This is a genomic window from Streptomyces sp. RG80 (genome assembly GCF_040446465.1).
Classification (GTDB): Bacteria; Actinomycetota; Actinomycetes; order Streptomycetales; family Streptomycetaceae; genus Streptomyces.
The window spans coordinates 1-55,944 of the sequence record NZ_JBEAAJ010000014.1 but is presented as its reverse complement, the minus strand read 5'-3'; the positions used below and the strand labels follow the sequence as shown (position 1 = coordinate 55,944).

Here is a 55,944-nt window from a genome sequence, read left to right as displayed (position 1 = left end):
CGTCCTGACGCTGCCGAAGGTGACGTACGCCGAGCAGGTCACCGCCATGGTGCGGTTGCTGGAGGAGTTCGAGAAGGCGCGCGGCCTGGAGCCCGGCCGGATCGGCTTCGAGATCCAGATCGAGACCAGCCAGTCCATCCTCGCCACCGACGGCACCGCCACCGTCGCCCGGATGATCCAGGCCGCCGAGGGCCGCGCCACCGGCCTGCACTACGGCACCTTCGACTACAGCGCCTGTCTCGGCGTCTCCGCCGCCTACCAGGCCAGCGACCACCCGGCCGCCGACCACGCCAAGGCGATCATGCAGGTCGCGGCGGCCGGCACCGGGGTACGCGTCTCCGACGGCTCCACCAACGTCCTGCCGGTCGGTCCGACGGCGAAGGTCCACGACGCCTGGCGGCTGCACTACGGCCTCACCCGCCGCGCCCTGGCCCGCGCCTACTACCAGGGCTGGGACATGCACCCCGGCCACATCCCGACCCGGTACGCCGCCGTCTTCGCCTTCTACCGCGAGGGCTTCGAGCAAGCCGCCGGCCGCCTCGCCCGCTACGCCAACCACGCCGGCGGCGACGTCATGGACGAGCCCGCCACCGCCAAGGCCCTCAGCGGCTACCTGCTGCGCGGCCTGGACTGCGGCGCCCTCGACATCGCCGAGGTCGCCCGCCTCACCGGCCTGACCAGGACGGACCTGGAGGGCTTCGCGACACCGAGGCGCGGTGACCTGACGATCTCCGGCAAGTAGGGGCTCGATACATTGCGGCCATGACTCTGGGATCCGACGACGAGATACGCACCCGCGAGGAACTGGCCGCGTTCGTCCGCGCGCTGCACGAGGAGTGCCTCCAGCGGGGCGACGAGTGGGAGAACCGCACCCTCGACACCTTCCTGGAGGCCCTCTCGGCGTGGATCGACGACGCGGGGGGCTGGTACCGCAACTTCGACAAGAACCTCCCCACCGGGGGCGACTGGACCTTCCTGGCCCGGGCACTGCGTGCCGCGACCGACTACGAGTGACGGGTGGCGCCCGAGGGGCCGTCCGTGACGGATTAGTCTGGGCGCCACGCATGGATGGGCCACAGGAACGGGGCGACGGTGTCATCGGGGGAGAACGGGCGGATGGACGAGGCCGGGCGGCTGCTGGCCGGGCGTTATCGCGTGGTGGCGCAGCTCGGTCGGGGCGGTATGGGTGTCGTCTGGCGGGCCGTCGACGAGGTCCTCGGCCGTGAGGTCGCGGTCAAGGAACTGCGCACCTACAACGACGCCGACGGCCCCGAACTCGCCGGCCTGCGACTGCGTATGCAGCGCGAGGCCCGCGCGGCGGCCCGGGTCCGCCACCCCGGCGTCGTGGCCGTGCACGACGTCACCGAGGTCGACGGGCGCCCGCTGATCGTCATGGAGCTGGTGGACGGGCCGTCCCTGGACGACGTCCTGCGCGAGCGCACCCTCGACCCGCGCGAGGCGGCCGGGATCGGCGCCAAGGTCATGGAGGCGCTCGCCGCCGCCCACCGTGCCGGCGTTCTGCACCGGGACGTGAAGCCCGGCAACATCCTGCTCGACCGCTCGGGCCGCGTCGTCCTCACCGACTTCGGCATAGCGACGATGGAGGACCCGGGCGACGGCTCGGCCACCCACCTCACCCGCAGCGGCGAACTGGTCGGCTCCCTCGACTACCTGGCCCCCGAGCGAGCCCAGGGCGCCGACCCGGGTCCGGCCTCCGACGTCTGGGCCCTGGGCGCCACGCTGTACGCCGCGGTGGAGGGCTCCTCGCCCTTCCGCCGCACGTCGACCTTCTCCACCCTCACCGCGATCGTCTCCGAACCCCTTCCGGACCCCGTGCGGGCCGGAGTCCTCGGCCCCGTCCTCCAGATGCTGCTGGACAAGCGGCCCGAAGGGCGCCCGGAGGCGGAGGAGGCCGGGCAACTGCTCCAGATGGTCGCGGAATCGGGCGGCGAGGACGCGGCGACGACGACACTGCGAGGCGCGCCGGCTACGACGGGCCCGGCGCCTGTGGAGACGGAGCGCGCCGTGCCGTCGGTGCCGCCGGGGTTCGGGCCGGTGGAGCCCACGGGACAGGGCTCGCCCGGGTTCGGCGGGCCGGGTCACCCGGCTCCCGCCCCGCAGGATCCGGCCGTCACCGGTCCCATGGACACCACCCGCCCCGCCCGCGGCAGGAAGCGGGTTCTCCTCGCCGCCGTGGCCGTCACCGTCGTCCTCGCGTCGGCCGGTGCCACGGTCGCCCTCCTCAACGACAAGGGCGACAGCAGGACGAACGCGCGCTCCTCGGCGAACGCCACCGGCATCGAGGCCACCTCCTCCGCGAGCGGCCGCGGGGGCGCCGTGCGCACGGACGAGCCCGAGCCGACCGAACAGGGCGACGAGAAGCCCCCGACCACGACCGCCTCGCCGGACCGCACGGCCGGTGCCACCCCCTCCGGACGGGCCACCACGTCCTCCCCGACCAGGTCCTCGGGCAGCGGCAACGAGGGCACGGCTAGCGGCGGTTCGGGCGACGGCGGCGCCACCGGCGGTGGCGCGACGACCCCCGCGCCTTCCTGCACCTCCAGAGGCGACGGCAAGTACGACTGCGTGGTCTGGAAGACCGCCGCCTCCTACACCGCCTCCGGCACCCAGGTCGGCACCCTGAACGCGGGCACCAACTACTTCTACTGCCAGCAGAACCTGGGCCGTCGCGAGACGGACGGGGAGTGGACCAACGTCTGGTGGGCCAAGACCGACGACGACAGCGGCAACACCGGCGTCTTCGTCAGCGACGTCTACATCAAGGGCGGCGACAACGACGAGCCGGTGCCCGGACTGCCGGTCTGCTGAGCCCGCACATGGTGCTCCAGACCGGAGGCAGTCACCAGCTTCTCCTCCTTGAAGAGCCGGGTGCCCCGCCGGCACAGTTCCCGGTCGGCGCGCGCCCGCGCGCAGAACTCCTCCGGCGTGACCCCGAACAGCTCCCTCAACCGGGCTGATCCGACGAGGAGTTCGGTGATGAGCGCCCGCTGACCCGGATGGGTGCGCGGGGCGCCGGTGCCGTCGTGGAGGACGCCGTGGCGGTTGACGTACACATAGGCGCCCGGGAGCCGGGTGCCGTCCGCCAGCTCGATCCGCACCTCGGGTGAAGGCAGCCAGGCGCGCCGGTAGTTGCCGGTCGGCAGCGGCACCCCCTCGCTCGCGTCGATCACGGCCAGCTGCTCGGCGTCGAGCCAGGTGACGAACAACTCCGCCACGGTGGCGGGCGCTTCGACCGGCGAGGCCGACACGTATCCCAGCAGGCTCACATGTGCCGAGACACCGACGCCGATGCCGGTGACGCGGGCCCGCACCATCGGGATGGGCGAGCTGATCCCGAACTCGGCCATCTTGTGCCGCAGTTGGGCCGGGCTGGCATTGGAGCCGACCGCGAGGACGGGGACCCGGTCCTCGTACAGCAGCCGGTCGAGCGGCAGCAGCAGGTCACCGTCCAGGAGCCCGGAGTCGGACGGCCATCCGCCCGGGTACAGCAACGGATGATCGCGCGGCGCCTCGGCCAGCCCCAGGGCCTCCAGGCTGCGAGGGTCAGGGTCGGGCCCGGGCGGCCGCACCCCGCTCGGCGAGTCCCGAACGGGCTGCCGTGGACCCCCTGTCACGGCCTCGAGGGCCGCACTCGCCTGCGCTGTAGCGACCGCCGAAGCCGTACCCGGTTCCAGCGGTCCGTCCGCCGATGCGCTCCCCGGCCCAAGCGGTCCGTCCGTCGAAGCCGTGCCCGGCTCCAGCGACCCGTCCGCGTGTCCATCAGGCACCCGCACCGGCTCAGGCCGGCGCCACGCCTCGCGTGCGCGTTCCATCACGGGCCGCTCAGTCCGCCGGCGGCAGTTCGCCCGAGCCGCGGGTGATCAGCCGGGTCGGCAGCTCGATGCGTTCCGGGGTGATCAGGGTGCCGTCGAGCTGGCGGAAGAGGCGTTCCGCGGCGGTGCGGCCGAGGGCCGCCGCGTCCTGGGCGACGACGGTGACGCCCGGCTGGAGCAGGTCGGCGAGTTCGATGTCGTCGAAGCCGACGAGCGCGACCCGGCGGGTCTGTTCGGCGAGGACGCGGACCACGGTGACCGTCACCCGGTTGTTGCCCGCGAAGACCGCGGTGACCGGCGTCGGACCGGAGAGCATCTCCTCGGCCGCCCGGCGCACCCGTACCGGGTCGGTGACGCCGAGGGACATCCAGGAGTCCTCGACCGGTATGCCGGCGTCCTCCATGGCGGCCCGATACCCGCGCAGCCGCTCGGCGGCGGTGTGGATGCGGGGCATGTCGCCGATGAAGCCGATCCGGCGGTGCCCGTGCGCGATGAGGTGGGCGACACCGTCCCGGGCGCCGCCGTAGTTGTCCGAGAGGACCACGTCGGCGTCGATCTGCCCGGCCGGACGGTCCACGAACACCGTGGCGACCCCCGCCTTCAGCTCGGGCTCCAGATACCGGTGGTCGTCACCGGCCGGGATGACCACGAGCCCGTCCACCCGCCGGGCGCACAGCGCGAGGACCAGCTCCTGCTCACGCTCCGGGTCCTCCGCGCTGGAGCCGTTGATCAGCAGCGTGCCGTGCAGACGGGCCACTTCCTCGACCGCCCGGCTGAGCGGGCCGTAGAACGGGTCCGCGAGGTCCTCCAGGACCAGCCCGATACTGGCCGTGCTGCCCTTGCGCAGCACCCGCGCGCTGTCGTTGCGGCGGAAGCCGAGCGCGTCGATGGCCTCCTGGACCCGGCGCTCGGTCTCCGGCGTGACGCCCGGCTCGCCGTTGACCACGCGGGAGACCGTTTTGAGGCCGACCCCGGCGCGCGCGGCCACGTCCTTCATCGTCGGACGGTTGCCGTAACGCGTGGCGGTGAGGCGGTCTGCGCGGCGGGTGGAGTCGGGCACGATGCGGCGTCCTGTTCCTGTCGTCCGAGAAAGGTGCGGCGGCCATGATTTTGTATGAGGATGTGGCGTCGAGCATAGGGCCTGGACAACGTTGTCAGATGCGGGGGACACTGTCCACCGCAATCACACCGGTTCCGTGCCCCCACCCCGGGACCGGCCCGCCCTTTCTCACGGTTGACGGGGAGATCTGACACTGATGCACACCGACCTAGTGGCCGCGCTCGACATCGGCGGCACCAAGATCGCCGGAGCCCTGGTCGACGACCGGGGCCGGATCCTGGTGCGGGCCCAGCGCGCCACGCCCGCCAAGGAGGACGGCGAGACCGTGATGGGGGCCGTCGAGGGGGTGCTCGGCGAGCTCACCGCCTCGCCGTTGTGGGGACGCGCCTTGGCCCTCGGTATCGGCAGCGCGGGCCCGGTGGACGCCTCCGCGGGCACCGTGAGCCCGGTCAACGTGCCGGGCTGGCGCGACTATCCGCTGGTCCGTCGGGTTCGGGAGGCTACGGGCGGGCTGCCCGTGCAGCTGATCGGCGACGGTGTGGCGATCACCGCCGCCGAGCACTGGCAGGGCGCGGCCCGCGGCCACGACAACGCGCTGTGCATGGTGGTCTCCACGGGCGTCGGCGGCGGGCTGGTCCTCAACGGCCGTCTGCACCCGGGTCCGACCGGCAACGCCGGTCACATCGGCCACATCAGCGTGGACATCGACGGCGACCCGTGCGCGTGCGGCTCGCGCGGCTGTGTGGAGCGCATCGCGAGCGGCCCCAACATCGCGCGCCGGGCCCTGGAGAACGGCTGGCGGCCCGGCCCGGACGGCGACACCTCCGCCGCCGCGGTGGCCGAGGCGGCCCGGGCGGGCGACCCCGTAGCCGTGGCCTCCTTCGAGCGCGCCGCCCAGGCCCTGGCCGCCGGCATCGCGGCCACCGCGACGCTCGTGGAGATCGACATCGCCGTGATCGGCGGTGGTGTGGGCAAGGCGGGCGAGGTCCTCTTCGCGCCACTGCGCAAGGCGTTGACCGACTACGCCACGCTCTCCTTCGTGCAACGCCTGGCGGTCACGCCGGCCCAGATGGGCACCGACGCGGGTCTCGTGGGCGCGGCCGCCGCGGCCCTCGCCAAGCGCCCGGACGCGGCGACGGTCTGACGACTTCTCGGCAGGAACGTTCACTCGGTGGCCGGACCGACGGGCACCCGTCGCTCCGGCCACCGAGTCACGTCGCCATGGCCCAACAGCCCGGCGCGTGCCGGGTATCGGCCAACATCCAGTGCTGTCCGGACGCCGTATGCCCGAGGCAAGAGACAGACGGCACGTCCCATCCCCTCACTGTGGGTGTCTCTGACACATCCCGTTTTCCCACAGAACATGGCTGATCGTCAGGTTTATGGCCCGATTTCATGCTTAGCCGCCCCAAGCCGGACGAGTAGCGTCATGGGCCTTCCGCGAAGCGTTCGGCGGGCGAAGGGGGAATGCCATGACGTGGCTGGGCTGGGAGAGTCTCGGAGGCACGCTCACGAGCGGCCCCGGTGTGTCGTCCTGGACCTCGGGGCGGCTGGACACGTTCGTGCGCGGTACGGACTCCGCGCTGTGGCACAAGTGGTATCAGAACGGCTGGTCGAACTGGGAGAGCCTCGGAGGCGTCCTCACCTCGGAACCCGCGGCGGTCTCCTGGGGCAACGGCCGGATCGACGTCTTCGTGCGCGGCACGGACTCCGCGCTGTGGCACAAGTGGTTCCAGAACGGCTGGTCGGGCTGGGAGAGTCTCGGCGGTGTCCTCACCTCCGGTCCAGCGGTGGCCAGTTGGGCGTCCGGTCGGCTGGACGTCTTCGTGCGCGGTACGGATTCCGCGCTGTGGCACAAGTGGTTCCAGAACGGCTGGTCCGGCTGGGAGAGCCTGGGAGGTGTCCTCACCAGCGCGCCCGCGGCGGTCTCGTGGAGCAACGGCCGTATCGATGTCTTCGGCGCCGGTACCAACGCGGCCCTGTGGCACAAGTGGTTCCAGAACGGCTGGTCCAACTGGGAGAGCCTCGGGGGTGTCCTCACCTCGGCGCCTGCGGTGTCCAGTTGGGCGCCCGGACGGCTCGACGTCTTCGTCGCGGGGACCGACTCGGCGATGTGGCACAAGTGGTTCCAGAACGGCTGGTCGGGCTGGGAGAGCCTCGGCGGTGTCCTCACCAGCGCGCCCGCGGCCGTCTCGTGGGGGCCGAACCGGATCGACACCTTCGTCGCCGGGACCAACAGCGCGATGTGGCACAAGTGGTGGACGCAGGTCCCGACCGTACGACTGCACGCCAAGATCCTCACCGCGCCGAACGTGTCCGTCACCGACGCCGTCGCACGGATGCGGGAGGTGTACGCGACCGCGGGCATCGCCGTGGAGCTGGCGTCGACCGAGAACCTGAACCTGCCGGCGCTCAACGACATCGACGTCGGGCAGTGTGTGAGCGGACAGACCACGGCCGAGCAGAACGAACTCTTCGCGCACCGCAACAACGCGGGTCCCAACGACGTCGTCGCCTATTTCGTACGGTCGACGGTTCCGCCCTTCAACGGCTGTGCGGCCCATCCCGCCGACCGTCCGGGTGCCGTCGTGGCGCAGGGTGCGACACAGTGGACACTGGGCCATGAGATCGGACATGTCCTGGGCCTGCGGCACGTGAACGACAACGACCGCCTGATGACGGGCAACGGGACGGCCAACATCACCCACCCGCCGCCCGACCTGGTCTCGGACGAGGTCAAGACCATGCTCGACAGTCCCCGGACCCAGGACATCTAGGAGGCTTCGGTGAGCGTATCGATGCGTGATGTGCGCAAAGTCCTCGATCCCGAGGAGCCGGACTACTCGGCCGCGGCCCGTCTGGGCACCGCCAGTCTCCCGCATCTGCGGACCCTGGTCGCCGGCGACGACCCGCTGCTCGCGGCCAAGGCTGCCTACGCGGCCGGACAGCTGGAGGGCGACACCGGGCAGGACGTCGTGACCACGGCCGCCCAGAGCGACGATCCGTCGCTGCGGGTCGCGGCGGCCAGTGCCGCGGCGAGTCTGCCCCCGGCCTCCGCCGCCGCGGTCCTCACGGACCTGGTCGCGGACGACGATCCCGGGGTGCGCAAGGTGGCCCTGGCCGCGGTGCCCGAGAACCCGCCGACGGAGCTGGCCGACCGCGTCCAGCAGGCCGCTCTCGCCCCGCCCGCGATGCCGGCCGAACCGGTGCCGAACGGTGAGCAGCCGCTGGGCGCGATGCCCGGGGAACGGGCCGACAGCGGGCTGATGCCGGGTGAGGGCCCCACGGCCGGTCTGATGCCCGGCGAGGAACCGGGGACCGAGCGCGGCATGGGGGACTCCGGCGGTGGGCCGAAGCCGGGGAAGATGCCCGGCGAGGAGTGAGTTCCGGCGGGTGAGGGTGCCCGGGCCGAGGCGCCGATCGAGCGCCGGGCCCGGGCACCGTCGTACGCCCGCGGACCGCTCCGGTGACGCGGGCCGGCTCCTTTCGCCGGCCTTCCCGTGACTCTCGGCGGGCGGCGCCGTTGATCAGGGCATGAAGAAGCGCACCATGCTCGCCATCGCCTCCATGGCCACGGGTTTCGTCGTCGCCGCGGTCACCCCGTCGCACGCCGTCGGGGGTGACCTGCCCGACCTCGACGTCGACAAGACCGTCAGCACCCTCGGCGACACCATCGCCGACGACAGCCTCGCCGTCGACGACACCGCCCTCGGACAGAACGGCTGACGACCACCGGACACGGCGCCGGTGCCCCTCGCGTCAGGGGGCACCGGCGCCGTCGTGTGTACCCCCTCAGCTGGAGCTGGTTTCCGTGGCAGGGTGAAGCGGGCAAGCCTCAGGGGGCCAACAGAAGAGGGGGAACCGTGATCGTCTGGATCAACGGTGCGTTCGGTGCGGGGAAGACCACCACCGCACGAGAACTGATCGAACTGATCCCGAACAGCACACTCTTCGACCCCGAGGTGATCGGCGGAGGGCTGACGCACCTGCTCCCGCCCAAGCGCCTCGCCGAGGTCGGCGACTTCCAGGACCTGCCGATCTGGCGGCGTCTGGTGATCGACACGGCGGCCGCGTTGCTGGCCGAGCTCGGCGGGACCCTCGTGGTCCCCATGACCCTGCTGCGCCAGGAGTACCGCGACGAGATCTTCGGCGGCCTCGCCGCCCGCCGGATCACGGTCCGGCACATCCTCCTCGCTCCGGCCGAAACGATCCTGCGCGAGCGAATAGCCGGGCGGGACATCCCGCCTGACCTCCCCGACGGCGAGATACGGGTACGGCAGTGGTCGTACGACCACATCGAGCCGTACCGTGCCGCCCTCGCCAACTGGCTGACCGCCGACGCCCACCCCGTCGACACCGGCGCCCTCACCCCGTACGAGACGGCCGTCCGGATCGCCGAGGCCGTCAGCTCCGGATCCGCGCCCGTCAGCGACATCGTGCAGACGCCCGAACCGACCGCGGAGACCGTCGCCGCCGGCGTCCTCCTCTTCGACGAGCAGGACCGGGTGCTGCTCGTCGACCCCACCTACAAGGCCGGCTGGGAGTTCCCCGGCGGTGTCGTCGAGCCCGGGGAGGCACCCGCGCGGGCCGGGATGCGCGAGGTCGCCGAGGAGACCGGGATACGGCTGGCCGACGTACCGCGGCTCCTCGTCGTCGACTGGGAGCGGCCCCGGCCGCCCGGCTACGGCGGTCTGCGGCTCCTCTTCGACGGCGGCCGTCTCGACTCCGCCGAGGCGGGCCGGGTACTGCTGCCCGGACCCGAACTGCGCGCCTGGCGCTTCGTCACCGAGCAGGAGGCCGCCGACCTGCTGCCGCCGGTGCGCTACGAGCGCCTCCGGTGGGCGCTGCGGGCGCGGGAGCGAGGGGCGGCGCTCTATCTGGAGGCGGGAGTTCCGGCGCCCTGAGCGGCGGATCGCAACGCCTTGTCGGGGTACGGGGTCAGCCTGCTCTCCTCGTGCAGCCGACGGACGAACTCGTCCATGACGGCCGTCGGGCGGGCGTACCGGCTGATGATGTCGGCGGCGACCCGAGGAATCCCGCCCTGGGGCTGCGTGCCGTCCGCGCAACGGCGCACGAAGGCGTCCCGCTCCGGCCCGCGGAGGTCGTGGAGGGCGGTGACGAGCCAGATCACCAGGTGTCTGGTGGTGTAGTCGCGGTCGTAGCGCCGGTGCCGGTCGAAGAAGACGCGTTCCTGCGGGGTGAGGCGGAAGCGGCTGGAGAGGGAGAGGCCGTAGTCGGCGAGGTAGAGCTGCCGGCCGTCGGTGAGGATGTTCTGGAAGTGGGCGTCGAAGTGCAGGAGTTCGCTGCCGCCGAGGAAGCCGGTGAGCTCGGCGAGTCGCCGTTCGACCAGGGCGCACGCGGTGTCGGCTTCGGCCGTGCGCAGCCGGTCGTCGAACCAGTCGTGGAGGGTCTGGGGGATGTACTCGAGGAACAGCGCCAGGCTCGCGCTCGCGGTGCGCAGCCCCTCCAGGCGCTCGCGCACCGCCGGGCTGCCGCCCCAGTAGGCGACGGACCGTTCCACGTCCGCGAGTTGGGCGGGCAGGGGCTGGGGGGTGTCGGGCAGGACCCGCCAGTGGTGCATCAGCGGGAAGCCCGCGAACCGGTCGGCCAGTACCCAGTTCGTCGTCATCGCGTGCACGGCGAGCTCCCGCCACGCGCTCAGGCCCGGGCTGCCGATGCCGTAGTGGAAGTACGGCGGCAGGTCGAAGAGGTTCGCCGTCGACCGGACGTTCTCCGGCCGTCGTTCGAGGTCGGTGAGCGGAACCCGCTTCACGAAGACCCGTCTGCCGTCCACCTCGACCAGGGCCGACCGTCCGCCGATTCCGGTGCCGAGCGGTGTCGCCGAGGCGACCAGTTCCGCCAGTTCGTGGTCGCTCAGGAGGGAGAGGGACGTGGTGAGTTCGGCGTGGGCGGTGATGCGGGTGGAGGTGGACATGGCCCCATGATCAGGGTCGTGCCCTGCTCGTGGGGCCATGTCCACCGATCGTCCCGGTCGCTCAGCTCACGGCGTAGTTCCGCAGGAACAGCGCCTCCGTGACCGACAGCCGCTCCAGTTCCTCCGGGGAGACGCTCTCGTCGACCGCGTGGATCTGGGCCTCCGGCTCGCTCAGGCCGATGAGGAGGATCTCCGCGTGCGGGTAGAGCGCGGCGAGGGTGTTGCACAGGGGGATGGAACCGCCCTGACCCGCGTACTGCATCTCCTGGCCCGGGTAGGCGACCGCCATGGCCTCGGCCATCGCCGCGTACGCCGGGCTGGTGGTGTCGGCGCTGAACGCCTGGCCCTGGCCGATCTGCTCGGTGCGCACCCGGGCGCCCCACGGGGTGTGCGCCTCCAGGTGGGCCTGGAGCAGCTTGGTCGCCTCGGCGGCGTCGATGCCCGGCGGCACCCGCAGGCTGACCAGGGCCCGGGCGCTCGCCTGCACGGACGGGGTGGCGCCGACGACCGGCGGGCAGTCGATGCCGAGGACCGTGACGGCGGGGCGCGCCCAGATACGGTCGGCGACCGTGCCGGAGCCGATCAGCTCGACCCCGTCCAGGACCTTGGCGTCCGTGCGGAACTGCTCCTCGTCGTACTCCAGGCCCTCCCAACGGCTCTCGGGCGCCAGGCCGTCGACCGTCGTGGAGCCGTCCTGCGCGCGCAGCGAGTCCAGTACGCGGATGAGCGCGGCCAGCGCGTCGGGCGCCGCGCCGCCGAACTGGCCGGAGTGCAGGTTGCCCTGGAGCGTGTCGACCTGGACGCGGAGCATCGTCATCCCGCGCAGGGTCGTGGTGACCGTCGGCAGCCCGACCCGGAAGTTGCCCGCGTCGCCGATGACGATGGTGTCGGCCTCCAGGAGGGCCGGGTGCTCCTCGGCGTACCGCTCGAGGCCGCCCGTGCCCATCTCCTCGGAGCCCTCGGCGATCACCTTGACGTGCACCGGCACGCCGCCGTTCGCCTTCAGGGCCCGCAGCGCGAGCAGATGCATGATCAGGCCGCCCTTGCAGTCGGCGGCACCGCGTCCGTACCAGCGGCCGTCGCGCTCGGTCAGCTCGAACGGCGGAGTCGTCCAGGCGGCCTCGTCCAGCGGCGGCTGCACGTCGTAGTGCGCGTAGAGCAGGACCGTCTTCGCGCCCGCCGGGCCGGGCAGGTAGCCGTACACCGACTGGGTGCCGTCCGGGGTGTCGAGCAGGGCCACGTCCTCGAAGCCCTCGGCGGTGAGCGCGTCGGCGACCCAGCGGGCGGCGCCCTCGCTCTCGCTCCTGGGGAACTGGTCGAAGTCCGCCACCGACCTGAACGCCACCAGTTCGGTGAGCTCCGCCCGCGCCCTGGGCATCAGCGAGGCGACGGTCTCGGCGACCGGATTCGACGACATGGGCACGCTCCTTGTGGGTGCGACGTTGTACATGTGGGTACGGAGATCCTCCCACAGCGGCCCGGGGCCGATGGCCTGCGACGATGGCGGTCGTAGGATGCGGTAGGCAGGATCGGCAAGCGGCTTGATCGGAGCAGTAGACCATCGTGACCAGCGAGAACTCTTCGGCGGACGACGCCCGGCAGGTGTGGGACGTCGTCGTGGTGGGTGCGGGGCCCGCGGGTGCCTCGGCCGCGTACGCGGCGGCGGTGGCCGGCCGGCGTGTGCTGTTGCTGGAGAAGGCCGAGCTGCCGCGCTACAAGACGTGCGGCGGCGGCATCATCGGCCCCTCCCGGGACGCCCTGCCGCCCGGCTTCGAACTGCCGCTGCGGGACCGGGTGCACGCCGTGACGTTCTCGCACAACGGCCGCTTCACCCGCACCCGTCGCTCCAAGCAGATGCTGTTCGGGCTGATCAACCGGCCCGAGTTCGACCAGCAACTGGTCGAGCACGCCCAGAAGGCGGGCGCCGAGCTGCGTACGGGCGTCACCGTGCAGCGGGTGGAGCAGCACGGCTCGGCGGTGCCGGACAGGCGCACCGTCGCCGTGGTCCTCCAGGGCGGTGAGACGGTGCTCGCGCGGTCCGTCGTCGGCGCGGACGGCAGTGCCAGCCGTATAGGAGCGCATGTCGGGGTGAAGCTCGACCAGGTGGACCTGGGGCTGGAGGCGGAGATCCCGGTGCCGGAGACCGTCGCCGAGGACTGGCGGGGGCGGGTGCTCATCGACTGGGGCCCGATGCCCGGCAGTTACGGCTGGGTCTTCCCCAAGGGGGACACGCTCACGGTCGGGGTGATCTCGGCTCGCGGTGAAGGCGCCGCCACCAAGCGGTACTTGGAGGACTTCGTCGCCCGGCTCGGCCTCGCCGGCTTCGAACCGAGCGTGTCCTCAGGTCACTTGACGCGTTGCCGGGCCGACGACTCGCCGCTGTCCCGTGGCCGGGTGCTGGTGTGCGGGGACGCGGCCGGGCTGCTGGAGCCCTGGACGCGCGAGGGCATCTCGTTCGCGCTGCGCTCGGGCCGGCTGGCGGGGGAGTGGGCGGTGCGGATCGCCGAGGCGCACGACGCCGTGGACGCCCGCCGCCAGGCCCTGAACTACGCGTTCGCCATCAAGGCGGGGCTGGGCGTGGAGATGAGCGTCGGCAAGAAGCTGCTGATGGCGTTCGAGCGCCGGCCGGGCCTCTTCCACGCGGCGCTGACCGGATTCAGGCCGGCCTGGCGGGCGTTCATGGAGATCACCCGCGGGTCCACGTCGCTGGGTGAGCTCGTGCGTCACCGTCCCCTGGCCCAGCGGGTGCTGACCGGGCTGGACCGGCGGCCGGAGCCGGGCGCCGACGAGGTCACTTCCTGACGGTGATCCGGAAGACGGGGTGGTCCGGGGCCGCCGCGAGGATCTCCTCGTCGGAGGACTTCGCGGTGACCCCCTGGAAGTACTGGTTGACCTCCCAGCCCCACTTCTCCAGGTAGGTCCGCAGGATCGCGAGCTTCTCCTCGTCGGGAAGCTCCACCGCGGTGAACTCCCGGACCTTGCGGCCGACCCGCAGCTCCCCGCCGCCGGCCACCCGCATGTTGCGCACCCACTGGGAGTGGCCGCGGGCCGAGACGAGGTACTGCGTGCCGTCGTACGTGTGCGGGTTGACCGGGATCCGCTGCATCTTGCCGCTCTTGCGGCCGCGCACCGACATCTCCGCCATGCCCGCGAGGCTGAGGCCGTGCCGGGCCAGCCAGCCCATGAGGCTGTTGAAGCGGACGTTGAGCGGGCTGCCCTTGAGGTAGTACGGCGACGACGACATGGTGACCCCTGTGAGTTCGAGAGAGCAGTGCTCTCGCTTTCGGTGGGACCAGTCTGCACGGAGCGGCGCTCCAAATCAAGAGCAGTGCTCTCGATTGTGTGCACTGCTCTGCTTCTGTGGGAGACTGAGGCGCATGAGCACCGCACAGGGAGCCCGGGCCCGCGCCCGGATCGAGGTCACCGCCGCCATCAAGGACGAGGCACGCCGGCAGCTCGCCGCGGAAGGCGCCGCCAAGCTCTCGCTGCGGGCCGTCGCGCGTGAGATGGGGATGGTCTCCTCCGCGCTGTACCGGTACTTCCCCAGCCGCGACGACCTGCTCACCGAGCTCATCATCGACTCCTACAACTCCCTGGGGGCGGACGCCGAGGCGGCGCGCGACCAGGCCGCGGCCGCCGGGCCCGCCGAGCGCTGGACCGCGGTGTGCGAGGCGGTACGGGGCTGGGGGCTGCGGCATCCCCACGAGTACGCGCTGATCTACGGCTCCCCGGTCCCCGGCTACACCGCCCCCGACACCACCGTCCCGGCCGCCGCCCGCGTGGGCCTGGTCCTCATCGGCATCGTCCGCGACGCCCACCAGGAGGGCACTCTGACCGAGCCTCCGCTGGCCGCGGAGCTGCGCCCCGAAGCCGAACGGATGGCCGCCGACCTGGCCCCCGACCTGCCGCCGGAGTCGGCGGCGGCGCTCGTCGCGGCCTGGGCCCAGCTCTTCGGGCTGGTGGGCTTCGAGCTGTTCGGCCAGTTCCACCGCGTCGTCGAGGACCGCGACACCTTCTTCCGGCACGCCGCGACCCGGCTCGGCCACGGGGTGGGACTGGTGCCCCGGCGGACCGGCGCCGCCGCCGGATCCTGACGGGGTCCCCGCGCCGTACTTCGCGGGGAGTACGTGTGGTCACCACGCTCGGCTGACGTCCCGGGCGGTCGGTGGCGTCTAGCGTGGCGGGCATGGACGAGCAGCGCGGGTCCGGGGGCGGTCCGCCCCTGTGGTGGTGGCACGGGCCGACGTGGTGGAACCGTTGGGGCCAGGCGGACAGGGCGTCCCGGTGGCCCTGGCGGTCCACCGTGCTGGTCACGGTCTTCGTGCTGGCCGGGTCGAACTTCGCGGCCCGCCAGCAGGCGGACGAGCGAGCCCACCTCGACGTCTTCGCGCGCGTGCTGCTCTTCGTGGCGGCCGCGCTGCTGCTGTGGCGGCTGCGGCACCCGGTGGTCGTGGTGTTCGGCACGGCGGCCGCCACGATGCTCTACCTCGGCGCCGGATACCCCTACGGACCGGTCTTCGTGACCTTCGCCCTGGGCTGCTTCAGCGCCATCGTCGCGGGAGACCGCAGGGCCGCCTGGACGGCACTGGGGCTGCTCTGGGCCGGGCATGTGCTGGTGGCCCACTGGCTCTACCAGTGGCTGCCGCCGTCCGGGGACGCCGCCGCCTCCTGGGGGTCGGAGGGCGTGGTCGCGGCCTGGGGGATCGCGATCGTGGCCCTGGCGGAGCTGGCCAGGACCCGCCGTGAGCAGTGGGCCAAGGAGCGGGCCGAACAGGCACAGGCGGCACGGCGGCGGGCCGACGAGGAGCGGCTGCGGATCGCCCGCGAGCTGCACGACGTCCTCGCGCACAGCATCTCCGTGATCAACGTGCAGGCCGGCGTCGGCCTCGCGCTCCTCGACAGCGACCCCGAACAGGCGCGCACGGCGCTCACCACCATCAAGGCCGCCAGCAAGGAGGCGCTCGGCGAGGTCCGCCAGGTCCTCGACACACTGCGCACACCCGGAGACGCGCCGCGCGCCCCGGCACCCGGGCTCGACCGGCTGCCGGAACTGGTGGAGCAGGCGGCGAGCGCGGGCCTGACCGTCGAGGTCGAGGGAGAGCTCCCGAAGCTCGCGCCCGGCACGGATCTCGCCGCGTTCCGTATCGTCCAGGAGGCCCTCACCAATGTCGTACGGCATTCGGGATCGCGGCACGCGCGCGTGTGCGTCGAGCACGGTGACGGGACGACGCTACGGCTGCGTATCGACGACGACGGACCCGCGACCGGCGGCGACGCGGGTGGCAGTGGCAACGGCCTTGCCGGAATGCGGGAGCGGGCCGCGGCGCTGGGTGGCACGATCGAGGCCGGGCCGCGTCCCGACGGAGGTTTCCGGGTGCTCGCCGTGCTGCCGCTCACAGTGAAGGAGATCCGGTGATCCGCGTACTGCTCGCCGACGACCAGTCACTTGTCCGGGCCGGGTTCCGGGCGCTGCTCGACGCGCAGCCCGACATCGAGGTGGCCGGCGAGGCCTCCGACGGTGAGGAGGCAGTGCGCCGGGTGCGTGAACTGCGCCCGGACGTCGTCCTGATGGACATCAGGATGCCCGGCCTCGACGGGCTCGCCGCGACCCGCAGGATCAGCGACGACGCGGGGCTGGCGGGCGTCAAGGTGGTCATGCTCACCACCTTCGAGCTCGACGAGTACGTCTTCGAGGCACTCCGCTCGGGCGCCTCCGGCTTCCTGGTCAAGGACACCGAGCCGGAGGAGCTGTTGCGTGCCGTGCGGGCGGTGGTCGAGGGGGACGCGCTGCTCTCGCCGGGTGTGACGCGGCGGCTGATCGCCGAGTTCGCGGCCCGTTCCAAGGAGCCCGCGGCGGGCGACGCGCTCGGCCAACTCACCGAGCGGGAGCGGGAGGTGATGGCCCTGGTCGGCATCGGCCTGTCCAACGAGGAGATCGCCCGGCGCCTGGTGGTCAGCCCGCTCACCGCGAAGACCCACGTCAGCCGCACGATGGTGAAGCTGGGGGCCCGTGACCGGGCCCAACTCGTCGTGCTGGCCTATGAGTCGGGGTTGGTGCGGCCGGGGTGGCTGGGCTGAGCGGTGGTGTCCCCCTGCCGGAAACGGATCAGTACGCTGACGGTCCGGGCCACGAACAGCACCGGCGCGAGCACCGTGCCCGCGCGGATCGACAGCATCTCCAGCGTGTCCGGCAGCTCGAAGAGCAGCGCCGGGCCCGCGAGCGCCCCGAACAGGACCGCCGCCGCGAACGCGGCGCTGACCAGTGCGTATCCGATCTCGACGGTGATCGCGTCCCGCTCGGCCTTGTTCCGTCGTCCCCCGTGCTCAGTCATACGACAAGTGTCACAGGCGCGCGGTGGGGGAGGCGCCCCCTTCTCAGTCGCGTACGGGTACGCGCTCCGCCTCCTCCTGGGATGTGGACCCGGCGACCACGACCGACTTGCGGCGCGGCCGGACGCGCAGTCCGGTCAGCGAGATCAGCAGGCCCGCGACCGCGATGCCGGTGACCACCGTCAGACCGGGGAGGTAGCTGTCGAGGATCGCCTCCCGGGAGGCGCCCTCCGCGGGGGCGTTCGCCGTCAGCACCGCCGTGACCACGGCCAGGAAGAGCGCGCCGCCCACCTGGACCGAGGTGTTGAGCAGCCCCGAGACCATGCCCTGCTCGTGTTCGTCGACGCCGTTGGTGGCCTGGACGTTGAGCGAGGGGAAGGTCAGGGCGAAGGCGGCGCCGACCAGCAGCATGGTCGGCAGGATCACCGAGGCGTAGACCGGGTCGAGGTCGATGCGCAGGAACAGCAGATAGCCGACGACCATCAGCGCGAAGCCGACCACGATGAGCCGCGGGGTGCCGAACCGGTCGATGACCGCGCCCACCTTGGTCGCGGAGAGCGCGACCAGCGCACCCGCCGGCAGGAAGGCCAGTGCGGTGTGCAGAGCCGACCAGCCGAGCAGTTGCTGCATGTAGAGGGTGACCAGGAACTGGAAGCCGATGTAGCTGCCGAGGAACGTCAACGCTCCCAGCTGGGCCCGGACTTGAGGGCCGGAGCGCAGGACGCCGAGCCGGATCAGCGGGCTGGGGCTGCGTCGTTCGACGGCCACGAAGGCGGCCAGCAGGACGATGACGGCGAGGAAGGACAGGAGCGTGCGCGCCGAGCCCCAGCCGGCTTCCGGTGCCTGGACGACGGTGAAGACCAGCAACAGCATCGAGGTCGTACCGAGGACGGCGCCGGGGATGTCGTAGCCGCCGGTGTTCTGTTCGCGTTCGCTGCGCGGCAGCAGCTTCAGGCCGGCGATCAGGGCGATGAGCGCGACGGGGGCGGGCAGCAGCATGGTGTACCGCCAACTGGCTTCGGTGAGCAGGCCGGAGAAGACCAGGCCCATCGAGTAGCCGGTGGCGCCGCAGGTGGTGTAGATGGCCAACGCCCGGTTGCGCAGCGGGCCTTCGGCGAAGGTCGTGGTGATGATGGACAGGCCGGCGGGTGCGGTGAACGCGGCGCTGAGGCCCTTGATGAAGCGGCTGGCGATCAGCAGCGGCCCGGAGTCGACGAGCCCGCCGAGCAGGGAGGCGACCGCGAAGACGCCGAGGGCGACCAGGAACACCTGGCGCCGGCCCAGCAGGTCGGCGGCGCGACCGCCGAGCAGCAGCAGACCGCCGTACCCGAGGATGTAGCCGCTGACGATCCATTGCAGGGTCGAGGTCGACAGGCCGAGGTCGGCACCGATGGAGGGCAGTGCCACGCCGACCATCGACACGTCGAGCGCGTCCAGGAACATCGCGGCGCAGAGCACCAGCAGGGTGCCCCACAGTCGGGGAGTCCAGCGCCCGTCGGGCACTGAGGTGGTGAGCGGAGAGGTCATGTCCCAAGACACTACATGCGCATGCATTGAATGCAAGGGCATTTAATTACGGTGCAATAATTTCCGCTCTCTGCTACGGTGCCCCGCATGGCGGCCAAGAAGGCGGAGCAGGCGCTCGTGGAGCAGTGGCGGGACATGTTGGCCCTGCATGCCCGAACACAGTGCGAGCTCGACCGCGCACTGCATCAACACGGCGTGTGCGCCAGCGACTTCGAGGTGCTCGACGTGCTCGCCGACGGGCGGCGCGCGACCGGTGGCGGCTGTTCCTACCGGGTGCAGGAGATCGCCGAGCGGGTCCATCTGAGCCAGAGCGCGCTGTCGCGGCTGATCGCCCGGCTGGAGAAGGACGGACTCGTCGAGCGCGCGCTGTGCCCGGAGGACCGGCGGGGCGTCCGGGTGGCGCTGACGGCGAAGGGGCGCACGCTGCACGGCGAGGCGCTGCCCGTACAGCGTGCGGTACTGACGAGGATGCTGACCGCGGACTGACCGGCCCCGGTACTCAGATCCCGGACTTCTCGCGCCACAGCTCCGCGAGCGAACCGTCGCCGGTGACACCCGGGAACGGCACACGGTTCCACAGCGACAGGTACAACTGCCCTGCGGGCCCCGCGATTTCACACTCCGCGTCTCCCAGCGCGTTCCGCTCGGTCGCGGGCGGTTCCTCGGTCAGTCGTACGGTCCACACCGCGCCCTCGGTGTCCGTGGCCCGCACCCGCAAGACCCGGGGCGTCTCGCTGCGCACCCGGCTCCTGGAGCGGGCGTGGAAGCCGGTCAGCAGCTCGTCGATGCCGTCGGCGGCGAACTCCGGCGCGATGTCGCTCGGTGTACCGCCCCGCGCCGCCTCCGCGTCGAAGCGGTGCACCGTGGTCTCGTGCGCCTGCCTGCGCGCCCAGAACGCGAGCGGGGACGGCGCGGGCAGGAACTGGAAGCACTCCACGTCGGGTGCGGCCGAGGCGAGGGTGTCGACGAGGCTCTGGTACGACTGCCGGTACCACGCCAGGAGTTCGCCGTCGTCGAGGTCGGGGGCCTTTTCGAAGGGCCGGGGCGTGGTGTGCCCCTCGGCGACGAACCCCGCCGCCCAGCGATGCACGGCTCCCGTGTGCCGTAGCAGGTCCCGCACCTGCCACTCCGGACAGGTCGGCACCTTGGCACCGGTCCCGGCCTGCTCGGCGGCCGCGGTCAGCAACCGGCCTTCCTGGTCGAGGATTCGGATGAACTCGGCAGTCTCCATGGAAGTGAGTCTGCCGCATGGCGCGGGGCCCAGGAGGTGGTGTTTTTTGTGGCTCCGTCGCTCGGCACGTACGGGAGCCGGGCGCGGGCCTGGCGGCGGAGGGGGCGCGGCGGCGGTGACTCAGGCGCTGCCGTGCTGAGGGGTGGCGTCCGCCTCGGCCCGGCGGGTGCCGAAGCCGATCGCCGCGGCCACCGCCGCGAGGACCGCCACGCTGGTGAGCGCTGCGGGCAGCGAGAACCAGTCGGCCATGAAGCCGATGGCGGGCGGCCCGAGGAGCATGCCGCCGTAGCCGAGCGTGGAGGCGATGGCGACGCCGGTGGGGCCGGCGAGGGTGCCCGCGCGTTCGACGGCCACCGGGAAGAGGTTGGCGAGACCGAGCCCCGCGACCCCGAAGCCCAGGAGCGCCGCCCACAACGCGGGGGCCAGCGAGCCGAGCAGCATCCCGGCCGCCGCGGTACTGCCTCCCACGATCACCGTGCGGGTACGGCCCAGCCGCTCGAGCAGCGTCGTCCCGGTCAGCCGGCCGATGGTCATCGTGAGCGCGAAGCAGGAGTAGCCGGCGGCGGCGACCCCGGCCGAGGCGTCGAGGTCCTCCTTGAGGTGCAGCGCGCCCCAGTCGGCCATGGCGCCCTCGCCGTACGCCGTGCACAGGGCGATCAGGCCGAAGACGATCACCAGTCCACGGGTCCGGCCGTCCAGCCGGCGCCGGGGACCCTTCCGCGGTTCGGTGCGCTCGCGCGGGACGGGCGGTTCGATGCGCAGCAGCTGCCGTCCCGCGACGGCTGTCACGGCCAGTCCGATGACGGTGATGCCGAGCAGGTGCCGGGTGGGCGACAGGTGCGCGGCGACGATGCCGCCGAGCCCGGCGCCGACCATGCCGCCGAGGCTGAAGGCGGCGTGGAAGCTGGGCATGATCGGACGCCTGAGGGTGGTGACCAGGTCCACGGCGGCGCTGTTGAAGGCGACGTTGATCCCGCCGTACGCCGCGCCGAAGAGCAGCAGCACGATGCCGAGGGTCAGGGGCGAGTGGGTCAGTGGCGGCAGGGCCACGCTGAGGGAGAGGAGCGCAGCGCAGACGACGGTGACCTGGTGGTTGCCGTAGCGGCGGCAGAGGCGGCCGGTGAGCATCATCGTGATCACGGCACCGGCGGAGACGCCGAGCAGGGCGAGGCCGAGGGTGCCGGCGGTGGCGTCGGTCTGTTCCTTGATGTCGGGAATACGGACGACCCAGCCGGCGAAGACGAAGCCGTCGAGGGCGAAGAAGACGGTGAGGACCACGCGGAGTCGGGTGAGCGGGTTGCCCGGCACGACGTTGTGCGTTCGGGTTTTGTTTATTTGCGGCACAAAGTCAGGCTAGGTGGGCCGGCGTGTTGGGGCAAGGGCGTTCTCGCCGTGGGCGCCGGCCGCCGTCAGGGGCGCCCTCGGGGCCTGCTGCGGTATCCGTGCGTGCGCGCACCGGGGCCGGGGTACTCCCCGCCCGTCCGACGGGGCACGGGGTGCACCTGTGCCGGAAGGTTGTCATGGTGGTGCCATGTGCTGGAGTGCGACGGCCGATCTCGTTGCCGGTGCCGGGATCGCCGGTGTGGGGGTGGCCTGTGTGGCGCGGGTGCGCAGGGTCGGCGATCTCCCGATGGCCGCGGTGCCGTTGCTGCTCGGTGCGCATCAGCTGGTCGAGGCCCTCGTCTGGGAGAACGGGGGCGGGACCGGGCCCGCCACGGTCGTCTGGGCGGTGATCGCCCTTCCGCTGCTGGCGGTGTGGGTACCGGTCGCCGTCCTGTGCGCGGCGCCGCGGTCGGCGCGCGCCCGGCCGGCGGTGCCCCTGGTGTGCGGCGTCGTGACCGCCGCCGTGATGGCGTACGCCATCGCCGACCGCCCGGTGCGCGCCGAGATCCGCGGTCATACGGTCGGCTACGTCCTCGGTCTCTCGCACACGGAAGTCCTCGTCGCGGGCTACCTCGTCGCCACGATCGGCTCTCTGCTGCTCTCCGGTGACCGTTGGCTGTTCGGGTTCGGGCTGCTGGCCGCGGTGGGCGCGCTGGTGTGCTGGGCGCTGTGGCGGCTGGAGTTCGTGTCGACCTGGTGCGCGTTCGCGGCGGTGTGCTCGGTGGTGGTGTTCGGGTGGGCTCGCCGGAGGCCCGCGTATTCCCGCTGACCGTGGTGGTGTTGCTACCGGGATCCCCGGTCCTCCCAGCAGGAGAGGCCTGGTTGGGGCGGCCACCCTGGGCGCAGGGTGGGGGCCATGAACACTGGTGAGCCGTCACGGATCCGCAGCCGTGTGACACCGCTGCGCCGACTCAGGGGAGACCTGTACATACCGCGCGGGAGCACCCCGTACGGTCCTCGTCGACAGAGCAGCGACGAGGCGACCGCGCGGGGTGGACCCGAACGTCGATCTGGGGTTCCGGCGGGAGCGAGGGGGCTCCGCGAGAGAGAGCTCACGTGCGGCGGTCGGTGAAGGGGCCGCCGGTCGCCTCGCGGACCCGCCCGAGGTACGGGCTCGGGTCCCCGAAGGAGAACGTCACCGCTGTGGGGCTACGGCTCCTCGACACCGTCCAGGGGCGGCAGCTCGCGTGCCAGGAGCTCCGGGTCCCCGCCGCCCGCAGTCAGGAGGCGAGCTCCTTGGTGATGCGGTCGAGCATGAACGCCGAGGACTCGTGGGCCCGTTCCTCCCACGCGAACACACAGGCGGTGGCGACGCCGTCGAAGTCGAGGTCGCGCAGGGTGCCGAAGAAGGCGTCCCAGTCGACCTCGCCCTGACCGATGTCGAGGTGCTGGTGGATGCGGGCGGTGGTGCCGGGCGGGTTGAGGATGTACCGCAGGCCCGAGGAGCCCTTGTGGTTGAAGGAGTCGGCGATGTGCACATGCCGGAGCTTGTCGCCGGCGTAGCGCATCATCGCCGCGATGTCGGCGCCCGGATCGGCCCCGGACAGGTGGAAGGAGTGCGGCGCGCAGTAGAGGTAGTTCACCCACGGCTTGTTGATCGCGCGGACCAGGTCGACCGCGGGGGTGTTCTCCTCGCAGAAGTCGTCCGGGTGGGCCTCCAGGTTCAGAGCGATGCCTTCCCGCTCGAACACCGGCAGCAGTTCCTCCAGCGAGCGCCAGAACGCCGCCTCGCTCTGCGCCGCGCGCTCGGGCCGGCCGTTGAACTCCGAGTTCATCAGGGGGCATTCGAGGTCCGCGGTGATCTCGATCATCCGCCGCCAGTAGCGGACGGCCGCCTGCCGCTCGGTCTCGTCCGGGGACGACCACTTGTAGAGCGGCAGCACCGACGACAGCTGAACGCCGTGCCTGCGCAGGGAGTTCTTGAGCTCGGCGATCCGCTCGTCGTCCGCCCGCGGGTGCAGGAAGAACGGCATGAAGTCGTCGCGGGGCGACAACTCGATGTACTCGTAGCCGAGTTCGGCGACCGTGCGCACCATGTCGTCGATCGGCAGGGCGCGGAACATGTACGGATCGAGGGCGATCTTCACGCGGCACCTCCGTAGAAGGCGGGACGGGGCTTGAGGTCGGTGGCGACGACACGGCCCGACTCCAGGGCCTCGACCGTCGCGCTGGTGATGACGGTGGCCGCGTAACCGTCCCAGGCCGAGGGGCTGGTGGGTTCGGCGCCGGCGGCGACGGTCGCGACCCACTCACGGAACTCGGTGTCGAAGGCGTCCGCGAACCGGCCCACCCAGTCGGTGAGCACCTCGGTGCTGTGCCGCCCCGCGCTGCGCAGGCCGACCGCGGCCGGGTCGGGCAGCCGGACCAGCCCCTCCTCGCCGACCGCCTCGCACTGGATGTCGTAGCCGTACTGGCAGTTGACGAAGACCTCCAGATCGATCCGGACGCCCTTGGCGGTCTCGAAGAGCATGATCTGCGGGTCCCTGAGGTGCGCGAACCGCTTGCTCGTGGCGCGCGGGGTGAGCACCTGGGTAGAGACGATCTCGTCGTCGAGCAGCCAGCGCAGTACGTCCACCTCGTGCACCGCCGTGTCCAGGGCGGCCATGGCGGAGGTGTACGACTTCGGGACGCTCGGGTTGCGATGCGCGCAGTGCACGATCAGCGGCTCCCCGATGCGACCGGAGTCGATGACCTCCTTCATCCGCCGGTAGCCGACGTCGTAGCGGCGCATGAAGCCGACCTGGACCAGGCGCCGGCCGAGGGCCGCCTCGGCCTCGACGATCCTCAGACAGTCCTCGGCGGTCGTCGCCAGCGGCTTCTCGCAGAACACCGGCTTCCCGGCGGCTATCGCGTTCAGGACGTGCTCGGCGTGCGTGGGGCCCCACGAGGTCACGAGAACCGCGTCCACCTCGTCGGACGCGATCACGGCCGCGCCGTCCGCCAGCACCCGGGCCCCGACCGGCGCCGCCGCCTCCTCGGCGCGGGCGGCGTCGAGGTCGGTGACCGCGGTGACGCGGGCACCCGTGACGGTCTCGGTGAGCCGCCGGATGTGTTCCTTGCCGATCCAGCCGGCGCCGATGACACCTACTCGTACGGTCATAGTCGTTTCCTTGCATTCCTTTGAGGAGGAGGGGAGTTCAGGAGAAGCGCGCCCGGAGTTCGGCTTCGAGGGTTTCGAGGGTGCGGCCCTTGGTCTCGGGGACGTAGAGCTTCACGAAGGCGAGCGAGAAGAAGCCCGCCACCACGAAGAGGAAGAAGGTGTTGGAGACCCCGATCGCGTCGACCAGGGACGGGAAGACCAGCCCGATCAGGAAGTTGGTCAGCCACAGCACCACGGCCGCGACCCCCATCCCGAAGCCGCGCATCCGCATCGGGAAGATCTCCGACAGCATCAGCCAGGTCACCGGTGAGATCGCCCCCTGCTGAAAGGCGAGGAAGGTGACGGTCATCGCCAGCACGGCGTACGCCCGTCCGTCACCCGCGGGCAGCGTCAGGGAGAACACGCCGATCAGCAACAAGGCCGCCGTCGTACCGATCTGACCGGTCATCAGCATCGGGCGCCGACTGACCCGACCCAGCAGCCAGATGCCGACGAACGTGGCCAGCACCGAGATGACACCGTTGGCGATGTTCGCGGTCAGCGCGCTGTCGGAGGTGAAGCCGGCGTCGGTGAGGATCTCCGTGCCGTAGTACATGATCGTGTTGACGCCGGTGATCTGCTGCACGATCGCGATGCCGAAGCCGACGAACATCAGCTTGCGCACCCACGGCGTGGCCCTCATGTCACGCCAGCCGCCGAGCTTCTCCTGCTCCTCCTTGACGGCGAGCGCGGACACCTCGCTCAGCTCGGCCTCGGCCCGCTGCCGCGAGCGCACCTGCTTGAGCACCTCCAGCGCCTCACCGAAGCGGGCCCTGGAGGCCAGCCAGCGCGGGCTCTCGGGCATCACCAGCATGCCGAACCACAGCACCACGGCCGGCACGGTGGCGAGTACGAGCATCCACCGCCAGACACCACCGGACTCCCCGCCCACCCGGGCGATGACCGCGTTGGAGGTGAAGGCCAGCAACTGCCCGCTGACGATCATGAGTTCGTTACGGGTGACCAGCGCGCCCCGCCGCTCGGCGGGCGAGATCTCCGCGAGGTAGACGGGCACCGTCACCGACGCGCCACCGACCGCGAGCCCCAGCACGAACCGCGCCACGACCATCACCGCCGTGTTCGGCGCGAGGGTGCACCCCAGCGCGCCGACGAAGAACACCACGGCGAGGACGAGGATCGTACGACGCCGTCCGCGCGCGTCCGACAGCCGGCCGCCGGTGATCGCGCCCAGGGCCGCGCCCAGCAGCAGCGAACTGGTGACCATGCCCTCGGTGAACGGGGTCAGACCGAGGTCGTCGGTCATATAGGGCAGGGCGCCGTTGATGACGCCGGTGTCATAGCCGAAGAGGAGTCCGCCGAACGTGGCGATGACGGTGATGAGCCGCAGCCGCCGGGAGACGGCGGGCGGGGGTGCCTCCGTGACCGTGGGGGCCTGGGTCGTGTCGTCCCTGACGTCCATGGCCACCTCCTAGCGGTCGTCGTTCGGGCGTCGGGTCCCCGACAGGCCGCAACCGGCGAGGTGTTCGCGCGTGCTCACCGCGATGGGCAGCGGCACCTCGGGGGCGCACGGGTACAGGTCCTGCTCGACGATCACGAACAACTCGGCGTCCAGCCGGGCGAGTTCGGCCACCACGTCGGCGGGCTTCGGCACCCCGGCGGGCGGCGACACGCACACCCCGCGCTTGACGGCCTCGCCGAACGACAGGTCCTCGGCGGCGACTTGGGCGAGGATCTCCGGGTCCATCTGCTTGATGTGGACGTACCCGACCCGCTCGCCGAACCGGCGGATCAGGTTCAGGTTGTCCCCGCCGCCGTAGGCCACGTGCCCGGTGTCCAGACACAGGTTGGTGTAGCGGGAGTCGGACTCGTTCAGCAGCCGCTCGATCTCCGGCTGGGTCTGGATGTGGCTGTCGGCGTGCGGGTGGATGACGAGCCGCACGTCGTACTCGTCGAGCAGCAGCTTCCCGAGCCGGTCGGCGGCCCGTCCGAAGCCCGCCCACTGCTCGGCGGTCAGCTCCGGCGACTCGGTGAACGCGCCGGTCTTCTCGTCCCGGTACATCGGCGGGATGAACACCAGGTGGTGGGCGCCCGCGGCGGCGGTCAGCGCGGCGACCTGCCGGACATGGGCGAGCATCTCGTCCCAGGCCTCGGGGCGGTGCAGCGCACCGAAGGCGGTGCCACCGGAGACCTTCAGTCCGCGCAGGTCCAGCTCCTCCTTCAGCCGCCGCGGCTCGGTGGGGAGATAGCCGTAGGGACCGAGTTCGAGCCACTCGTACCCGGCCGCCGCCAGCTCGTCGAGGAAGCGGGTGTACGACACCTGGTGCTCGTCCTCGGGGAACCAGACGCCCCAGGAGTCGGGGGCGGAGCCCAGGCAGAGGTTGCCCGCGACGGTGCGGAGCGGGGATGGCGCCGTTGCCATTGGTCTGTCCTTAAGGGGGAGAGGTCAGCTGGAGGTGGGGAAGTCGAAGCCCGCGGCGACCTGCCGTTCCTGCTGGGGCCAGCGGGTGGTGACGACCTTGGGGCGGGTGTAGAAGCGGATGCCCTCGGGGCCGTGGACGGGGTTGTCGCCGATGAGGGAGTCCTTCCAGCCGCCGAAGGAGTAGTACGACATCGGCACGGGCACGGGGACGTTGACGCCGATCATGCCGACCTTGACCTTGCGCTGGAAGCGGCGGGCGGCCTCACCGGAGGCGGTGAACAGGGCGGTGCCGTTGCCGTAGGGGTTGGCGTTGATGAGGTCGATGGCCTGGTCGAGGGTGTCCGTGCGGACGACGGCGAGGACCGGGCCGAAGAGCTCTTCCTGGTACGCCTCCATCTCGGTGGTGACGTGGTCCAGGAGGGAGGGGCCCGTGAAGAAGCCGTTCTCGTGGCCGTCGACCTTCAGCCCACGCCCGTCGACGACGACCGTGGCGCCCTGGGCGGCCGCGGTCCCGACCGCGTTCTCGACGCGCTCCTGCGCGGCCTTGGTGACCAGCGGCCCCATCTCCACGCCCGACTGGTCCCCGGGACCGACCTTCACCTCGCGGGCCTTGCGCTCCAGGACCTCGACGAGACGGTCGGCCGCGTCGCCGACCGCTACGGCGACGGAGACGGCCATGCAGCGTTCACCGGCGGAGCCGTAGGCGCCGGCGGTGATGTGGTTGGCGGCGAACTCGAGGTCGGCGTCGGGCAGGACGACGGCGTGGTTCTTGGCGCCGCCGAGGGCCTGGACGCGCTTGCCGTGTGAAGTGGCCTGCTCGTGGACGTACTTGGCGATCGGAGTCGACCCGACGAACGACACCGCCTCGATCCCGGGGTGGGTGAGGATCGCGTCGACGGCGTCCTTGCCGCCGTGGACGACGTTGAACACGCCGTCCGGCAGGCCCGCCCTCTGGTAGAGGTCGGCGACGAAGTTGGCGGCGGAGGGGTCGCGCTCGGAGGGCTTGAGGATGAAGGTGTTGCCGGTGGCGATGGCGATGGGGTGCATCCAAAGGGGCACCATCGCCGGGAAGTTGAACGGGGTGATGCCCGCGACCACGCCGAGCGGCTGGCGGAAGTCGTGGACGTCCACGCCGCGCGAGACCTGGTCGGAGAAGGAGCCCTTGAGGACGTCGCCGAGGCCGCAGGCGTACTCCACGACCTCCCGGCCTCGGGTGATCTCGCCGCGGGCGTCGTCGACGGTCTTGCCGTGCTCGGCGGAGATGATCCGGCCGAGCTCCTTCTCGTGTTCCACAAGGAGCTGGCGGAAGGCGAACATCACCTGGGTGCGCTGGGAGAGGGAGGACTCCGACCAGGTCTCGAAGGCCTGCGCGGCGGCGGTGACGGCGGCGTCCACCTCGGCGGCGCCACCGAGGGCGACTCGGGCCTGCTCGGCGCCGGTGGCCGGGTTGAAGACGGCAGCGGTCTCCTGGCCGGTGACCGGGCCGCCGTTGATCCAGTGGGGGATGGTGCTCACGGTGAGGGTTCCTTACAGGTAGTGGCGCTGGGACTGCTTGTGGGAGGCGTAGGTGTCGTAGGCGGCACGGGTGCTCTCCAGGGCGGAGACCTGGCTGACCGGGACGTCCCACCAGCCGTGGCCGGGCGGGTTGGGGCCGTACAGGTCGGTCTCGACGTGGACCACGGTCGTCCGGGTTGCCGCCCGGGCCTTTTCCATGGCGCTGCGGAACTCCTCGACGGAGGCGGCGTGCAGGACGTCCGCGCCGAGCGAGGCCGCGTTGGCGGCGAGGTCGACGGGCAGGATGCCGCCGTCCAAGTGGCCCGAATCGCCGTTCCGGAAGCGGTACTTGGTTCCGAAGCGTTGTGAGCCGAGGGACTCCGACAGGGCGCCGATGGAGGCGAACCCGTGGTTCTGGACGAGGACGATGATGACCTTCAGGCCTTCGGAGACCATGGTGACGATCTCCTGAGCCATCATCAGATATGAGCCGTCGCCGACGAGTACGACGACCTCGCGGGAGGGGTCGGCCATCTTGGCGCCGACACCGGCGGCGACCTCGTAGCCCATGCAGGAGTAGGCGTACTCGACGTGGTAGGCCTTCGGATCGCGGGCCCGCCAGAGTTGTTGGAGGTCGCCGGGCATGGAGCCGGCCGCGTTGATGACCACGGCACGGTCGTCGAGCACGTCGTTGAGGGCGCCGAGGATCTCGGTCTGGGCGGGGAGCGGGCCGTGGCCGACGCTGAAGCACCGGTTCTCGATCTCCCTGGAGCGGGCGATGAGTTCACGGGTCTGCGTGCGATGGCCGTCCGGTACCTCCCAGCCGGTCAGGGCCGCGGCGAGGGCCTGGATGCCCAGTCGGGCATCCGCGACCAGTGGTTCCGCCGAGTGCTTGACGGCGTCGAGGCGGGCGACGTTGAGGTTGACGAAGGTGACGTCCGGGTGGCCGAAGACGGTGCGGCTCGCGGTGGTGAAGTCGGAGTAGCGGGTGCCGATACCGAGCACCACATCCGCGTCGCGCGCCAGTTCGTTCGCCGCACAGGCGCCGGTCGAGCCGATGCCGCCGACCGCGCAGGGGTGGTCCCAGGGCACCGCGCCCTTGCCGGCGTGGGTGTCGGCGACGGGGATACCGGTGGCTTCGGCGAAGGCCCGCAGGGCGGTCTCGGCGCCGGAGTACACCGCGCCTCCGCCGACGACGATCAGCGGCTTCTCGGCGTTGCGCAGGAGCCGCGCGGCCCGTTCGACGGCGGCGGGCTCGGGCACGGGCCGGCCGACGTGCCACACCCGCCGCCGGAAGAAGTCCACCGGCCAGTCGTAGGCCTCGGCCTGTACGTCCTGCGGGAGAGCGAGGGTGACGGCGCCGGTCTCGACCGGGTCGGTCAGTACCCGCATCGCTGCGAGCGCGGCCGGGATGAGCTGTTCGGGTCGCTGGACGCGGTCGAAGTACTTGGACACGGCGCGGAAGGCGTCGTTGACGGTGACATCCCCGGCCCGGGTGTCCTCCAGCTGCTGGAGGACGGGGTCGGCGGCGCGGGTGGCGAACATGTCGGAGGGCAGGAGCAGGACCGGCAGCCGGTTGGTGGTGGCGAGAGCCGCGCCGGTGATCATGTTCGTCGAGCCGGGACCGGTGGAGGCCGTGCAGGCGAACGTGGCCAGCCGGTCGCGCATCTTGGCGTAGGCGACCGAGGCATGGACCATGCCCTGTTCGTTGCGGGCCAGGTAGTAGGGGAGGTCGGCCTCTTCGGTGACCGCGGCCTGGAGGAGCGCCTGGCCGATGCCGGCGACGTTGCCGTGCCCGAAGATGCCCCACACCCCGGGGACGAGGCGCTGCTCCTGGCCGTCGCGCTCGCTGTACTGGTTGGCCAGGAACCGCACCAGGGCCTGCGCGGTGGTGAGTCGGACGGTGTTCATCGGTTCGCTCCGAAAGGCAGGCGGTCGTCGACGTCCTGGGACCGCCAGGTGGCCCGCACCCAGCCATGGGCGGGGTCGTCGCAGATCAGCCAGGCGCGGTCCTGGCCGGGACCGGCCATGACGTTGAGGTAGTAGAGGTCGTAGCCGGGCGCCGCGATCGACGGCCCGTGCCAGCCGTGCGGGATGAGGACGGTGTCGCCGGAGCGGACCTCGGCGAGTACGTCGATGGGCCGCTCGGGGGTGCCGTACACCCGCTGGTAGCCGAAGCCGCTCCCGTCGCCGGAGACCTCGAAGTAGTAGATCTCCTCCAGCTCCGACTCCACGCCCGGCCGGGCCTCGTCGTGCTTGTGCGGCGGGTACGAGGACCAGTTGCCGCCGGGCGTGAGCACCTCGCACACCAGGAGCTGCTCGGCGTCGAACGTCCCCGGCAGGCAGTAGTTGTTGACCTGCCGGGAACACGCGCCTGCCCCCCTCAGCTCGATGGGCACGCCTTCCTTGGGCCCGTACCGGGCGGAGAGTGAGCTCCGCCCGGTACGGGCTGTGGGCAGCGCGAACCGGCCGCCGGCCGCGCTGCTGATCAGGGCCTCCGACTCGCGGGGGAGGTACGCGAAGTCGGTGACGGAGCCGAACACGTCGGAACGGCCCCGGAGTTCGAAGGTCTCCCCGCCGGTCGTGACCGTGCAGCCACCGTTCAACGGAAGGACCAGGAACTCGCAGTCCCCGGTGGACAGGGCGTGCGCCTCGCCCGGGCCCAGGGGCAGGATCCTGAGCCCGGAGTGTCCCCAGCCCGCCGACCCGGGCGTGACCGACACGTCATAGGGGCCGTCGGCCGAAGTCCCCTTCGGCAGGTGGTACTTGCTCGCGTCGCTCACAGCAGGCTCACCGCCTTGTCCACCGCGCCCGCCACATCGCCGCCCGCCGGGTAGAGCAGCGACCGCCCGACGACCAGGCCCTGCGCGGTGGGCTGCCTCAGCGCCCTGCCCCAGGACGCGAAGGCGGCCTCCGCGTCGGTCACTTCACCGCCCAGGAGCAGCGCCGGGAGTGTGGAGGCGGCCAGCACGCGCTCCATGCCCTCCACGACCGGCAGCTTCAGCCAGGTGTAGGCGCTGCGGCGGCCCAGCCCCGAGGCGATGGTGACCGACTTGACGACGGCGTCGGTCGACAGGTCGTTACGGATCCCGCCGTCCTGCCACACCGAGACGAACGGCTCGACCATCGCGATGAGACGACGGTCGTTGAGCTCGTTGACGGCCCGTGCCGTGTTCTCCAGGACGGACGGCGTCGAAGGGTCACCCAGGGCGATACGGGTGAGCATCTTGCCGCCGTCGAAGCCCATCGCGGCGATCGTCTCGGCGTCGTACCCGGTGAACCGGTCGTCGATCTCGAACACCGAACCCGCGAGGCCCGCACGGTTCATGGACCCGAAGACGCTCTTGCCGTCGAGCACGCCGAGCAGGAGCAGATCCTCGAGGATGTCGGCGGTCGCCAGCACCCCTGTCACACCGGGCCGTTCCAGCGCCACGCACAGCCGGTCCAGCAACTCGAAGCGATCCGCCATGGCGGTCGGATCGGACCCCACGCCGTTGGCGCCGCGTGCCGGATGGTCGGCCGCGATGATCATCGTCTTGCCGTGCTCGCCGAACGGGGAGGTGGCCCTCACCCGGCGCGCGGCGGCCGCAGCGACGGCACCGGGGTCATTGACCCGGGCCGCCACGATCCGGCTCACGTTCTCGGACAGCACGGCGTCACACCTCTCGCTGGGCATGGGTGTTCCGGAGCTTCGCGGTCACTTCGGCCTCGGTCGGCATCGCGTCGGAGCACGACAGCCGGCCCGCGACGATGGCGCCGGCGGCATTGGCGAAGGCGACCGTGCGGTGGGTGTCCCAGCCGGACAGCAGCCCGTGGCACAGCGCCCCGCCGAAGGCGTCACCGGCGCCGAGGCCGTTGACGACGTCCACCGGGACCGGCGGGATCTCGACGGCCGTACCGTCCTGGTCCATGGCCAGCACACCCTTGGGGCCCTGCTTCACCACCGCCAGCTCCACTCCGGCGGCCAGCAGCGCCTTCGCGGCGGCGTACGGCTCGCGCTCACCGGTGGCCACCTCGCACTCGTCGAGGTTGCCGACCGCGATCGTGGTGTGCCGAAGAGCCTCGGCGTAGTACGTGCGGGCCTCGGCCGGATCAGCCCAGGTTGTGTCCTTCCAGAACGCCGGTCGCCAGTCCAGGTCGAACACCGTCGTCCCGGCCTTCGCCCGATGCGCCAGCGCCGCCAACGTCGCCGACCGGCTCGGCTCCTCGCTCAGCCCGGTCCCGGTCATCCAGAAGACCCGTGCCTCCCGCACCGCGTCCAGATCCAGCTCACCCGGTTCGATGTCCAGGTCGGGGGCCTTCGGCAGCCGGTAGAAGTACAGCGGGAAGTCGTCCGGCGGGAAGATCTCGCAGAACGTCACCGGTGTCGGCGCGATGTCCGAGGTGCCGACGTACCGGCCGTCCACGCCGTACCCGTCCAGGGCCGTCCGGACGAAGTCGCCGAACGGGTCCCGGCCGGTCTTCGTGATCACGGCCGCCGAGCGGCCGTACCGGGCGGCGGCCACGGCCACGTTCGTCGGGCTGCCTCCCAGGTACTTGCCGAACGACGTGACCTCGGCCAGCCCCACCCCTGTCTGAAGCGGATACACATCCACTCCCACCCGGCCCATGGTCAGCACTTCGAACGGCATCGCTGGATCTTCCCTTCCTGTCGCGCTCTACTAGCGCGCTCTAGTGCGAGTACGATGACCCCTGTCCAAATGTCATGTCAATAGCTTGTCGCCGAGGGATTTCTCGGGAGCCCGTTAAGGTGGGCGCCGTCGGAGGGTGGGTTCACAGGTGGATGCATCGGGCAAGCAGCGGCCCACGATGGCGGACGTCGCCGAGAAGGCGGGCGTCTCCCGGGCGCTTGTCTCGATCGTGTTCCGGAACCAGCCGGGGGCGAGCGACGAGACCCGGCGGCGGGTGCTGAAGGTCGCCGACGAGATCGGCTACCGGCCCGACAGCGCGGCCCGGCTGCTGGCGAGGGGCCGCAGCCGCACGATCGGCGTGATGTTCACCGTGCACCAGACCTTCCAGACGGATCTCATCGAGGGGATCTATCCGGAGGCGGAACGGCTCGGCTACGACGTCCTGCTCTCCGCCACCGCGCTGGGCCGCAGCGAGGAGAAGGCGTGTGAGGCGCTGCTCGGCCACCGCTGCGAGGCGCTGATCCTGCTGGGTCCCGACGCCGAGCCCGCCTATCTCGACGAGCTCGGCCAGCGGGTGGCCACCGTCTCGGTGAGCCGTCGGGTGCCGCGTGCCCGGGTGGACTTCGTGCACAGCGCCGAGGGCAAGGGCGTCCGGCAGGCCATGGACCACCTGGTGGAACAGGGCCACCGGCGGATCGTGCACATCGACGGCGGGCGGGGCCCCGGTTCCGCCGACCGGCGCCGGTCCTATCGGGCGGCGATGCGCCGGCACGGGCTGGAGGCGGAGGCGCGGGTCGTGCCCGGCGAGCACACCGAGCAGGCCGGCATCGAGGCCGGCCGGTTGCTGCTGGCGGAGCGTGACCAGGGCATGCCCTTGCCGACGGCGGTCCTCGCGGGCAACGACCGGTGCGCCATGGGCCTGTTGATGGCGCTGACCCGGGGCGGCGTGGAGGTGCCGCGGGACATGTCCGTCGTCGGCTACGACGACAGCCACCTCTCGCATCTGATGCCGATCGGGCTGACGACCGTACGTCAGGACGCGGTGCTGATGGCCGAGCACGCGGTGCGGTTCGCCGTGGAGCGGCTGGAGAACCCGGAGCTGGAGCCGCGCGAGGCGGTGCTGGATCCCAAGCTGGTGGTCAGGGGGACCAGCGGGCCCGCGCCCCAGGCGTAGGACCGCCGATCACCGGGGCGCCGGCCGTAGGACCGCCGGTCACCCGGGTATCGGCCGTGGGGCCCCGGGTCATCGGGTACCGGCCGCGCTCAGCCCTGTGACGCGGTGATGTTGACCATCCACGGGATGCCGAAGCGGTCCGTGCACATGCCGAAGACATCGCCCCACATCTGCTTCTCCAGCGGCACGGACACCGTCCCGTCGGCCGAGAGTCTCTCCCAGTAGCCGCGCAGTTCGGCGTCGTCGTCACCGCTGAGGCTCACGGAGAAGTTGGTGCCGGGGGTGTGCTCCATGCCGGGCGGGGTGTCGGCGCCCATCAGGGTGAAGCCGCTCGGGGTCTCCAGCATGCCGTGCATGATCTTGTCGGCCTCGGGGGCGTCCGGCTGCCCGAAGGCACCGAACGTGTTGAGCGTGAGCGTGCCGCCGAAGACCTCCTCGTAGAACTCCATCGCCTGGCGGGCGTCGCCGTCGAAGCTGAGGTACGGATTGAGTCGCGAGCCCATGAAACCCTCCCGGAACGGGGTGAAGAGCCAATAGTCGGGAGGCTAGCGCGGGGCACTGACAACGGCACTCCGAGCCGTCCCGTTCGCGCCGCTCACCCCGCTCCCTCGCTCCTTGACTGTCCCGGGCGCGCTCGAAGTGCGACGCTGGGACGAGAGACATCCGCCGAGGGGACTCGGAGGGCACGATGGGACGTGACGTGCCGGCCCTGGTGTTCACGCGGGAGGACCGCCGCAGGTACCGGGACAAGATGCACACCTGCCTGGACGTGCTCGCGCAGATGCTGCGCGAGTCGGGCTTCGAGAGCGAGCGTCCGCAGGTCGGGCTGGAGATCGAGCTCAACCTGGTGGACGACGACGGGCTGCCGGCGATGCGGAACACCGAGGTGCTCCAGGCCATCGCCGACCCCGCCTGGTCGACCGAGCTGGGGCGCTTCAACCTGGAGATCAACATCCCGCCCCGCGAGCTGACGGCCGGCGGGCCCGGCGCCTGGGAACAGGCGATCCGTGACGCGCTCAATCACGCCGAGGAACGCGCCTCGGCCGTGGGCGCGCATCTGATCATGATCGGCATCCTGCCCACGCTGGGGGAGGGCGACGTCGGTGAGCACGCCCTGTCCGGTGATCCGCGCTACCGGCTGCTCAACGAGCAGATCTTCGCGGCGCGGGGCGAGGACCTGCGGATCCGGGTGGACGGCGTGGAGCGCCTGGCGATGTACGCCGACGCCATCACCCCGGAGGCCGCCTGCACCAGCACCCAGTTCCATCTCCAGGTCGCCCCCAGGGAGTTCGCGGACTACTGGAACGCGGCGCAGGCCGTCGCGGGCGTGCAGATCGCGCTCGCGGCCAACTCGCCCTACCTCTTCGGCCGGGAGCTGTGGCGCGAGACCCGTATCCCCCTGTTCGAGCAGGCCACCGACACCCGCCCGCAGGAGATCAAGGCCCAGGGAGTACGGCCCCGGGTGTGGTTCGGTGAGCGGTGGATCACCAGCGTCTTCGACCTGTTCGAGGAGAACGTGCGCTACTTCCCCGCGCTGCTGCCGGTGTGCGACGAGGAGAGCCCCCAGGAGGTGCTGGACGGCGGCGGCGTCCCGGAGCTGGGCGAACTGACCCTCCACAACGGCACGATCTACCGCTGGAACCGCCCCATCTACGCCGTCACCGACAGCGGACCGCATCTGCGCATCGAGAACCGGGTCCTGCCCGCCGGACCCACGGTGGCCGACATCATCGCCAACGGCGCCTTCTACTACGGGCTGACCCGCGCCCTGGTCGACGAGGACCGGCCGGTGTGGACGCGGATGTCCTTCGCGGTCGCCGAGGAGAACCTCCACGCGGCGGCCCGCGACGGCATCGACGCCCGGCTGTACTGGCCGGGCGTCGGTGAAGTCCCGGTCACGGAACTGGTGTTGCGGCGGCTGCTGCCGCTGGCCCACCGCGGCCTGGAGCTGGCCGGCATGGACACGGAGTGGCGCGAACCCCTGCTGGGCATCGTCGAACAGCGCTGTGTCACGGCTCGCAACGGCGCCGTGTGGCAGACGGAGACGGTGCACCACATGGAGAAGGAGGGCGTCTTCGACCGCCAGGAGGCGCTGCGCCGGATGACCTCGTCCTACATGGACTTCATGCATCTCAACGCGGCCGCGCACACCTGGCCCGTGGACTGAGGCCGGTCAGCTCCGCCATTCCCCGGCAGGCGTCAGCGGAACGGGGGCGGGCGGCCGCGCCGAGGTCGTGAGCTCGATGCGGCGACCCTCGGCCGAGGAACGCAGGAGTGCGGTCATCGTCTCCAGTACGTGCAGGGCGAGTTCGCCGCCGGCGCGTGGTGCCCGCCCTGCGTCGGCGGTGACGAAGTCGAGCAGGCCGATGCCGCGCGAGCCGTCGACGTAGCCCGCCGACGGGGGCAGCGTGCGCCATTGGGCGGCGCCGAGTTCGAAGAGGCGCACCTCGCCGTCGAAGTGGTTCGGATCGGGCAACGCGAGGGTGCCCGTCTCGCCGTGGACCTCGATCGGCGCGGCGGTCGTGGTCACGCCGTCGAAGCTGGTCGTGATCGTCGTCAGGGCCCCGTTCGCGTGCTCCAGCACACCGGAGACATGGCTGTCGACCTCGACGGGGATCCGCTCGCCCGTGCGCGGCCCTGATCCGATGACCCGCTCGGTGCGCAGCCTGCTCGAGGCGCCGGTCACCGCCCGTACCGGGCCCAGGAGATGGACCAGGGAGGCGAGGTAGTACGGCCCCATGTCCAGCAGGGGTCCGCCGCCTACGGTGTAGTAGAAGTCGGGGTGGGGATGCCAGCGTTCGTGCCCCGGGGTGACCATCACGGCCGAGGCGGACAGAGGGCGCCCGATGCTGCCCGACTCCACGGCCGCCCGAGCGGTCTGGACGCCGGTGCCGAGGACGGTGTCCGGCGCGCATCCCACGCCGACGCCCGCCTTAGCGGCCGCCTCCAGCACGGCGTGGGCGTCGGGGAGTTCGGCGGTCAGTGGCTTCTCCCCGTAGACGTGCTTGCCGTGCCGGATCGCGCCGAGGGCGATCTCGGCGTGCGCCGCGGGGACGGTCAGGTTCAGGACCGTGTCCACCTCCGGGCTGCTCAGCAACTCCTCGACGGTCAGCGCCCGGACGCCGGGGAACTCGGCGGCGACCGCGGCCGACCTGGCGGCGTCGAGATCGGCGACCGCGGTGACCCGTACGGCCGGGTGGCCGGCGAGCGTGTCCAGGTAGGCGCGGGAGATGACGCCGAGACCTACGATGCCGATGCGGTGCGCGTCGCCCACAGCATGCCCCTCTCGATGACGGTGCGGACGTTCGGGTCGGCCAGGACGTCGAGGCTGTGCCCCGGTGTCGTCACCACGACGCGCCCTGCGCCCCACTGCCGGGTCCAGATCGCCGGCGTGGTGACCGGCCGGTGCCAGGGCTGCCAGGGCCGGGTCGGATGGGTGGTGGTGGCGAGCACGTCGATCAGGTCGTCGTGGAGCACCCAGTACTGCTCGGTGGTGAGCTCGAAGTTCTCGATGCCCTCGGTGATCGGGTGGGTGCGGCCGAGGTCGGTGATGTCGACGGTGTGCGGCAGGAAGTTGTCCGCCTCGCCGCCCTGGCGCTCGCACGGCTCCTTGCCCGGGTGGGTCGCGAACTGGCCGCCCACCAGGTGGAGGTAGTCGGAGGAGGCGCGGAAGGAGTCCGCGATCCCGCCGTGCCAGCCGGTGAGGCCGGTGCCGGCCACCACCGCCGCGCTCAGCCCCGCCAGCTGCTCGCCGGTGATCTCCGACATCGTCACGCACTGCACGACGAGGTCGGTGTCGGCCAACTCGGCGGTGTCGGCGTAGACATCGGTCGACTCCTCGATCCGGACGGCGTATCCGTTGTCGCGGAGGAAGGGCACGAACAGCTCCGTGGCCTCGACCGGCCGGTGCCCCTCCCATCCGCCGCGGACCACCAGGGCCTTCTTCTGCGTCATCTCGTTCCTTCGGCCGACCCGTTGAACAGCGCATTCACTATGCGCCAGGTGCCCGCGTCCACGAAAGAGTTGCCGGGTTTCGCGAAACTTTCGACGAAGGGGGCTCCTCGCGAGTCTGGTCTGTACCAAACCCTTGACATGTCCATACCTCACTTCTTAAATCACGCAGTGAACTAAGTCGCCGCCCCCCACCCGAAGCGGAGAAGCCATGCTCCGACGACTCCCCAGACCCGCAGCGGCCCTCGCGACCGCGGCCGTCATCGCCTCGATGTGCACCGTCCTTCAGCCCGGCGAGGCGGCCGCCGCCCCGCCCACCGGCTGGGCCACGGTCGTGAACAGCGGCAGCGGCAAATGCCTGGACGCCCGCTCGGCCGCCACCGTGAACGGCACCGCCGTGCAGCAGTACGCCTGCAACGCCACCACCGCCCAGCAGTGGAGTTTCACGCCGACCAGCGACGGCTACGTCCGGATCGGCAACCGCAACGACGCCCAGCAGGTCGTGGACGTCAGCGACGTCTCCACGGCGGACAACGCGGCCGTGCACCTGTGGACGTACGGCGGTGGGAACAACCAGCAGTGGCAGGCCGTCGACGAGGGCGGCGGCGCGTACCACTTCGTCAACCGCAACGGCGGCAAGTGCCTGGACGTGCCGTCCGCCTCGACGGCCGACAGCGTCCAGCTGGTGCAGTACACGTGCAACGGCACGGCCGCCCAGCGTTTCCAGGTGGCGCCGGTGAGCACCGCGCCCGGGGACGTCGACCTCGGCCCCAACGTCGTGGTCTTCGACCCGTCGATGCCGTCCGCGACCATCCAGAGCCGGCTGAACCAGATCTTCCAGCAGCAGGAGACGAACCAGTTCGGCTCCCAGCGCTACGCGGTCATGTTCAAGCCCGGGACCTACAGCAACGACGTCAACGTCGGCTTCTACACCCAGGTGTTGGGCCTCGGTCAGTCACCCGACTCGGTCACGATCAACGGCGCCGTGCACGTGGAGGCCGACTGGTTCCCGCCGCAGAACGCCACCCAGAACTTCTGGCGCGGCGCCGAGAACCTGTCGGTCAACCCCACGGGCGGCACGGACCGTTGGGCCGTCTCGCAGGCCTCCGGTTACCGGCGTATGCATGTCCGCGGCAACCTGGAGCTCAGCGACGGCGGTTGGTCGAGCGGTGGCTTCATGGCCGACAGCAAGATCGACGGCCAGGTCCGTTCCGGCAGCCAGCAGCAGTGGCTGACCCGCAACTCCCAGCTCGGCAGCTGGACCGGCTCCAACTGGAACATGGTCTTCGTCGGCAGCCAGGGCGTCCCCGGCAACACCTTCCCCAACCCGCCCTACACCACGGTGAACCAGACCCCGACGGTCAGGGAGAAGCCCTTCCTGTACGTCGATTCGGCGGGCGCCTACCGGGTGTTCGTGCCGTCGATGCGCACCAACTCCTCCGCCACCACCTGGGCGAACGGCAACGCGGCCGGCACCTCGCTCGGCATCGACCAGTTCTACGTCGTCAAGCCGGGCGCGACTGCGGCACAGATGAACGCGGCACTGGCCGAGGGCAAGAACCTGCTGGTCACCCCGGGTGTCTACCACCTCAACCAGACCCTGCGCGTGACCCGCCCCGACACGGTCGTCCTCGGGCTCGGCCTCGCCACGTTCATCCCCGACAACGGCATCACCGCCATGACGGTCGCCGACGTCGACGGAGTGAAGCTCGCGGGAGTCCTCTTCGACGCCGGCACCACCAACTCGCAGACCCTCGTGGAACTCGGCCCGTCCGGCGCCGCCACCGACCACTCGGCGAACCCGACCTCGCTGCACGACGTGTACTTCCGCGTCGGCGGAGCGGCCGTGGGCAAGGCCACCACCAGCCTCGTCGTCAACAGCGACGACGTCATCGGCGACCACATGTGGATCTGGCGCGGTGACCACGGCAGCGGCATCGGCTGGAACTCCAACACGGCGGACACCGGACTCGTGGTCAACGGCGACGACGTGACGATGTACGGCCTGTTCGTCGAGCACTACCAGAAGCACCAGACCATCTGGAACGGCAACGGCGGCCGGACGTACTTCTACCAGAACGAGATGCCCTACGACCCGCCCAACCAGGCCGCCTGGATGAACGGCTCCACCCAGGGCTACGCCGCCTACAAGGTCGCGAACTCGGTCACCAGCCACCAGGCCTACGGCCTCGGCAGCTACTGCTACTTCAACGTCAACCCGAGCGTCACCGCGGAGCACGCCTTCGAAGTCCCGAACACCCCGAACGTGCGCTTCCAGAACATGGTGACCGTCTCCCTCGGCGGCACCGGCACCATCCGGCACGTCATCAACGACCGGGGAGGCCCCTCCAACTCCTCGACCAATGTGGCGAACCTGGTGAGCTACCCGTGAGGGGAACGCCGGGTCCGGGCCCTTCGTTCACCCTGCGAGATGCCTGGGTCCCGAGCTCGTAGCGCCCTGATCACCGGTACCGGCATCGCCCTGCTCCTCGGCTGCTCCGGCGGCGGGGGAGCGGGCGGTGAGTCCATGACGGACCGGGGAACGGCACCACCTGCGACCAGCCCGGCTCAGTCCACACCGACCTCGGCACCCCCGACTCCTCCGACATCCCCGACGCCCCGGACGGCCTCGCTCACCATCGAGGCGATCGGCGTCGAGAACCTGCGGGTCGTCCCGTACGAGGGCACGACGAACGACAGGGCCGGTACGAGGATCCAGAACCGCGGCCTCGCCGCCAGCCCCTACGGTGAGCGGGGCGGCGGCGTCGGCCCCGGCGAGATCGGCAACTACCTCGTCACGGCCCACCGCCTGTCCAGCGGTGGCCCCCTGCGCCGGCTCCCGGATCTCGACGAAGGCGACTCGGTCCTGGTGAGCTCGGGCGGAACGGTCTACACGTACGAGATCACCGACACCAGGACGACCTCCTTCCGCTCCGCGCGCTCCCTCGCCGAACAGCGGGCGGCGGTCCCGGGGTTCCCCGGCAGGCGCCCCGCCCAAGCCATGATCACGATTTCGACCTGTCTGACCCTCGAGGACCACGCGGCCGGCAACTACTGGCGCGACGACCACGGCAACCCCGAACACCGCGTCGACAAGATCGGCGTACTGTCGGCCGCGCGTCAGCCCCGGTAACCGCGCAGTTTCCGGTACAGGGTCGCCCGGCCGATACCCAGGGCCGCCGCGGTCCGGGTCTTGTTGCCGCCGTTGAGGCGGAGGGCCTCCAGGATGGCGGCGCGCTCGGCACGTTCCATGGGGGTGAGCGGACGGGGCGCGGGTCCCTCGCGTACGGGGTCGGGGAGTTCGGTACTCCGGACCGGTCCCGTCGAGCGCCGAAGCTCGGCCAGGGCCCGTACCAGATGGGCGAGTTCGGTGACGTTCCCGGGCCACGGGTGCCGCTCCAGTGCGCGCAGGGCGTCCAGGGTCCAGGTGAGCGGGGGCTGTCCGGGTGTCGGTCCCGGGGTCAGGGACGTGAGCAACTCCCGGATGTCGTCAGGGCGTTCACGCAGGGCGGGGACGGTGACCGAGCGTGCCGCCAGCGTGTCCAGCAGCCGTTGCAGGCACGGGCCCGGTGCCGCTCCGGGGGTGTAGGTCATCAGTAGAGGCATGCCGGGATGCGTGTCGAGGAGCGAGTTGAGGGTCGCCGTGTCGGGCTGGGCGAGACGCTCCACGTGGCGGATGAGGAGAGGGCGGCCCTTCACCAACTCTTCCAGCTCGGCACCGAGTTCGCCCTCGGCCGCATCCGCGATCAGCGGGTCGGTGGCCAGTTCCCGGGCGAGCGAGGTCTTCCCGGAGCCGCGCTCGCCGACGATCAGCAGCGGCTCCGGTGACGCGGCCAACTCCACCGCGCGGCCCACCGCGTGCCGCCAGGGCAGCGACCGTCCGGCGAGCCCGACGGTGGTTCGGGAGGGCGCCGACGTGATCGTGTGCCCGACCGGCTCCAGCACCGCCACGGCTCCGATGACCGAGCCCTGGTGGGGGACGAGAGTGACGGTGACGGTCCTTCCCGAACCGTCGGACAGTCGTATGTCGGACAGCCGTGTACGCGTCCGAGTCCCCTCCCGGACCAGTGCGACCACCCTGCGCTCCAGCACCTCCAGTTCCTCCGGCGACAGCAGCCGGCCCGCCGCCTCGCTGACGAACCGGTTGCGACCGTCGAGGGCGAGCACCGCACGCCCCTGCTCTCCGGCGGCCCGCAGATACGCGTCCAGCAGCACGCGTTCCGCCGCCCGTGACCGCGACAGGAGTTCCGCCTCGACGGCGATCGCCGCGGCCTCGGCGACCGGGGCGCCCGGATGCGGACCGCACTCGACGCACAGCGCGCAGGACACGGTCACCGTGCCCAGCAGCCGGCCCGTCTCCGGCTCCCGTACCGGCACGCTGACCCCGGAGACGTCCTGCCACAGGTCGAGGAAGTGCTCGGGGCCGTGCACCTCGGCCCGGCGCCGGGTGTGCAGGGCGAGGGCCGCGCTGTTGTGGCCGACCGCCTGTTCGGAGAGGTCGTGGTGGGGGTGGTCCGGGGCGGCCCCGGTGGCCCAGAGCACCCGCGGGCGGTCGTCGGTGAGGACGAGCGTGGTCCGGCCGGTGTCGAGCGTGGGGGCGATGCGCTCCAGCACGGGCCGGGCCGCCGTCAGCAGAGGCGACTCGGGCGGTGAGACGGCGGGGCCCGATTCCCGTACGTCATGTCGGACCCCGAAGAACCGGGCACGCTTCCACGCGGCGAGCACCTCTTCCGGTACCCCGTCCGGCAGTTGGTGCCCGCGCAGGAACAGCTCGCGGGCCCTGCGCAGCGAGGCGAGGGCGGGGCGGGCGGTGGGGTGCTCTGCGGTGGTCACGGCACGGCTCACCCTACCGGGAACGGTTGAACGCGCAACAATCCCGGCGCTCCCCGACACGCTGTCTCGTATTGAGACACCCGCGTTCCCGCACCCCCGTACATGATCTTGGACAGTCGGTGCCTGTTCTCATTCCCTGGAGCGTCCCCCGTGCACACCGTCGAGCCCGATGTCGTGACCGACGTACTCATCGTCGGCAGTGGTCCCGCGGGCGCCGCCGCCGCGCTCGCCCTGAGCACCTACGGCGTGCCCAACATCGTCGTCACGCGTTACGCGCGCCTCGCGGACACGCCCCGGGCGCACATCACCAACCAGCGCACCATGGAGGTGCTGCGCGACCTCGGGGTCGAGGACGAGGTCGTCGCGAAGGCCACCCCGCAGCACCTGATGGGCAACACGACCTTCTGCACGAGCCTGGCCGGCGAGGAGCTCGGCCGGGTCCGATCCTGGGGCAACGACCCGCTCGTCCAGGCCGCGCACGAGCTGGCCAGCCCCACCCGGATGTGCGACATGCCGCAGCATCTGATGGAGCCGGTGCTCGTCGACGCGGCCGTCGCGCGCGGCACGCAGCTGCGCTTCGGCACCGTCTACAAGTCCTTCGTCCAGGACGACTCCGGGGTCACGGTCACCGTCGAGGACCGGCTGCGCGGCGACGAGTACACCATCCGCGCCAAGTACCTGATCGGCGCCGACGGCGGCCGCTCGCAGGTGGCGCAGGACGCCGGGCTGCCCATGGGCGGCCAGATGGGCGTGGCCGGCAGCATCAACATCGTCTTCGACGCCGACCTGTCGAAGTACACCGCGCACCGCCCGTCCACCCTCTACTGGGTGCTCGCCCCGGGTGCCACCGTCGGCGGCATCGGCGCAGGGCTCGTGCGCTGTGTGCGGCCCTGGAACGAGTGGATGATCGTGTGGGGCTACGACGTGACCGCGGGCGCCCCCGACCTGACCACCGAGTACGCCGAGTCCGTCGTACGCAAGCTCGTCGGCGACGACGACATCCCGGTGACCATCAAGTCGTCCTCCGCCTGGACCGTCAACGAGATGTACGCCGAGACCTACTCCAGCGGCCGGGTCTTCTGCGCGGGCGACGCCACGCACCGCCACCCGCCGTCCAACGGCCTCGGCTCCAACACCTCCATCCAGGACTCCTACAACCTGGCCTGGAAGCTCAAGCTCGTCCTCGACGGAACCGCCTCCCCGAAGCTGCTCGACACCTACACCGCCGAGCGCGCCCCGATCGGCCGGCAGATCGTCACCCGCGCCAACAAGTCCATCGGCGAGACCGCCCCCGTCTTCGAGGCGCTCGACGGGCTCGCCCCGCAGACCCCCGAGCAGCTGTGGGCCAACATCGCCGCCCGCAAGGAGGACACCGAGGCCGCCGAGAAGCAGCGGGCACGGCTGCGCGAGGCCATCGCGTTCAAGACGTACGAGTTCAACGCGCACGGCGTCGACCTCAACCAGCGCTACACCTCCGCCGCGATCGTCCCCGACGGCACCGAGGACCCCGGCTTCGACCGCGACCCCGAACTGCACCACCAGCCCAGCTCCCGCCCCGGCGCCAAACTCCCGCACGCCTGGATCACCTTTGGCACCCGCACGCTCTCCACCCTCGACACCGTCGGCCGGGGCCGCTTCACCCTGGTCACCGGCATCGGCGGCGCCGACTGGGTGAGCGCGGCCGGGGGTCAGGACCTGGAGATCGCCACCGTCGTCATCGGGCCCGGCCAGGAGTACGAGGACCCGTACGGCGACTGGGCGCGGCTGAGCGAGGTCGCGGACGGGGGAGCGCTGCTCGTCCGGCCCGACGGTTATGTGGCCTTCCGGTACCCGACCGCGGCCGCCTCCGCCGAGGACGCCGTACGCCTGCTGACCGAAGCCGTCCGGCGCGTCCTCGGGCACGTCTGATGGGCGCCGAGTTCACCGAGTCCGTCGTCGACAGCTTCGACGGCGCCGCAGACCCCCGGCTGCGCACCCTCCTGGCCGCACTCACCCGGCACCTGCACGCCTTCGTCCGCGAGACAGAGCCGACCATGGCGGAGTGGGAGCGGGCCGTCGACTTCCTGACGGCGACCGGGCAGACCTGCACGGACACCCGCCAGGAGTTCATCCTGCTGTCCGACGTGCTCGGCGTCTCGATGCTGGTGGAGACGCTCAACAGCGACGAGGGCGGCACCGAGAGCACCGTCCTGGGCCCCTTCCACATGACCGAGTCGCCGGTCCGCGCGCTCGGCGCCGACATCGACCTGGTCGGCGGCGGCGAGCCGTGCGTGGTGAGCGGGCGGGTCCTGTCGGCGGACGGCACCCCGCTGCCCGGCGCACTGCTCGACGTGTGGCAGGCGAACGACCAGGGCTACTACGACGTCCAGCAGCCGGAGGTCCAGCCGGCCGGCAACGGCCGCGGGCTGTTCACGGCGGACGACGAGGGCCGGTTCTGGTTCCGCACCTGTGTGCCGAGCCCGTACCCGATCCCCACCGACGGCCCGGTCGGGCGGCTGCTGACGGCGACCGGACGCCATCCCTACCGGCCCGCCCACATCCACTTCATCGCCACCGCCGAGGGACACACGCCGGTCACCACGCACATCTTCGTGGCGGGCAGCGACTACCTCGACTCGGACGCGGTGTTCGCGGTCAAGCGGAGCCTCGTCCAGGACTTCACGGAGACCGACGACCCTTCCCTGGCACGGGAGTTCGGTGTCCCGAACCCGTTCAGGCACGCCCGCTTCGACCTCGTGCTCAACTCGGTGGACGCGTGAAGGAGTTCGTGTACGAGGCTCAGCCCATGCGGGTCGTCCTACGGCCCGGCGCCGCCGTGACCGCGGTGCCGGCGGAGGTCGAACGGCTGGGGCTGCGGCGGGTGTTGGTGGTCAGCGGGCGGCGAGGCGCGGAGGCGGCCCGGATGGTTGCGGACGCGCTCGGCGAAGCCTGCGCGGGGCTGCACGCCGAAGCCCGGATGCATGTGCCCGCCGAGGTCGCAGACCGGGCCGTCGAGGTCGCGCGGGCCGCCGGAGCCGACGGCTGCGTGGTGGTGGGCGGCGGTTCCGCGATCGGTCTGGGCAAGGTGATCGCCCTGCGCACCGGGCTGCCGCTGCTCGCCGTGCCCTCCACGTACTCCGGCTCCGAGATGACCCCCGTCTGGGGCCTGACCGAACACGGCGCCAAACGCACCGGCCGCGACCCACGCGTCCTGCCGCGCACCGTCGTCTACGACCCCGAACTCACCCTCTCCCTGCCCGTACCGCTCTCCGTGACCAGCGGCGTCAACGCGATCGCGCACGCGGCCGAGGCCCTGTACGCGCCGGACGCCTCGCCGCTGGTGTCGCTGATGGCCGAGGAGGGCGTACGGGCCATGGCCGGCGCCCTGCCCGCGCTGACCGCCGCGCCCCGGGACCTGGACGCCCGCGCCCTGGCCCTGCACGGGGCCTGGCTCTGCGGTGCCGCGCTCGGCGCGACCACCATGGGCCTGCACCACAAGCTGTGCCATGTCCTCGGCGGCACCTTCGGCCTGCCGCACGCCGAGACCCACACGGCCGTCCTGCCGTACGCCCTCGCCCACAACGCGCCCGCCGCGCCCGAGGCCATGGCGGCGCTCGGCCGGGCCCTGGGCACGGACGACGTCCCGGGCGCCCTGTGGGACCTCGCGGCGCCACGGTCGCTGGCCCGCCTCGGCCTGGCCGAGGCCGATGTGGCGGAGGCCGCGCGGGCGGCGACCCGGCAGGCCTACCCCAACCCGCGGCAGATCACCGTGGCAGGCGTGACGGACGTGCTGAGAGCGGCGTACGACGGCGACCGGCCGCGCACGGACCCCCGATGAACCAAGACCGAACCGAAAGGTGAACTTCATGCCCTTCGCACTGCTCCGGCGGCGATTCAGGAATGCCTCCGGAGGCGCCGCGGGACCCGCACTCCCGGTCCCGGCCGGCGCGGGTGTCGTCTGCCGCGAGGTCCTCGACCCGGTGAACCAGCCGCTCGGCGGCGCCGACGTGACGGTGACGGAACTGCGCACCCACCAGGTCGCGGCTCGCGGCACCACGGACCCGTACGGGCTGTTCATGGCCGCACTGCCGCCCGGCTCCTACAGCCTCATGATCATGGCGGAGGGCCTGGAACCGCACCGCGAGACCATCGAGAGCGTCGCCGACGCGGGACTGTCGTCCCAGCGGGTGTGGCTCCAGCCGGCCCGCCAGGCCGAACTCCCGGTCCCCGGCACCTGGCTCTTCGACCCGCCGCACACCGCGATCCGCTTCATCGCCAAGCACGTCGGCATGGCCCATGTGCACGGCCGATTCGAACGCTTCGAGGGCGGCATCCAGGTCACCCAGGACATCTCCGACTCCCGGGTCCATGTGCGCATCGACGCGTCGAGCATCACCACCGGCAACAACACCCGGGACGCGCATCTGCGGTCCGCGGACTTCCTCGACGTCGAGCACTTCCCGTACATCGACTTCCGCAGCACCCGCTTCGCCTACCGGGGCGGCAGCAAGTGGTCGCTCCTCGGCACCCTGACCATGCACGGCGTGAGCCGTTCGGTGTCGCTGGACACGAGCTACCTCGGCATGGTCAACGGCGGTTACGGCGAGGAACTGCGGTGCGCGGCCCTCGCCAAGGCGGAGCTGCACCGGGAGGACTACACGCTCAACTGGCGGTCGATGCTGGCCCGAGGTATCGCTGTGGTCGGCCCGACCGTCCAACTGGAGCTGGACGTCCAGGCGATGTACCGGACGCACGACACACCCACCCCGCCTGAGTAGTGCACGCAACGGAGTTGGGAACCGGCACGCCGTATGCACAGGTTTTGACGGCGATGAGGGTTAGAAAGTGTCTGGTCAGTAAAACTTTGGGCGTATGGTCCGATCATGGATGGCCAAAACGATCATCATTCCTCTCCGCGTCTGGCCGACATCGCACAACTCGTGCGCCTGCCCGCCGCGTTGAGCGTGCCCGGCGACATCCTTGCCGGTGCCGTCGCGAGCGGCGGGAGGCCCGGGCCCCGCGTCCTCGGCACGATGGCGTCCTCGGTCGCCCTCTACTGGGCGGGCATGGCGCTCAACGACTACGCCGACGCCACCGTCGACGCGGTGGAGCGGCCCCAACGCCCCGTGCCCTCCGGACGGGTGACCCGCCGCACCGCGCTCGCCACCGCCTGCGGGCTCACCGCCGCCGGACTCGGCCTCGCCGCCCTGACCGGCGGCCGACGCGCACTCGGCGTCGCGCTGCCCCTGACCGCGGCGGTCTGGGCGTACGACCTCGGCCTGAAGTCCACGCCCGCCGGACCCGCCGCCATGGCGGGCGCCCGGGCGCTGAACGTCCTGGCCGGAGCCGAGCCCGGACGCCGCACGGCGGCACTGCCCGCCGCCCTGCTGACCGGCGCGCACATCTACACCGTCACGGCCCTCAGCCGCCACGAGGTCTCCGGCGCCCCCCGCCAGGTGCCCGCCGTCACCCTCGCCGGAAGCACCGCGACCGCCCTGGCCGCGGCGGCACTCCCCGGTGTACGCAAACGAGGCAGGGCCGCCCGGATCGGCGCGGCCGCCGGAGCGCTCGGCTACCTCGTCTCCTACGGCGGCGCCCAGGCACGCGCGGCCCGCGAGCCGTCCGCGGCGAACGTCCGCGACGCCGTCGGCACCGGGATCATGTCCCTGATGCCCCTCCAGGCGGCGCTCACCGCGGGCGGCGGGGGAGCGGGCCTCGCCGGAATCCTGGCCGCGGCACACCCCCTGGCCCGCAGACTCGCCCGGAAGGTGTCACCGACATGACCCCGATACCCGCGGCTCCCGCGGAGCGCCTCCGGTTCGGTTTCGGCACCAACGGCTTCGCCCACCACGGTCTCGACGACGTCCTGACCGTCCTCGCCGACCTGGGCTACGACTCGGTCGGGCTGACCCTCGACCACAGTCACCTCGACCCGTACGCCCCCGACCTGCCCCGCCGGGTCGACCGGCTGGCGGGGCGGCTGGACCGACTCGGCCTGGCCGTCATGGTGGAGACCGGGTCGCCGTACCTCCTGGACCCGTGGCACAAGCATCACCCGACCCTGATGTCCGTCCCCGGCGTCGACCGCCGCGTGGACCTGCTCGGCCGCGCGATTCGCGTCGCGGCCGACCTGGGCGCCCCGGCCGTCCATCTGTGCAGCGGCCCCGCGCCCGAGGGCGTCCCCGAACAAGAGGCCTGGAAACGCCTGGCCGTGGGCTGCGAAGAAGTCCTCGAGATCGCCCGAGAGCACGGGGTGGCCCTGGGGTTCGAGCCCGAGCCCTACATGTTCGTCGACACCGTCGAGCGGGTCCTCGAACTGCGGAGCCGGCTCGGCGATCCGGAGGGGTTCGGCATCACCCTCGACATCGGGCACGCCCACTGCGTCGAGGAGCCGTCCCTGCTCGACTGCGTCGCACTGGCCGCGCCGCACCTGGTGAACGTGCAGATCGAGGACATGCGCCGGGGTGTCCACGAGCACCTCGAATTCGGCGCCGGCGAGATCGACTTCCCGCCCGTCCTGGCCGCGCTGAAGGCCGCCGGCTACCTCGGGCCGGTCTCCGTGGAGATCCAGGGCGCGTCGCTGAACGCCCCCGACATCGCCCGCCGCTCCCTGGAGTTCCTGAAGGCCGCCGAGCCGTTCTGAGGCCGCCGCCCTCCCTCCGTCTGCCCAACTGCACATCCGAACAGGAGACCTGTGCCGTGGACGCCCGCACATCCACTGCCCTCGACCGACAACTCACCCCCGACGCACGGCACTGGCTGACGGACGCCGTCGCCCGCGTCGGACAGGACCCCACCGCCGTACGCGGTGTCTTCCCGGCCGTCGCGCGGCGCTGCGGCCGCCAACCGCTCCTCGACGGCTGGACGGTGCCCGACGCCGCCCGCGCCCGGCTGCTCGAAGCCCTGCCGCTGCGCGGACCGGAGCTCGCCGCGGAGATCGCCGACCTGCACCGGTACGGAGACGCCGCCGAACAGCGGGCGGTACTGCGCTCGCTGGACCTGCTGGAGCAGGCGGACCCCTCCTTCGCCGACCTGGGCCTGCCCCTGGTGCACACCGCGCTGCGCGGCAACGACACCGGCCTGATCGAAGCCGCCCTCGGCCCGTACGCCGCACGCCACCTGGACCCCGACGGCTACCGGCACGCCGTACTGAAGTGCGTCTTCTGCGAGATCCCCCTCGACCGGATGGCCGGCCTGGCCGAGCGCGCCGACCACGAACTGGCCCGCATGCTCGCCGACTTCGCCCACGAGCGGGTCGCCGCCGGCCGCACCGTCCCCGCCGACGTGTGGCCGATCCTGCGCGCCCACCCCGGCACCCTGGAGGCCTCCGGGCTGCCCGCCGAGGCCGACTCATCCGCACCCGACCGCCGAGCCGCCGCCGAACGGGCGCTCGCCGCCTTCAACGGAGCCGCATGATGCGCATCTTCGACCCCCACATCCACATGACCTCCCGCACCACCGACGACTACGAGGCGATGTACGCCGCCGGTGTCCGCGCGGTCGTGGAACCCTCCTTCTGGCTCGGCCAGCCGCGCACCTCGGTGGACAGCTTCATCGACTACTTCGACGCGCTCCTCGGCTGGGAGCCGTACCGTGCCGCACAGTTCGGCATCCAGCACCGCTGCACCATCGCCCTCAACCCCAAGGAGGCCAACGACCGCCGCTGTGCAGGGGTGTTGGACGTCCTGCCGCGCTACCTCGCCAAGGACCGCGTGGTCGCCGTCGGCGAGATCGGCTACGACTCCATGACCCCCGAGGAGGACACGGCACTCGCCCGCCAGCTCCAACTCGCCGTCGAGCACGAGCTGCCCGTACTGGTCCACACCCCGCACCGTGACAAGGCCGTCGGCACCCGCCGCACCCTCGACGTGGTCCGCGAGTCCGGCATCCCGCCCGAGCACGTCCTCGTCGACCACCTCAACGAACTCACCGTGGGCATGGTCGCCGACAGCGGCTGCTGGATGGGCTTCTCCATCTACCCGGACACCAAGCTCACCGAGGACCGCATGGTGCGCATCCTCCAGGAGCACGGCACCGAGCGGATGCTCGTCAACTCGGCCGCCGACTGGGGCCGCAGCGACCCCCTCAAGACCCGAAAGACTGCCGACGCGATGCTCGCCGCCGGCTTCGACGCGGACACCGTCGACCAGGTCATGTGGCGCAACCCCGTCGCCTTCTACGGGCAGAGCGGCCGGCTCGACCTCGAGGACGTCAAGCCCGGCGACACGGACCTCTTCGAGGGCAACTCCGTCAAACGCGGCGGAGAGTGAGACCGCCGTGCGCTTCCGACACCCCGACGGCACCACCGTCCACCTCGCCTACTGCTCCAACGTCCACCAGGCCGAAGACCTCGACGGGGTGGTGGACCAACTCGCCGCCTACGCCGAGCCCGTACGCGAGAGCCTCGACGCCGACCTGCTCGGCATCGGTCTGTGGCTGGCCCGCGACGTCGTCACCGAACTGACCGCCGCCCCGGACGCCGTACGCCGGCTGCGCACCGAACTGGCCGCGCGCGGGCTGGAGACGGTCACCCTCAACGCCTTTCCCTACGGCGGATTCCACCGCGAGGTGGTCAAGAAGGACGTCTACCTGCCCGACTGGGCCGACCCCGCCCGCCTGCGGTACACCGTCGACTGCGCCCGGGTGCTCGCAGGGCTGCTCCCGGACGACGCCCGGCGCGGCAGCGTCTCGACCCTGCCGCTGGCCTGGCGCACCCCGTGGCCGACGGAGGTACGGGAGTCCGCCCGGCGGGCGCTGGACCGACTCACCGTGGAACTCGCCGACCTGGAGCGGGAGACCGGCCGCACGATCCGGGTCGGTTTCGAGCCCGAGCCCGGCTGCGTGGTGGAGAACACCGTCCAGGCGGCCCGGGAGCTCGGGGGAGTGGACCCCGAGCGGCTCGGGATCTGCCTGGACACCTGCCATCTCGCCGTGCAGTTCGAGGAACCCCTCGCGGCACTGCGCCGCCTCGCCGACGCCGGGCTCCCGGTCGTCAAGGTGCAGGCGTCCAGCGCCCTCCAGGCCGACGACCCCGCGGACCCGGCGGCGCGGCGCGCCCTCGCCCGGTTCGCCGAACCCCGGTTCCTGCACCAGACACGCACCGCCCCCGACGGCACCGTCACCGGCGTGGACGACCTTCCCGAGGCGCTGGCGGGCGGCCTGGCCCCCGACTCGCCCTGGCGGGTGCACTTCCACGCACCCCTGCACGCGGACCCCGAGCCGCCGCTGACCACCACGGCGAGCGAACTTACCTCGGCGCTAAGCGCGTTGCTCGGCGGCCCGCGGGCCCTCAGCGACCACATCGAGGTCGAGACCTACACCTGGTCCGTCCTGCCCGAACACCTCCGTCCCCAGGACCGCGAGGGCCTCGTCGCGGGCCTGGCCGCCGAACTGGCCTGGACCCGCGAGCGGTTCCAGGAGCTGGGCCTGACCTCCCTCTCACACAAGGAGTTCGTCTCATGACGCGACTGGTCGTCCTCGACATCGTCGGCCTCACCCCCCGGATGCTCCGCCACATGCCCGCCGTCTCGGCCGTCGCCGAACAGGGCTTCCAGGCCCGCCTCAACACCGTGCTGCCCGCCGTCACCTGCTCCGTGCAGTCCACCCTCCTCACCGGCGCACCGCCCTCCGAGCACGGCATCGTCGGCAACGGCTGGTACTTCCGCGACCTGGGCGAGGTCCTCCTGTGGCGCCAGCACAACGCCCTCGTGGGCGGCGAGAAGCTCTGGCACACCGCCCGTCAGACCCGCCCGGACTACAAGGTCGCCAACGTCTGCTGGTGGTACGCCATGGGCGCCGACGTCGACTTCACCGTCACCCCGCGCCCGATCTACTACTCCGACGGCCGCAAGGAACCCGACTTCTACGCCCGGCCGCCCGCCCTGCACGACGAACTCACCGACCGGCTCGGCCCGTTCCCCCTGTTCACCTACTGGGGCCCCAACGCGGGCATGCCCTCCAGCCAGTGGATCCTCGCCGCCGCCCGCCAGATCTTCGACGAGCACCAGCCCGACCTGACCCTGGTCTACGTACCGCACCTCGACTACGAGCCCCAGCGCTCCGGCCCCGACTCCCCGCAGTCCGCCCGCGAGGCCCGCCGCCTCGACGCCGCACTGGCGCCCCTCCTTGAGCACTTCCGGCGCGAGAACGCGACGGTCGTGATCCTCAGCGAGTACGGCATCGCGCCCGCCTCCCGCCCCGTCGACATCAACCGCGCCCTGCGCCGGGCCGGACTGCTCGAAGTGCACACGCAGGACGGCATGGAGTACCTCGACCCCTGGACCTCCCGCGCCTTCGCCGTCGCCGACCACCAGATCGCCCACGTCTACGTCCGCGACCCCGCCGACACCGACGCCGTCGCGAAGATCGTCCGCGAACTCCCGGGCGTGGACCAGGTGCTGGACGAGGCGGGCAAGGCGGCGCACGGACTGGACCACGAACGCTCGGGCGAACTGGTCGCCGTGGCCGACTCCGACGCCTGGTTCACGTACTACTACTGGCTGGACGACGACCGCGCCCCCGACTTCGCCCGCCAGGTCGAGATCCACCGCAAGCCCGGCTACGACCCAGCCGAACTCCTCTACGACCCCACCGTCCCCGCCGTGAAGGCCCGGGCCATCGGCCAGGTCGCCCGGAAGAAGGCCGGACTGCGCTACCGCATCCAGACCGTCCCCCTGGACCCCTCCGGCGTCCGTGGCAGCCACGGCCGACTGCCGCAGGACCCGCAGGACAGCCCCGTACTGCTGTGCTCGCGCCCCGAGCCGGCCCGCGACGAGATCGACGCGACCGAGGTCAAGAACCTCCTGCTGTCGCTCGCCGACATCACCACCGACTGACCACTGGAGCCACCCCCCCACATGAACAACCCGCCCCCACCCCTGCCCGGTCACCGCCCGCTCCTCGATCCGGCCGCCGAATACGGCCGTTGGACCGAGGAGCGCCCCCTCGCCAGAGTCAGCCTCTGGGGCGACACTCACCCCTGGCTCGTCACCCGGCACGAGGACGCCCGCGCCGTCCTCGGCGACCCACGGTTCAGCTCGCGGAACACCCGACCCGGGTTCCCCGGCCTCCAGCCGACGCCTCCGCCGCCCACCCCCGGCCAGCTCTTCGCCATGGACCCGCCGGACCACACCCGGCTGCGTCGCATGCTCATCCCCGAGTTCACCTTCCGCCGGGTCGAGCAACTGCGGCCCGCCATCCGGAACATCACCGCCGAACTTCTCGACGGCCTCGCCAAACAGGAGCAACCGGCCGACCTCGTCGAGCACTTCACCCTGCCACTGCCGCTGCTGGTCATCTGCGAACTGCTCGGAGTGCCGTACGAGGACCGCGACTTCATCCACCACCACGCCGCCGCCTTCGCCACCGTGACGGCCGGACCGCAGGCCATGCGGGCCGGCTGGGCGGGGCTCTTCGGCTACCTCCAGGAACTGCTCGCCGCCAAGTCGCGCGAACCCGGCGACGACCTGATGAGCAAGCTCGCCACCGAGCGGGTCGCCACCGGAGAGGCGACTTCCGCCGAGGCGGCCGGGCTGCTCGTCCAACTCCTCATCGCCGGACACGAGACCACCGCGAGCATGCTCTCCCTCGGCGTCGTCGCCCTGCTGCGCCACCCCGAGCAGGCGGCGGCACTGCGCACCGACGAGGACCTCGTCCCAGGCGCGGTGGAGGAACTCCTGCGCTATCTGACCGTCGTCCACATCGGGCTGCGCCGTATCGCCACCGAGGACGTCGAGGTCGGCGGCGTCACGATCCGGGCCGGCGAGGGCGTGGTGGTCGCGCTTCAGGCGGCCAACCGGGACCCCGCGGTCTTCGCCGACCCGGACCGGCTCGACCTCACGCGCGACGCCGGCCGGCATCTGGCCTTCGGTCACGGTCTCCACCACTGCCTCGGCCAGTCCCTGGCCCGCGCCGAACTACAGATCGCCCTGCCGATGCTGTTCCGGCGTCTGCCGGGCCTGCGCCTGACCAGCGTCGCCGAGGAGTACGCCTTCGAGGGGCGTGCCATCCACGGGGTGCGGGAGCTGCCCGTGGCCTGGTGACGCACCGAGGGCACCGGCCGCTCGTACGGCCGGTGCCCTGAAGTGCGGTGGTTCGCCGCCTACTTGGGGTCGCGGTCGAACAGCGACTTGGACCAGAACCAGCCGAGTGCGGCCAGTCCGAGGCACCAGGCGAGGGCGAGCCAGCCGTTGTGGCCGATCTCGGTGCCGAGGAGGAGTCCGCGCAGGGTCTCGATGGCGGGGGTGAAGGGCTGGTACTCGGCGATCGGCTGGAACCAGCCCGGCATCGCGTCGACCGGGACGAAGGTGCTGGAGATGAGCGGCAGGAAGATGAGCGGCAGGGCGTTGTTGCTGGCCGCCTCGGCGTTGGGGCTGGACAGGCCCATGCCGACCGCGATCCAGGTGAGCGCCAGGGCGAATCCGGTGAGCAGGCCGAAGGCGGCGAGCCACTCCAGGACGGTGGCGTCGGTGGATCGGAAGCCGATGGCCGCCCCGACGGCGCCGACGAGGACCACGCTGGCCACGCACTGGAGGACGCTGCCGATGACGTGTCCGACGAGGACCGATCCGCGGTGGATGGCCATGGTGCGGAAGCGGGTGATGATGCCCTCGTTTATGTCGGTGGAGACGGAGACGGCGGTGCCGATGGTGGTGGAGCCGATCGTCATCAGCAGGATGCCGGGCACGAGATAGGCGATGTACTCGGATCGGTCCGCGCCGCCGCCTCCGATGCCGGCGCTCATCGCGTCGCCGAAGATGTAGACGAACAGCAACAGCAGCATGACCGGTGTGAGCAGCAGGTTGAGCGTCATGGACGGGTAGCGGCGGGCGTGCAGCAGGTTGCGGCGCAGCATCGTGGACGAGTCGCGTGCGGCGAGGGCGAGAGAGCTCATCGGACGGACTCCTTGGACTGGTCTGCCGGGTGGGTCGGGTCGGTGTCGGCGGTGAGGGCGAAGAAGACGTCGTCGAGGTCGGGGGTGTGGACGGTGAGTTCGTCCGCCTCGACGCCGGCGGCCTCCAACCGGTCGAGGAGGGCGCGTAGTTCGCGCTGGCTGCCGTCGCTGG

Annotated in this window: 52 protein-coding genes and 1 pseudogene (1 of these 53 only partly in view); 29 read left to right on the top strand and 24 right to left on the bottom strand. The window is 71.6% G+C overall.

Features of this window, described 5'->3' with window-relative positions:
• The 3 genes from ABKA17_RS39750 to ABKA17_RS39740 all read left to right on the top strand — a co-directional run.
• Window positions 1-742, top strand: partial view of a DUF6986 family protein gene (locus ABKA17_RS39750; RefSeq protein WP_353697268.1) — the 3' portion only. Its footprint begins 554 nt before the window's first position; only the last 742 of its 1,296 coding nucleotides appear in the window; the start codon falls outside the window, past its left edge; the stop codon is at window positions 740-742.
• Window positions 743-762: 20 nt separating this feature from the next.
• Window positions 763-1,014, top strand: a complete 252-nt coding sequence (locus ABKA17_RS39745; protein WP_353697267.1) for a DUF7660 family protein — start codon at window positions 763-765, stop codon at window positions 1,012-1,014.
• A 78-nt stretch (window positions 1,015-1,092) separates the two neighbouring features.
• Window positions 1,093-2,829, top strand: a complete 1,737-nt coding sequence (locus ABKA17_RS39740) for a serine/threonine-protein kinase (protein ID WP_353697266.1) — start codon at window positions 1,093-1,095, stop codon at window positions 2,827-2,829.
• Here ABKA17_RS39740 and ABKA17_RS39735 read toward each other — a convergent pair.
• On the bottom strand, window positions 2,775-3,554 hold the full coding sequence (locus ABKA17_RS39735; RefSeq protein ID WP_353697474.1) for a hypothetical protein: 780 nt from the start codon (window positions 3,552-3,554) through the stop codon (window positions 2,775-2,777). The genes ABKA17_RS39740 and ABKA17_RS39735 overlap by 55 nt on opposite strands.
• Window positions 3,555-3,843: 289 nt before the next feature.
• On the bottom strand, window positions 3,844-4,893 hold the full coding sequence (locus ABKA17_RS39730; RefSeq protein WP_353697265.1) for a LacI family DNA-binding transcriptional regulator: 1,050 nt from the start codon (window positions 4,891-4,893) through the stop codon (window positions 3,844-3,846).
• Between the two features lie 196 nt (window positions 4,894-5,089).
• On the opposite strand from ABKA17_RS39730, the gene ABKA17_RS39725 reads away from it, so the two are divergent.
• From ABKA17_RS39725 to ABKA17_RS39705, 5 genes are all read left to right on the top strand, one after another.
• Entirely contained in the window at window positions 5,090-6,037 is a 948-nt protein-coding gene (locus ABKA17_RS39725; RefSeq protein ID WP_353697264.1) for an ROK family protein, read from the top strand.
• Window positions 6,038-6,365: 328 nt separating this feature from the next.
• Entirely contained in the window at window positions 6,366-7,670 is a 1,305-nt protein-coding gene (locus ABKA17_RS39720) for a DUF8189 domain-containing protein (RefSeq protein ID WP_353697263.1), read from the top strand.
• Between the two features lie 9 nt (window positions 7,671-7,679).
• A complete protein-coding gene (locus tag ABKA17_RS39715) occupies window positions 7,680-8,276 on the top strand; it encodes a HEAT repeat domain-containing protein (protein WP_353697262.1) in 597 nt (198 codons plus the stop codon).
• 151 nt (window positions 8,277-8,427) lie between these two features.
• A complete protein-coding gene (locus tag ABKA17_RS39710) occupies window positions 8,428-8,619 on the top strand; it encodes a hypothetical protein (RefSeq protein WP_353697261.1) in 192 nt (63 codons plus the stop codon).
• 137 nt (window positions 8,620-8,756) lie between these two features.
• Window positions 8,757-9,797: an NUDIX hydrolase gene (locus ABKA17_RS39705; RefSeq protein WP_353697260.1), complete on the top strand. Its 1,041-nt coding sequence runs from the start codon at window positions 8,757-8,759 to the stop codon at window positions 9,795-9,797.
• Here the strand turns inward: ABKA17_RS39705 and ABKA17_RS39700 are convergent.
• Together ABKA17_RS39700 and ABKA17_RS39695 are read right to left on the bottom strand one after the other, a co-directional pair.
• Window positions 9,767-10,828, bottom strand: coding sequence for a protein kinase family protein (locus tag ABKA17_RS39700; RefSeq protein ID WP_353697259.1), 1,062 nt, complete (start codon window positions 10,826-10,828; stop codon window positions 9,767-9,769). The genes ABKA17_RS39705 and ABKA17_RS39700 overlap by 31 nt on opposite strands.
• A gap of 61 nt (window positions 10,829-10,889) precedes the next feature.
• The gene (locus ABKA17_RS39695) at window positions 10,890-12,245 is read right to left on the bottom strand and encodes a dipeptidase (protein WP_353697258.1); all 1,356 of its coding nucleotides are present in this window, start codon (window positions 12,243-12,245) and stop codon (window positions 10,890-10,892) included.
• Between the two features lie 146 nt (window positions 12,246-12,391).
• Here ABKA17_RS39695 and ABKA17_RS39690 point away from each other — a divergent pair, with 146 nt between their 5' ends.
• Window positions 12,392-13,630, top strand: a complete 1,239-nt coding sequence (locus ABKA17_RS39690) for a geranylgeranyl reductase family protein (protein ID WP_353697257.1) — start codon at window positions 12,392-12,394, stop codon at window positions 13,628-13,630.
• Here the strand turns inward: ABKA17_RS39690 and ABKA17_RS39685 are convergent.
• Window positions 13,620-14,072, bottom strand: coding sequence for a nitroreductase family deazaflavin-dependent oxidoreductase (locus tag ABKA17_RS39685; protein WP_353697256.1), 453 nt, complete (start codon window positions 14,070-14,072; stop codon window positions 13,620-13,622). The two genes, ABKA17_RS39690 and ABKA17_RS39685, sit on opposite strands and share 11 nt — an antisense overlap.
• 133 nt (window positions 14,073-14,205) lie before the next feature.
• Here ABKA17_RS39685 and ABKA17_RS39680 point away from each other — a divergent pair, with 133 nt between their 5' ends.
• The 3 genes from ABKA17_RS39680 (at window position 14,206) to ABKA17_RS39670 (ending at window position 16,906) form a co-directional block, all read left to right on the top strand.
• Window positions 14,206-14,922, top strand: a complete 717-nt coding sequence (locus ABKA17_RS39680; RefSeq protein ID WP_353697255.1) for a TetR/AcrR family transcriptional regulator — start codon at window positions 14,206-14,208, stop codon at window positions 14,920-14,922.
• 92 nt (window positions 14,923-15,014) lie between these two features.
• Window positions 15,015-16,244, top strand: coding sequence for a sensor histidine kinase (locus ABKA17_RS39675; protein ID WP_353697254.1), 1,230 nt, complete (start codon window positions 15,015-15,017; stop codon window positions 16,242-16,244).
• The gene (locus ABKA17_RS39670; protein ID WP_353697253.1) at window positions 16,241-16,906 is read left to right on the top strand and encodes a response regulator; all 666 of its coding nucleotides are present in this window, start codon (window positions 16,241-16,243) and stop codon (window positions 16,904-16,906) included. The genes ABKA17_RS39675 and ABKA17_RS39670 overlap by 4 nt, the downstream gene beginning before the upstream one ends.
• On the opposite strand, the gene ABKA17_RS39665 is transcribed toward ABKA17_RS39670, so the two are convergent.
• Window positions 16,867-17,160: a DUF6332 family protein gene (locus ABKA17_RS39665; RefSeq protein ID WP_353697252.1), complete on the bottom strand. Its 294-nt coding sequence runs from the start codon at window positions 17,158-17,160 to the stop codon at window positions 16,867-16,869. The two genes, ABKA17_RS39670 and ABKA17_RS39665, sit on opposite strands and share 40 nt — an antisense overlap.
• A gap of 43 nt (window positions 17,161-17,203) precedes the next feature.
• Window positions 17,204-18,685 carry an MFS transporter gene (locus ABKA17_RS39660; RefSeq protein WP_353697251.1) on the bottom strand — a complete coding sequence of 494 codons (1,482 nt, stop codon included), beginning with the start codon at window positions 18,683-18,685 and terminating at the stop codon, window positions 17,204-17,206.
• Window positions 18,686-18,772: 87 nt separating this feature from the next.
• On the opposite strand from ABKA17_RS39660, the gene ABKA17_RS39655 reads away from it, so the two are divergent.
• Entirely contained in the window at window positions 18,773-19,171 is a 399-nt protein-coding gene (locus tag ABKA17_RS39655) for a MarR family winged helix-turn-helix transcriptional regulator (protein WP_353697250.1), read from the top strand.
• A gap of 13 nt (window positions 19,172-19,184) precedes the next feature.
• Here the strand turns inward: ABKA17_RS39655 and ABKA17_RS39650 are convergent, their stop codons facing one another.
• Together ABKA17_RS39650 and ABKA17_RS39645 are read right to left on the bottom strand one after the other, a co-directional pair.
• A complete protein-coding gene (locus ABKA17_RS39650; RefSeq protein WP_353697249.1) occupies window positions 19,185-19,916 on the bottom strand; it encodes a maleylpyruvate isomerase family mycothiol-dependent enzyme in 732 nt (243 codons plus the stop codon).
• 120 nt (window positions 19,917-20,036) lie between these two features.
• Window positions 20,037-21,224: an MFS transporter gene (locus ABKA17_RS39645; RefSeq protein ID WP_353697248.1), complete on the bottom strand. Its 1,188-nt coding sequence runs from the start codon at window positions 21,222-21,224 to the stop codon at window positions 20,037-20,039.
• A gap of 223 nt (window positions 21,225-21,447) precedes the next feature.
• Here ABKA17_RS39645 and ABKA17_RS39640 point away from each other — a divergent pair, with 223 nt between their 5' ends.
• On the top strand, window positions 21,448-22,068 hold the full coding sequence (locus ABKA17_RS39640; protein WP_353697247.1) for a DUF6629 family protein: 621 nt from the start codon (window positions 21,448-21,450) through the stop codon (window positions 22,066-22,068).
• Window positions 22,069-22,519: 451 nt separating this feature from the next.
• On the opposite strand, the gene ABKA17_RS39635 is transcribed toward ABKA17_RS39640, so the two are convergent.
• The 9 genes from ABKA17_RS39635 to iolC are packed head-to-tail and all read right to left on the bottom strand — an operon-like array spanning window position 22,520 to window position 32,943.
• Window positions 22,520-23,386 (bottom strand): sugar phosphate isomerase/epimerase family protein, encoded by an 867-nt coding sequence (locus ABKA17_RS39635; protein WP_353697246.1) that lies wholly within the window; start codon window positions 23,384-23,386, stop codon window positions 22,520-22,522.
• Window positions 23,383-24,399 (bottom strand): Gfo/Idh/MocA family oxidoreductase, encoded by a 1,017-nt coding sequence (locus ABKA17_RS39630; RefSeq protein ID WP_353697245.1) that lies wholly within the window; start codon window positions 24,397-24,399, stop codon window positions 23,383-23,385. Before ABKA17_RS39630 ends, ABKA17_RS39635 begins: the two co-directional genes overlap by 4 nt.
• Before the next feature lie 37 nt (window positions 24,400-24,436).
• Complete coding sequence (locus ABKA17_RS39625; RefSeq protein ID WP_353697244.1) at window positions 24,437-25,858, bottom strand: sugar porter family MFS transporter; 1,422 nt, start codon at window positions 25,856-25,858, stop codon at window positions 24,437-24,439.
• A 9-nt stretch (window positions 25,859-25,867) separates the two neighbouring features.
• Window positions 25,868-26,818, bottom strand: a complete 951-nt coding sequence (locus ABKA17_RS39620) for a TIM barrel protein (protein WP_353697243.1) — start codon at window positions 26,816-26,818, stop codon at window positions 25,868-25,870.
• 24 nt (window positions 26,819-26,842) lie between these two features.
• Window positions 26,843-28,333, bottom strand: coding sequence for a CoA-acylating methylmalonate-semialdehyde dehydrogenase (locus tag ABKA17_RS39615; protein ID WP_353697242.1), 1,491 nt, complete (start codon window positions 28,331-28,333; stop codon window positions 26,843-26,845).
• 12 nt (window positions 28,334-28,345) lie between these two features.
• Complete coding sequence (iolD, locus tag ABKA17_RS39610; RefSeq protein WP_353697241.1) at window positions 28,346-30,223, bottom strand: 3D-(3,5/4)-trihydroxycyclohexane-1,2-dione acylhydrolase (decyclizing); 1,878 nt, start codon at window positions 30,221-30,223, stop codon at window positions 28,346-28,348.
• The gene (iolB, locus tag ABKA17_RS39605; RefSeq protein WP_353697240.1) at window positions 30,220-31,095 is read right to left on the bottom strand and encodes a 5-deoxy-glucuronate isomerase; all 876 of its coding nucleotides are present in this window, start codon (window positions 31,093-31,095) and stop codon (window positions 30,220-30,222) included. Before iolB ends, iolD begins: the two co-directional genes overlap by 4 nt.
• On the bottom strand, window positions 31,092-31,988 hold the full coding sequence (locus ABKA17_RS39600; protein WP_502994521.1) for a Cgl0159 family (beta/alpha)8-fold protein: 897 nt from the start codon (window positions 31,986-31,988) through the stop codon (window positions 31,092-31,094). The genes iolB and ABKA17_RS39600 overlap by 4 nt, the downstream gene beginning before the upstream one ends.
• The gene (gene iolC / locus ABKA17_RS39595; RefSeq protein WP_353697238.1) at window positions 31,969-32,943 is read right to left on the bottom strand and encodes a 5-dehydro-2-deoxygluconokinase; all 975 of its coding nucleotides are present in this window, start codon (window positions 32,941-32,943) and stop codon (window positions 31,969-31,971) included. Before iolC ends, ABKA17_RS39600 begins: the two co-directional genes overlap by 20 nt.
• A 178-nt stretch (window positions 32,944-33,121) precedes the next feature.
• Here iolC and ABKA17_RS39590 point away from each other — a divergent pair, with 178 nt between their 5' ends.
• Window positions 33,122-34,117 carry a LacI family DNA-binding transcriptional regulator gene (locus tag ABKA17_RS39590; RefSeq protein WP_353697473.1) on the top strand — a complete coding sequence of 332 codons (996 nt, stop codon included), beginning with the start codon at window positions 33,122-33,124 and terminating at the stop codon, window positions 34,115-34,117.
• An 89-nt stretch (window positions 34,118-34,206) separates the two neighbouring features.
• Here ABKA17_RS39590 and ABKA17_RS39585 read toward each other — a convergent pair whose 3' ends face one another.
• Window positions 34,207-34,620, bottom strand: coding sequence for a VOC family protein (locus ABKA17_RS39585; protein ID WP_353697237.1), 414 nt, complete (start codon window positions 34,618-34,620; stop codon window positions 34,207-34,209).
• A 185-nt stretch (window positions 34,621-34,805) separates the two neighbouring features.
• Here ABKA17_RS39585 and ABKA17_RS39580 point away from each other — a divergent pair, with 185 nt between their 5' ends.
• The gene (locus ABKA17_RS39580; RefSeq protein ID WP_353697236.1) at window positions 34,806-36,284 is read left to right on the top strand and encodes a glutamate-cysteine ligase family protein; all 1,479 of its coding nucleotides are present in this window, start codon (window positions 34,806-34,808) and stop codon (window positions 36,282-36,284) included.
• A 6-nt stretch (window positions 36,285-36,290) separates the two neighbouring features.
• Here the strand turns inward: ABKA17_RS39580 and ABKA17_RS39575 are convergent, their stop codons facing one another.
• Both ABKA17_RS39575 and ABKA17_RS39570 read right to left on the bottom strand, forming a co-directional pair.
• Window positions 36,291-37,391 (bottom strand): Gfo/Idh/MocA family protein, encoded by a 1,101-nt coding sequence (locus ABKA17_RS39575; RefSeq protein WP_353697235.1) that lies wholly within the window; start codon window positions 37,389-37,391, stop codon window positions 36,291-36,293.
• Window positions 37,361-38,071: a ThuA domain-containing protein gene (locus tag ABKA17_RS39570; RefSeq protein ID WP_353697234.1), complete on the bottom strand. Its 711-nt coding sequence runs from the start codon at window positions 38,069-38,071 to the stop codon at window positions 37,361-37,363. The genes ABKA17_RS39575 and ABKA17_RS39570 overlap by 31 nt, the downstream gene beginning before the upstream one ends.
• Window positions 38,072-38,279: 208 nt before the next feature.
• Between ABKA17_RS39570 and ABKA17_RS39565 the strand changes: the two genes are divergently transcribed.
• Together ABKA17_RS39565 and ABKA17_RS39560 are read left to right on the top strand one after the other, a co-directional pair.
• A complete protein-coding gene (locus tag ABKA17_RS39565; protein ID WP_502994520.1) occupies window positions 38,280-40,460 on the top strand; it encodes a pectate lyase-like domain-containing protein in 2,181 nt (726 codons plus the stop codon).
• A gap of 39 nt (window positions 40,461-40,499) precedes the next feature.
• A complete protein-coding gene (locus ABKA17_RS39560; RefSeq protein WP_353697233.1) occupies window positions 40,500-41,201 on the top strand; it encodes a sortase domain-containing protein in 702 nt (233 codons plus the stop codon).
• On the opposite strand, the gene ABKA17_RS39555 is transcribed toward ABKA17_RS39560, so the two are convergent.
• Window positions 41,189-42,901, bottom strand: coding sequence for a sigma-54-dependent Fis family transcriptional regulator (locus ABKA17_RS39555; protein ID WP_353697232.1), 1,713 nt, complete (start codon window positions 42,899-42,901; stop codon window positions 41,189-41,191). The genes ABKA17_RS39560 and ABKA17_RS39555 overlap by 13 nt on opposite strands.
• Window positions 42,902-43,051: 150 nt before the next feature.
• On the opposite strand from ABKA17_RS39555, the gene ABKA17_RS39550 reads away from it, so the two are divergent.
• From ABKA17_RS39550 to ABKA17_RS39500, 11 genes are all read left to right on the top strand, one after another.
• Window positions 43,052-44,809 (top strand): FAD-dependent oxidoreductase, encoded by a 1,758-nt coding sequence (locus ABKA17_RS39550; RefSeq protein ID WP_353697231.1) that lies wholly within the window; start codon window positions 43,052-43,054, stop codon window positions 44,807-44,809.
• The gene (locus ABKA17_RS39545; RefSeq protein WP_353697230.1) at window positions 44,809-45,660 is read left to right on the top strand and encodes an intradiol ring-cleavage dioxygenase; all 852 of its coding nucleotides are present in this window, start codon (window positions 44,809-44,811) and stop codon (window positions 45,658-45,660) included. Before ABKA17_RS39550 ends, ABKA17_RS39545 begins: the two co-directional genes overlap by 1 nt.
• A gap of 26 nt (window positions 45,661-45,686) precedes the next feature.
• A complete protein-coding gene (locus ABKA17_RS39540) occupies window positions 45,687-46,718 on the top strand; it encodes a maleylacetate reductase (RefSeq protein ID WP_353697471.1) in 1,032 nt (343 codons plus the stop codon).
• Window positions 46,719-46,746: 28 nt separating this feature from the next.
• Window positions 46,747-47,658 carry a YceI family protein gene (locus ABKA17_RS39535; RefSeq protein ID WP_353697229.1) on the top strand — a complete coding sequence of 304 codons (912 nt, stop codon included), beginning with the start codon at window positions 46,747-46,749 and terminating at the stop codon, window positions 47,656-47,658.
• Window positions 47,659-47,763: 105 nt separating this feature from the next.
• Complete coding sequence (locus tag ABKA17_RS39530; protein ID WP_353697228.1) at window positions 47,764-48,663, top strand: SCO3242 family prenyltransferase; 900 nt, start codon at window positions 47,764-47,766, stop codon at window positions 48,661-48,663.
• Window positions 48,660-49,523, top strand: a complete 864-nt coding sequence (locus ABKA17_RS39525) for a sugar phosphate isomerase/epimerase family protein (RefSeq protein ID WP_353697227.1) — start codon at window positions 48,660-48,662, stop codon at window positions 49,521-49,523. The genes ABKA17_RS39530 and ABKA17_RS39525 overlap by 4 nt, the downstream gene beginning before the upstream one ends.
• 56 nt (window positions 49,524-49,579) lie before the next feature.
• The gene (locus ABKA17_RS39520) at window positions 49,580-50,296 is read left to right on the top strand and encodes an EboA domain-containing protein (RefSeq protein WP_353697226.1); all 717 of its coding nucleotides are present in this window, start codon (window positions 49,580-49,582) and stop codon (window positions 50,294-50,296) included.
• Window positions 50,296-51,150 (top strand): TatD family hydrolase, encoded by an 855-nt coding sequence (locus tag ABKA17_RS39515; RefSeq protein WP_353697470.1) that lies wholly within the window; start codon window positions 50,296-50,298, stop codon window positions 51,148-51,150. The genes ABKA17_RS39520 and ABKA17_RS39515 overlap by 1 nt, the downstream gene beginning before the upstream one ends.
• A gap of 7 nt (window positions 51,151-51,157) precedes the next feature.
• Window positions 51,158-52,342, top strand: a complete 1,185-nt coding sequence (gene eboE / locus ABKA17_RS39510) for a metabolite traffic protein EboE (RefSeq protein ID WP_353697225.1) — start codon at window positions 51,158-51,160, stop codon at window positions 52,340-52,342.
• Entirely contained in the window at window positions 52,339-53,715 is a 1,377-nt protein-coding gene (locus tag ABKA17_RS39505) for an alkaline phosphatase family protein (protein WP_353697224.1), read from the top strand. Before eboE ends, ABKA17_RS39505 begins: the two co-directional genes overlap by 4 nt.
• A gap of 21 nt (window positions 53,716-53,736) precedes the next feature.
• Entirely contained in the window at window positions 53,737-54,921 is a 1,185-nt protein-coding gene (locus ABKA17_RS39500; RefSeq protein ID WP_353697223.1) for a cytochrome P450, read from the top strand.
• A gap of 59 nt (window positions 54,922-54,980) precedes the next feature.
• Here the strand turns inward: ABKA17_RS39500 and ABKA17_RS39495 are convergent, their stop codons facing one another.
• Window positions 54,981-55,772: an ABC transporter permease gene (locus ABKA17_RS39495; RefSeq protein ID WP_353697222.1), complete on the bottom strand. Its 792-nt coding sequence runs from the start codon at window positions 55,770-55,772 to the stop codon at window positions 54,981-54,983.
• Window positions 55,769-55,944: pseudogene (locus ABKA17_RS39490) on the bottom strand (ABC transporter); the annotation flags it as partial. The gene ABKA17_RS39495 and the pseudogene ABKA17_RS39490, both read right to left, overlap by 4 nt.

Bases quoted from the DNA above. Each gene is read 5' to 3' on its own strand.
- ABKA17_RS39745 (WP_353697267.1), top strand. From the start codon at position 763: ATGACTCTGGGATCCGACGACGAGATACGCACCCGCGAGGAACTGGCC.
- ABKA17_RS39725 (WP_353697264.1), top strand. From the start codon at position 5,090: ATGCACACCGACCTAGTGGCCGCGCTCGACATCGGCGGCACCAAGATC.
- ABKA17_RS39720 (WP_353697263.1), top strand. From the start codon at position 6,366: ATGACGTGGCTGGGCTGGGAGAGTCTCGGAGGCACGCTCACGAGCGGC.
- ABKA17_RS39710 (WP_353697261.1), top strand. From the start codon at position 8,428: ATGAAGAAGCGCACCATGCTCGCCATCGCCTCCATGGCCACGGGTTTC.
- ABKA17_RS39700 (WP_353697259.1), bottom strand. From the start codon at position 10,828: ATGTCCACCTCCACCCGCATCACCGCCCACGCCGAACTCACCACGTCC.
- ABKA17_RS39695 (WP_353697258.1), bottom strand. From the start codon at position 12,245: ATGTCGTCGAATCCGGTCGCCGAGACCGTCGCCTCGCTGATGCCCAGG.
- ABKA17_RS39685 (WP_353697256.1), bottom strand. From the start codon at position 14,072: ATGTCGTCGTCGCCGTACTACCTCAAGGGCAGCCCGCTCAACGTCCGC.
- ABKA17_RS39680 (WP_353697255.1), top strand. From the start codon at position 14,206: ATGAGCACCGCACAGGGAGCCCGGGCCCGCGCCCGGATCGAGGTCACC.
- ABKA17_RS39675 (WP_353697254.1), top strand. From the start codon at position 15,015: ATGGACGAGCAGCGCGGGTCCGGGGGCGGTCCGCCCCTGTGGTGGTGG.
- ABKA17_RS39665 (WP_353697252.1), bottom strand. From the start codon at position 17,160: ATGACTGAGCACGGGGGACGACGGAACAAGGCCGAGCGGGACGCGATC.
- ABKA17_RS39660 (WP_353697251.1), bottom strand. From the start codon at position 18,685: ATGACCTCTCCGCTCACCACCTCAGTGCCCGACGGGCGCTGGACTCCC.
- ABKA17_RS39655 (WP_353697250.1), top strand. From the start codon at position 18,773: ATGGCGGCCAAGAAGGCGGAGCAGGCGCTCGTGGAGCAGTGGCGGGAC.
- ABKA17_RS39650 (WP_353697249.1), bottom strand. From the start codon at position 19,916: ATGGAGACTGCCGAGTTCATCCGAATCCTCGACCAGGAAGGCCGGTTG.
- ABKA17_RS39640 (WP_353697247.1), top strand. From the start codon at position 21,448: ATGTGCTGGAGTGCGACGGCCGATCTCGTTGCCGGTGCCGGGATCGCC.
- ABKA17_RS39630 (WP_353697245.1), bottom strand. From the start codon at position 24,399: ATGACCGTACGAGTAGGTGTCATCGGCGCCGGCTGGATCGGCAAGGAA.
- ABKA17_RS39625 (WP_353697244.1), bottom strand. From the start codon at position 25,858: ATGGACGTCAGGGACGACACGACCCAGGCCCCCACGGTCACGGAGGCA.
- ABKA17_RS39620 (WP_353697243.1), bottom strand. From the start codon at position 26,818: ATGGCAACGGCGCCATCCCCGCTCCGCACCGTCGCGGGCAACCTCTGC.
- iolD (WP_353697241.1), bottom strand. From the start codon at position 30,223: ATGAACACCGTCCGACTCACCACCGCGCAGGCCCTGGTGCGGTTCCTG.
- ABKA17_RS39600 (WP_502994521.1), bottom strand. From the start codon at position 31,988: ATGCCCAGCGAGAGGTGTGACGCCGTGCTGTCCGAGAACGTGAGCCGG.
- iolC (WP_353697238.1), bottom strand. From the start codon at position 32,943: ATGCCGTTCGAAGTGCTGACCATGGGCCGGGTGGGAGTGGATGTGTAT.
- ABKA17_RS39590 (WP_353697473.1), top strand. From the start codon at position 33,122: ATGGCGGACGTCGCCGAGAAGGCGGGCGTCTCCCGGGCGCTTGTCTCG.
- ABKA17_RS39585 (WP_353697237.1), bottom strand. From the start codon at position 34,620: ATGGGCTCGCGACTCAATCCGTACCTCAGCTTCGACGGCGACGCCCGC.
- ABKA17_RS39580 (WP_353697236.1), top strand. From the start codon at position 34,806: ATGGGACGTGACGTGCCGGCCCTGGTGTTCACGCGGGAGGACCGCCGC.
- ABKA17_RS39570 (WP_353697234.1), bottom strand. From the start codon at position 38,071: ATGACGCAGAAGAAGGCCCTGGTGGTCCGCGGCGGATGGGAGGGGCAC.
- ABKA17_RS39565 (WP_502994520.1), top strand. From the start codon at position 38,280: ATGCTCCGACGACTCCCCAGACCCGCAGCGGCCCTCGCGACCGCGGCC.
- ABKA17_RS39560 (WP_353697233.1), top strand. From the start codon at position 40,500: ATGCCTGGGTCCCGAGCTCGTAGCGCCCTGATCACCGGTACCGGCATC.
- ABKA17_RS39545 (WP_353697230.1), top strand. From the start codon at position 44,809: ATGGGCGCCGAGTTCACCGAGTCCGTCGTCGACAGCTTCGACGGCGCC.
- ABKA17_RS39540 (WP_353697471.1), top strand. From the start codon at position 45,687: ATGCGGGTCGTCCTACGGCCCGGCGCCGCCGTGACCGCGGTGCCGGCG.
- ABKA17_RS39535 (WP_353697229.1), top strand. From the start codon at position 46,747: ATGCCCTTCGCACTGCTCCGGCGGCGATTCAGGAATGCCTCCGGAGGC.
- ABKA17_RS39530 (WP_353697228.1), top strand. From the start codon at position 47,764: ATGGATGGCCAAAACGATCATCATTCCTCTCCGCGTCTGGCCGACATC.
- ABKA17_RS39525 (WP_353697227.1), top strand. From the start codon at position 48,660: ATGACCCCGATACCCGCGGCTCCCGCGGAGCGCCTCCGGTTCGGTTTC.
- ABKA17_RS39515 (WP_353697470.1), top strand. From the start codon at position 50,296: ATGCGCATCTTCGACCCCCACATCCACATGACCTCCCGCACCACCGAC.
- ABKA17_RS39505 (WP_353697224.1), top strand. From the start codon at position 52,339: ATGACGCGACTGGTCGTCCTCGACATCGTCGGCCTCACCCCCCGGATG.
- ABKA17_RS39500 (WP_353697223.1), top strand. From the start codon at position 53,737: ATGAACAACCCGCCCCCACCCCTGCCCGGTCACCGCCCGCTCCTCGAT.
- ABKA17_RS39495 (WP_353697222.1), bottom strand. From the start codon at position 55,772: ATGAGCTCTCTCGCCCTCGCCGCACGCGACTCGTCCACGATGCTGCGC.